Origin of the sequence: Brevibacillus laterosporus, from assembly GCF_030489605.1 — a bacterium.
Classification (GTDB): Bacteria; Bacillota; Bacilli; order Brevibacillales; family Brevibacillaceae; genus Brevibacillus_B; species Brevibacillus_B laterosporus_E.
Genome location: NZ_JAUKFY010000005.1, coordinates 1 through 57,671, shown reverse-complemented (window position 1 = coordinate 57,671; position 57,671 = coordinate 1). Strand labels below are relative to the sequence as shown.

The 57,671-nt window shown below is 41.7% G+C and carries 56 protein-coding genes, 8 tRNA genes, 1 other RNA gene, 1 riboswitch and 1 other annotated feature; of the genes, 18 read left to right on the top strand and 47 right to left on the bottom strand.

The window, feature by feature from the left end; all coding sequences use genetic code 11:
• Positions 1-110 precede the first annotated feature (110 nt).
• A riboswitch (SAM riboswitch) is annotated at positions 111-210 on the bottom strand.
• A gap of 215 nt (positions 211-425) precedes the next feature.
• The 4 genes from QZ995_RS07420 to argS all read left to right on the top strand — a co-directional run bounded on the left by QZ995_RS07420 (position 426) and on the right by argS (position 3,651).
• Positions 426-527: a YjcZ family sporulation protein gene (locus QZ995_RS07420; protein WP_094699255.1), complete on the top strand. Its 102-nt coding sequence runs from the start codon at positions 426-428 to the stop codon at positions 525-527.
• 52 nt (positions 528-579) lie between these two features.
• Positions 580-678, top strand: coding sequence for a YjcZ family sporulation protein (locus QZ995_RS07415; RefSeq protein ID WP_081476738.1), 99 nt, complete (start codon positions 580-582; stop codon positions 676-678).
• A 258-nt stretch (positions 679-936) separates the two neighbouring features.
• Positions 937-1,413: a hypothetical protein gene (locus QZ995_RS07410; protein ID WP_301805014.1), complete on the top strand. Its 477-nt coding sequence runs from the start codon at positions 937-939 to the stop codon at positions 1,411-1,413.
• A gap of 54 nt (positions 1,414-1,467) precedes the next feature.
• Positions 1,468-1,733 (top strand) — a binding site (T-box leader).
• A gap of 205 nt (positions 1,734-1,938) precedes the next feature.
• Entirely contained in the window at positions 1,939-3,651 is a 1,713-nt protein-coding gene (gene argS / locus QZ995_RS07405; protein WP_301805011.1) for an arginine--tRNA ligase, read from the top strand.
• A 137-nt stretch (positions 3,652-3,788) separates the two neighbouring features.
• Here the strand turns inward: argS and QZ995_RS07400 are convergent, their stop codons facing one another.
• The 3 genes from QZ995_RS07400 to QZ995_RS07390 are packed head-to-tail and all read right to left on the bottom strand — an operon-like array spanning position 3,789 to position 7,355.
• A complete protein-coding gene (locus QZ995_RS07400) occupies positions 3,789-4,208 on the bottom strand; it encodes a hypothetical protein (protein ID WP_301805008.1) in 420 nt (139 codons plus the stop codon).
• Between the two features lie 56 nt (positions 4,209-4,264).
• Positions 4,265-5,110 (bottom strand): deoxyribonuclease IV, encoded by an 846-nt coding sequence (locus tag QZ995_RS07395; RefSeq protein WP_301805003.1) that lies wholly within the window; start codon positions 5,108-5,110, stop codon positions 4,265-4,267.
• Positions 5,111-5,159: 49 nt separating this feature from the next.
• Positions 5,160-7,355 carry a PAS domain S-box protein gene (locus QZ995_RS07390; protein ID WP_301805002.1) on the bottom strand — a complete coding sequence of 732 codons (2,196 nt, stop codon included), beginning with the start codon at positions 7,353-7,355 and terminating at the stop codon, positions 5,160-5,162.
• Positions 7,356-7,570: 215 nt separating this feature from the next.
• Here QZ995_RS07390 and asnB point away from each other — a divergent pair, with 215 nt between their 5' ends.
• Positions 7,571-9,415, top strand: coding sequence for an asparagine synthase (glutamine-hydrolyzing) (gene asnB / locus QZ995_RS07385; RefSeq protein WP_301805000.1), 1,845 nt, complete (start codon positions 7,571-7,573; stop codon positions 9,413-9,415).
• Positions 9,416-9,535: 120 nt separating this feature from the next.
• Here asnB and rnpB read toward each other — a convergent pair.
• Positions 9,536-9,925: RNase P RNA component class B (rnpB, locus tag QZ995_RS07380), an RNA gene on the bottom strand.
• 128 nt (positions 9,926-10,053) lie between these two features.
• Here rnpB and QZ995_RS07375 point away from each other — a divergent pair.
• Entirely contained in the window at positions 10,054-10,680 is a 627-nt protein-coding gene (locus QZ995_RS07375; protein WP_301804997.1) for a GNAT family N-acetyltransferase, read from the top strand.
• Between the two features lie 138 nt (positions 10,681-10,818).
• Positions 10,819-11,349 carry a gamma carbonic anhydrase gene (locus QZ995_RS07370; protein ID WP_301804994.1) on the top strand — a complete coding sequence of 177 codons (531 nt, stop codon included), beginning with the start codon at positions 10,819-10,821 and terminating at the stop codon, positions 11,347-11,349.
• A 48-nt stretch (positions 11,350-11,397) separates the two neighbouring features.
• Here the strand turns inward: QZ995_RS07370 and QZ995_RS07365 are convergent, their stop codons facing one another.
• Positions 11,398-12,552 (bottom strand): S-layer homology domain-containing protein, encoded by a 1,155-nt coding sequence (locus QZ995_RS07365; RefSeq protein ID WP_301804992.1) that lies wholly within the window; start codon positions 12,550-12,552, stop codon positions 11,398-11,400.
• 145 nt (positions 12,553-12,697) lie between these two features.
• A complete protein-coding gene (locus QZ995_RS07360; protein WP_301804989.1) occupies positions 12,698-13,363 on the bottom strand; it encodes a DUF1385 domain-containing protein in 666 nt (221 codons plus the stop codon).
• 110 nt (positions 13,364-13,473) lie between these two features.
• Here QZ995_RS07360 and yfkAB point away from each other — a divergent pair, with 110 nt between their 5' ends.
• Positions 13,474-14,589 (top strand): radical SAM/CxCxxxxC motif protein YfkAB, encoded by a 1,116-nt coding sequence (gene yfkAB, locus QZ995_RS07355; RefSeq protein ID WP_301804987.1) that lies wholly within the window; start codon positions 13,474-13,476, stop codon positions 14,587-14,589.
• A gap of 104 nt (positions 14,590-14,693) precedes the next feature.
• Here yfkAB and QZ995_RS07350 read toward each other — a convergent pair whose 3' ends face one another.
• The 4 genes from QZ995_RS07350 to QZ995_RS07335 all read right to left on the bottom strand — a co-directional run bounded on the left by QZ995_RS07350 (position 14,694) and on the right by QZ995_RS07335 (position 18,080).
• Complete coding sequence (locus tag QZ995_RS07350) at positions 14,694-14,888, bottom strand: hypothetical protein (protein WP_301804985.1); 195 nt, start codon at positions 14,886-14,888, stop codon at positions 14,694-14,696.
• 114 nt (positions 14,889-15,002) lie between these two features.
• Positions 15,003-15,800 carry a carbon-nitrogen family hydrolase gene (locus QZ995_RS07345; RefSeq protein ID WP_301804983.1) on the bottom strand — a complete coding sequence of 266 codons (798 nt, stop codon included), beginning with the start codon at positions 15,798-15,800 and terminating at the stop codon, positions 15,003-15,005.
• A 117-nt stretch (positions 15,801-15,917) separates the two neighbouring features.
• Positions 15,918-16,199, bottom strand: coding sequence for a LysM peptidoglycan-binding domain-containing protein (locus tag QZ995_RS07340; protein ID WP_301804980.1), 282 nt, complete (start codon positions 16,197-16,199; stop codon positions 15,918-15,920).
• Positions 16,200-16,550: 351 nt separating this feature from the next.
• Positions 16,551-18,080: a fumarate hydratase gene (locus QZ995_RS07335; protein ID WP_301804978.1), complete on the bottom strand. Its 1,530-nt coding sequence runs from the start codon at positions 18,078-18,080 to the stop codon at positions 16,551-16,553.
• Between the two features lie 208 nt (positions 18,081-18,288).
• Between QZ995_RS07335 and QZ995_RS07330 the strand changes: the two genes are divergently transcribed.
• Positions 18,289-18,978 carry a tetratricopeptide repeat protein gene (locus QZ995_RS07330; protein WP_301804977.1) on the top strand — a complete coding sequence of 230 codons (690 nt, stop codon included), beginning with the start codon at positions 18,289-18,291 and terminating at the stop codon, positions 18,976-18,978.
• Between the two features lie 670 nt (positions 18,979-19,648).
• Here the strand turns inward: QZ995_RS07330 and QZ995_RS07325 are convergent.
• Positions 19,649-20,365, bottom strand: a complete 717-nt coding sequence (locus QZ995_RS07325) for an MBL fold metallo-hydrolase (protein ID WP_301804975.1) — start codon at positions 20,363-20,365, stop codon at positions 19,649-19,651.
• A gap of 707 nt (positions 20,366-21,072) precedes the next feature.
• A complete protein-coding gene (locus tag QZ995_RS07320; protein ID WP_301804973.1) occupies positions 21,073-21,417 on the bottom strand; it encodes a carboxymuconolactone decarboxylase family protein in 345 nt (114 codons plus the stop codon).
• Between the two features lie 130 nt (positions 21,418-21,547).
• Between QZ995_RS07320 and uvsE the strand changes: the two genes are divergently transcribed.
• Positions 21,548-22,474: a UV DNA damage repair endonuclease UvsE gene (uvsE, locus tag QZ995_RS07315; protein ID WP_301804970.1), complete on the top strand. Its 927-nt coding sequence runs from the start codon at positions 21,548-21,550 to the stop codon at positions 22,472-22,474.
• 71 nt (positions 22,475-22,545) lie between these two features.
• Here uvsE and QZ995_RS07310 read toward each other — a convergent pair whose 3' ends face one another.
• Positions 22,546-22,755 carry a hypothetical protein gene (locus tag QZ995_RS07310; RefSeq protein WP_301804967.1) on the bottom strand — a complete coding sequence of 70 codons (210 nt, stop codon included), beginning with the start codon at positions 22,753-22,755 and terminating at the stop codon, positions 22,546-22,548.
• Positions 22,756-23,403: 648 nt separating this feature from the next.
• Here QZ995_RS07310 and hutH point away from each other — a divergent pair.
• A complete protein-coding gene (hutH, locus tag QZ995_RS07305; protein WP_301804964.1) occupies positions 23,404-24,909 on the top strand; it encodes a histidine ammonia-lyase in 1,506 nt (501 codons plus the stop codon).
• An 84-nt stretch (positions 24,910-24,993) separates the two neighbouring features.
• Here hutH and QZ995_RS07300 read toward each other — a convergent pair whose 3' ends face one another.
• From QZ995_RS07300 to QZ995_RS07260, 9 genes are all read right to left on the bottom strand, one after another.
• A complete protein-coding gene (locus tag QZ995_RS07300; RefSeq protein ID WP_301804962.1) occupies positions 24,994-25,158 on the bottom strand; it encodes a hypothetical protein in 165 nt (54 codons plus the stop codon).
• A gap of 81 nt (positions 25,159-25,239) precedes the next feature.
• Positions 25,240-25,440: a hypothetical protein gene (locus tag QZ995_RS07295; RefSeq protein WP_301804959.1), complete on the bottom strand. Its 201-nt coding sequence runs from the start codon at positions 25,438-25,440 to the stop codon at positions 25,240-25,242.
• Positions 25,418-26,635 (bottom strand): hypothetical protein, encoded by a 1,218-nt coding sequence (locus tag QZ995_RS07290; protein ID WP_301804956.1) that lies wholly within the window; start codon positions 26,633-26,635, stop codon positions 25,418-25,420. Before QZ995_RS07290 ends, QZ995_RS07295 begins: the two co-directional genes overlap by 23 nt.
• A 218-nt stretch (positions 26,636-26,853) precedes the next feature.
• Entirely contained in the window at positions 26,854-27,375 is a 522-nt protein-coding gene (locus QZ995_RS07285; protein WP_031414133.1) for an acyl-CoA thioesterase, read from the bottom strand.
• A gap of 16 nt (positions 27,376-27,391) precedes the next feature.
• Positions 27,392-28,147 carry a DUF3109 domain-containing protein gene (locus QZ995_RS07280; RefSeq protein ID WP_301804952.1) on the bottom strand — a complete coding sequence of 252 codons (756 nt, stop codon included), beginning with the start codon at positions 28,145-28,147 and terminating at the stop codon, positions 27,392-27,394.
• A complete protein-coding gene (locus QZ995_RS07275) occupies positions 28,144-28,464 on the bottom strand; it encodes a hypothetical protein (protein WP_301804951.1) in 321 nt (106 codons plus the stop codon). Before QZ995_RS07275 ends, QZ995_RS07280 begins: the two co-directional genes overlap by 4 nt.
• Before the next feature lie 109 nt (positions 28,465-28,573).
• Complete coding sequence (locus QZ995_RS07270) at positions 28,574-29,311, bottom strand: class I SAM-dependent methyltransferase (protein WP_301804950.1); 738 nt, start codon at positions 29,309-29,311, stop codon at positions 28,574-28,576.
• 238 nt (positions 29,312-29,549) lie between these two features.
• Complete coding sequence (locus QZ995_RS07265) at positions 29,550-30,236, bottom strand: deoxynucleoside kinase (RefSeq protein WP_301804949.1); 687 nt, start codon at positions 30,234-30,236, stop codon at positions 29,550-29,552.
• Positions 30,237-30,246: 10 nt separating this feature from the next.
• Entirely contained in the window at positions 30,247-30,885 is a 639-nt protein-coding gene (locus tag QZ995_RS07260; protein ID WP_301804946.1) for a deoxynucleoside kinase, read from the bottom strand.
• 180 nt (positions 30,886-31,065) lie between these two features.
• On the opposite strand from QZ995_RS07260, the gene cysK reads away from it, so the two are divergent.
• The gene (cysK, locus tag QZ995_RS07255) at positions 31,066-31,992 is read left to right on the top strand and encodes a cysteine synthase A (protein WP_301804945.1); all 927 of its coding nucleotides are present in this window, start codon (positions 31,066-31,068) and stop codon (positions 31,990-31,992) included.
• A gap of 84 nt (positions 31,993-32,076) precedes the next feature.
• Here cysK and splB read toward each other — a convergent pair whose 3' ends face one another.
• From splB to QZ995_RS07225, 6 genes are all read right to left on the bottom strand, one after another.
• Entirely contained in the window at positions 32,077-33,183 is a 1,107-nt protein-coding gene (gene splB, locus QZ995_RS07250; protein ID WP_301804943.1) for a spore photoproduct lyase, read from the bottom strand.
• Positions 33,184-33,250: 67 nt separating this feature from the next.
• Positions 33,251-33,463, bottom strand: coding sequence for an SPOR domain-containing protein (locus QZ995_RS07245; protein WP_003338143.1), 213 nt, complete (start codon positions 33,461-33,463; stop codon positions 33,251-33,253).
• 197 nt (positions 33,464-33,660) lie between these two features.
• Positions 33,661-34,458: a bifunctional hydroxymethylpyrimidine kinase/phosphomethylpyrimidine kinase gene (gene thiD / locus QZ995_RS07240; protein ID WP_301804937.1), complete on the bottom strand. Its 798-nt coding sequence runs from the start codon at positions 34,456-34,458 to the stop codon at positions 33,661-33,663.
• Positions 34,459-34,543: 85 nt separating this feature from the next.
• Positions 34,544-35,296, bottom strand: a complete 753-nt coding sequence (locus QZ995_RS07235; protein WP_301804936.1) for a hypothetical protein — start codon at positions 35,294-35,296, stop codon at positions 34,544-34,546.
• 159 nt (positions 35,297-35,455) lie between these two features.
• Entirely contained in the window at positions 35,456-37,171 is a 1,716-nt protein-coding gene (gene acsA, locus QZ995_RS07230) for an acetate--CoA ligase (protein ID WP_301804934.1), read from the bottom strand.
• Between the two features lie 462 nt (positions 37,172-37,633).
• Positions 37,634-37,837 (bottom strand): YozQ family protein, encoded by a 204-nt coding sequence (locus QZ995_RS07225; RefSeq protein WP_301804932.1) that lies wholly within the window; start codon positions 37,835-37,837, stop codon positions 37,634-37,636.
• A gap of 146 nt (positions 37,838-37,983) precedes the next feature.
• On the opposite strand from QZ995_RS07225, the gene QZ995_RS07220 reads away from it, so the two are divergent.
• Together QZ995_RS07220 and QZ995_RS07215 are read left to right on the top strand one after the other, a co-directional pair.
• On the top strand, positions 37,984-39,474 hold the full coding sequence (locus tag QZ995_RS07220; protein ID WP_301804930.1) for a S8 family peptidase: 1,491 nt from the start codon (positions 37,984-37,986) through the stop codon (positions 39,472-39,474).
• Between the two features lie 34 nt (positions 39,475-39,508).
• Positions 39,509-40,105 (top strand): NAD(P)H-dependent oxidoreductase, encoded by a 597-nt coding sequence (locus QZ995_RS07215; protein WP_301804928.1) that lies wholly within the window; start codon positions 39,509-39,511, stop codon positions 40,103-40,105.
• 321 nt (positions 40,106-40,426) lie between these two features.
• Here the strand turns inward: QZ995_RS07215 and QZ995_RS07210 are convergent, their stop codons facing one another.
• From QZ995_RS07210 to QZ995_RS07190, 5 genes are all read right to left on the bottom strand, one after another.
• Entirely contained in the window at positions 40,427-40,930 is a 504-nt protein-coding gene (locus QZ995_RS07210) for a DUF3907 family protein (protein WP_031414118.1), read from the bottom strand.
• 83 nt (positions 40,931-41,013) lie between these two features.
• Positions 41,014-42,195, bottom strand: a complete 1,182-nt coding sequence (locus QZ995_RS07205) for an ABC transporter permease (RefSeq protein WP_301804926.1) — start codon at positions 42,193-42,195, stop codon at positions 41,014-41,016.
• Positions 42,188-43,384, bottom strand: a complete 1,197-nt coding sequence (locus QZ995_RS07200; protein ID WP_301804924.1) for an HlyD family secretion protein — start codon at positions 43,382-43,384, stop codon at positions 42,188-42,190. The genes QZ995_RS07205 and QZ995_RS07200 overlap by 8 nt, the downstream gene beginning before the upstream one ends.
• Before the next feature lie 23 nt (positions 43,385-43,407).
• Positions 43,408-43,983: a TetR/AcrR family transcriptional regulator gene (locus QZ995_RS07195; protein ID WP_003338155.1), complete on the bottom strand. Its 576-nt coding sequence runs from the start codon at positions 43,981-43,983 to the stop codon at positions 43,408-43,410.
• A 294-nt stretch (positions 43,984-44,277) separates the two neighbouring features.
• Positions 44,278-44,366 (bottom strand) — tRNA-Ser (locus QZ995_RS07190).
• A 240-nt stretch (positions 44,367-44,606) separates the two neighbouring features.
• Here QZ995_RS07190 and QZ995_RS07185 point away from each other — a divergent pair.
• On the top strand, positions 44,607-45,056 hold the full coding sequence (locus QZ995_RS07185; RefSeq protein ID WP_301804916.1) for a hypothetical protein: 450 nt from the start codon (positions 44,607-44,609) through the stop codon (positions 45,054-45,056).
• Positions 45,057-45,279: 223 nt separating this feature from the next.
• Here QZ995_RS07185 and QZ995_RS07180 read toward each other — a convergent pair.
• The 5 genes from QZ995_RS07180 to QZ995_RS07160 all read right to left on the bottom strand — a co-directional run bounded on the left by QZ995_RS07180 (position 45,280) and on the right by QZ995_RS07160 (position 49,517).
• Positions 45,280-45,368, bottom strand: a tRNA-Ser gene (locus QZ995_RS07180).
• Between the two features lie 96 nt (positions 45,369-45,464).
• Complete coding sequence (locus tag QZ995_RS07175; RefSeq protein ID WP_301804914.1) at positions 45,465-46,757, bottom strand: peptidase; 1,293 nt, start codon at positions 46,755-46,757, stop codon at positions 45,465-45,467.
• Positions 46,758-46,770: 13 nt separating this feature from the next.
• Positions 46,771-47,457: a 3-oxoacid CoA-transferase subunit B gene (locus QZ995_RS07170; RefSeq protein ID WP_301804912.1), complete on the bottom strand. Its 687-nt coding sequence runs from the start codon at positions 47,455-47,457 to the stop codon at positions 46,771-46,773.
• Positions 47,439-48,137: a 3-oxoacid CoA-transferase subunit A gene (locus tag QZ995_RS07165; protein WP_301804909.1), complete on the bottom strand. Its 699-nt coding sequence runs from the start codon at positions 48,135-48,137 to the stop codon at positions 47,439-47,441. Before QZ995_RS07165 ends, QZ995_RS07170 begins: the two co-directional genes overlap by 19 nt.
• 15 nt (positions 48,138-48,152) lie before the next feature.
• Positions 48,153-49,517 carry an aspartate aminotransferase family protein gene (locus QZ995_RS07160; RefSeq protein ID WP_301805604.1) on the bottom strand — a complete coding sequence of 455 codons (1,365 nt, stop codon included), beginning with the start codon at positions 49,515-49,517 and terminating at the stop codon, positions 48,153-48,155.
• Between the two features lie 184 nt (positions 49,518-49,701).
• Between QZ995_RS07160 and QZ995_RS07155 the strand changes: the two genes are divergently transcribed.
• Positions 49,702-51,345 carry a PucR family transcriptional regulator gene (locus tag QZ995_RS07155; RefSeq protein ID WP_301804907.1) on the top strand — a complete coding sequence of 548 codons (1,644 nt, stop codon included), beginning with the start codon at positions 49,702-49,704 and terminating at the stop codon, positions 51,343-51,345.
• 5 nt (positions 51,346-51,350) lie between these two features.
• Here the strand turns inward: QZ995_RS07155 and ablB are convergent, their stop codons facing one another.
• Complete coding sequence (ablB, locus tag QZ995_RS07150) at positions 51,351-52,196, bottom strand: putative beta-lysine N-acetyltransferase (RefSeq protein WP_301804905.1); 846 nt, start codon at positions 52,194-52,196, stop codon at positions 51,351-51,353.
• A 172-nt stretch (positions 52,197-52,368) separates the two neighbouring features.
• Between ablB and QZ995_RS07145 the strand changes: the two genes are divergently transcribed.
• Together QZ995_RS07145 and QZ995_RS07140 are read left to right on the top strand one after the other, a co-directional pair.
• Positions 52,369-53,097, top strand: a complete 729-nt coding sequence (locus QZ995_RS07145) for a glycerophosphodiester phosphodiesterase (RefSeq protein ID WP_301804903.1) — start codon at positions 52,369-52,371, stop codon at positions 53,095-53,097.
• Between the two features lie 71 nt (positions 53,098-53,168).
• On the top strand, positions 53,169-53,807 hold the full coding sequence (locus QZ995_RS07140) for a CBS domain-containing protein (RefSeq protein WP_301804901.1): 639 nt from the start codon (positions 53,169-53,171) through the stop codon (positions 53,805-53,807).
• Between the two features lie 85 nt (positions 53,808-53,892).
• On the opposite strand, the gene QZ995_RS07135 is transcribed toward QZ995_RS07140, so the two are convergent.
• From QZ995_RS07135 to QZ995_RS07100, 8 genes are all read right to left on the bottom strand, one after another.
• Positions 53,893-54,882, bottom strand: a complete 990-nt coding sequence (locus QZ995_RS07135; RefSeq protein ID WP_301804900.1) for a TIGR01212 family radical SAM protein — start codon at positions 54,880-54,882, stop codon at positions 53,893-53,895.
• A gap of 228 nt (positions 54,883-55,110) precedes the next feature.
• Positions 55,111-56,355 carry a glycosyltransferase family 2 protein gene (locus QZ995_RS07130; protein ID WP_301804898.1) on the bottom strand — a complete coding sequence of 415 codons (1,245 nt, stop codon included), beginning with the start codon at positions 56,353-56,355 and terminating at the stop codon, positions 55,111-55,113.
• 685 nt (positions 56,356-57,040) lie between these two features.
• A tRNA-Arg gene (locus tag QZ995_RS07125) sits at positions 57,041-57,117 on the bottom strand.
• Between the two features lie 6 nt (positions 57,118-57,123).
• Positions 57,124-57,198: transfer RNA gene (locus QZ995_RS07120), tRNA-Cys, on the bottom strand.
• Between the two features lie 17 nt (positions 57,199-57,215).
• Positions 57,216-57,288 (bottom strand) — tRNA-His (locus QZ995_RS07115).
• Positions 57,289-57,306: 18 nt separating this feature from the next.
• Positions 57,307-57,380: transfer RNA gene (locus QZ995_RS07110), tRNA-Trp, on the bottom strand.
• 1 nt (position 57,381) lies between these two features.
• Positions 57,382-57,458, bottom strand: a tRNA-Met gene (locus QZ995_RS07105).
• 21 nt (positions 57,459-57,479) lie between these two features.
• Positions 57,480-57,570: transfer RNA gene (locus QZ995_RS07100), tRNA-Ser, on the bottom strand.
• Between the last annotated feature and the right edge of the window lie 101 nt (positions 57,571-57,671).

The window sequence follows — 57,671 nt, the reverse complement described above, 5'->3', positions numbered from 1 at the left end:
CCCCCATACCCCTCCGTAATCTCCATTAGACTTGGCAAATAAAAAATCCCCTTCCTGCCTGAAAGCAAGAAGAGGATTACCTATGTTCGTTAAAGTAGGAACTTACCCCCCTCTTATCTTTCAAGGCAAACAGCCCTGCTGGAATTGGCACCTGATCTATCGGTTGCCGAGGCATCTTCGGGCCAGTCCCTCCGCCTCTCTAGATAAGAGAAATCATATTTAGTTAGATGTCTATATGACGTTTTGTTCGTCTTTTGAATACAGGTATCTTAACATTCAGATATTATTGGCGTCAATGGATTATCTGCCAATCTTTTATTTTTTGTAGCCTGCTGCCCAAATTTGCTTCCCTTAGGCGTAAGCCCACACCAGATAGACAGATATGTATAGACTGTAGAATAACAAAGCGAAGGAGGAATTGCCAGATGAGTACATCGTTTTGCGGTAACTGGGGAGGCGGAAGTTTTTGCTTCATTCTAGTGTTGTTCATTCTGCTGGTAATCATAAGCTGCGGCTGCGATAACTAGCAACTAAGCAGCGACACCTTCAAACATATAACCATTAAGGAGGAATTCTTTCATGAGTACATCTTACTGCGGAAATTTCTTCGGTGATAACTTCAGCTTCATTTTAGTGCTGTTCATCCTACTGGTCATCATTTCTTGCGGCTGCTGCTAAAATATAAGAAGCTATTTCACCGGCAAACCTGAGTCCGGTTACGCTCTTTTTATGCGTCCACATCTACATGATTCTACAATGCTTCATAATCTCCATTAAGAAACCCCATAAAAATTACTCAGGTTTGTACACTCACCTATAAAGGAGAGGGAAAGGGGCAGCCACATGCCCCTTCCATCTCTTTTCCATTTCTTCCTTCGCTTGTAGAGATAATGGTCCTCAGCTAGGATAAAAAGGAAGATAGATGGAGGGATTTTCATGGAATACAATCAAGCATATTTACATACTTCTGTGTTTCAAGCCTCGTTGACTCCAGTAAAGGTACTAGAAGAGACGGACTTTGAGATCTACGCCGTCGTAAAACATCATGAGAGTGAACAGCACTATTTGCATTACCAAACTCGCCACCTTGATCTTATGGCAGGAGGTAATCATGAAACCTATGAATTCTATCTTCCTTTATCAACTGATCAAGTCATGGGTCTTTTATTTGGTGAGGAAGCTTATCATTATCCTGAACATTGGCGTACCACTTATTGGCGTACGGGAAAAGATGATCGCTTGTTAGCATTTGACCCTACTGAAAATTTTTTGAATGAGGAAGAAGCAAAAGCAGAACGTGAGCTCCTCGATTCCTTACGGCAATACAAACAGCAGTTCGAGTCTGCCACTGATAAAGAAGCCCTTACCAAATATTATTTTGCACAATGGGATCAACAAAAAAAGAACCAATGATAAACCTTGCTTGCTAGAATACCTTTTGTTGGGTATACTAGACGCTATATAGCCATGTACTCGATGATGAGGAGAGTAATGATGGTTCCGTGCTACTAGCGAGTCAGGATTGGTGGAAGCCTGATAGAACGGCCATGATGAAGCGCACCTCGGAGACGCAGCTTGAATCTTGTCTGTTGACAATGTATAGAGCCTGCCGGGTTTGCCCGTTACAGCTATCAAGCAGGTTTTTTCCAATTACGGTCATTTATTGGTCTAATTGAAAAGAACAAGAAGAGTGGCACCGCGGGAGTATGATAAAACAACCTCTCGTCTCTTTACGGATTGATTTTTACTGATATCCATCCAAAAGAGACGGGGGGTTTTTTGCTGTTGTTGCTTTGAACCATCGCATACTGTATCTAATCAAAGCGCTCTGTGCTTGTATACCCTATGGTTATATTTATGTTGTATCCCACTTCTCCACGGAATGATTACATATTCCCTGAAAGTTTATGTTGATTAAAAAGAAAGGATGTAATAAACATGAATTACAAACAATTAGTAGCTGAGCAAATCTCCGCTGCTCTAACTGAAATGGGCGTAGAGGATTTTTCCTGCGAACGTGTCCTTGGCATGCTCGAAACTCCTCCTAACCCGCAAATGGGTGATTTAGCCTTTCCTTGCTTCCAATTAGCTAAATCTCTACGCAAGGCACCACCAATGATTGCAACGGAGCTAGCTTCTAAGATTTCTCTGCCTTTCTTACAGGATGTACAGGTGGCAAATGCATATATCAATCTGTTTTATGATCAAAGCAGCGTTATGACCGCTTGTATTAAAACGATTCTAGAGCAAGGGTCTGCGTATGGTACAACTAATGTGGGTGCTGGTAAAAAGGTACCAATCGACTTATCCTCTCCAAACATTGCTAAACCCTTCTCAATGGGGCATTTGCGCTCAACCGTTATCGGGAATGCGCTTGCAAACATCATGGAAAAGCATGGCTATCAGCCTGTTCGCATCAATCACTTAGGGGACTGGGGTACACAATTTGGTAAACTGATTGTCGCCTATAAAAAATGGGGCGATGAGGATAAAGTAAAAGCTGAGCCTATTAAAGAATTGCTCAAGCTGTATGTACACTTCCATGAAGAAGTAGAAAACGATCCAACACTGGAAGATCAAGGTCGTGAATGGTTCAAGAAATTAGAGGACGGCGATCAAGAAGCCCAGCAATTATGGCAATGGTTCCGCGATGAATCCTTACAAGAATTTAAAAAGATCTATGAATTAATGGGTGTTTCCTTTGACTCCTTCAATGGAGAAGCATTCTACAATAATCAAATGGATCGCGTTGTAGATTTGTTAGAGGAAAAAGGATTGTTGACAGAATCCGAAGGCGCAATGGTTGTATCTCTGGATGAGTACGACATGCCTCCTTGCTTAATTAAAAAACGCGACGGTGCTACCCTTTACGCAACCCGCGACCTAGCTGCTGCTTTGTACCGTCATGAGCAATATGATTTTGGAAAAGCATTATATGTGGTTGGCGGAGAACAACGCCTGCATTTCCAACAGTTATTTAAGGTCTTGCTAAAAATGGGCTATGACTGGGCTAACAACATGCATCATATTCCATTTGGGATGATGTTAAAAGACGGTAAAAAAATGTCCACTCGCAAAGGGAAAGTTGTTCTGTTGGAAGAAGTATTGTCTCAAGCAATCGCAGATGTACTTAAAGTAATCCAGGAGAAAAATCCTTCTCTTCCAAATAAAGAACAGGTTGCTCGCCAAGTTGGTGTAGGTGCCGTTATTTTCCATGACTTGAAAAATTACCGTTTAAACGATGTCAACTTTTCCTGGGAAGAAATGCTTACTTTTGAAGGGGAGACAGGGCCTTACGTTCAATACACTCATGCCCGCGCTTGCTCTCTATTGAAAAAAGGCGGGTACCAGCCAGGAGCTGTAACAGTAGCAGACAACGCTCTAGAGGGTCCAGAAACATGGGCAGTCGTTACTACTCTATTGCAGTTCCCTAGCATTCTGGAAAAGGCTCGCGATCAATTCGATCCTTCGCAGATTGGAAAATACGTAATTGATTTGGCTCAAACCTTCAACAAATTCTACGCGCATGTCCGCATTGTCGCAGAGGATGAACAAGTAAAACAAGCTCGCCTACAATTGGTTGCAGCAGTTATTGTTGTACTAAAAGAAGGACTCCGTCTATTGGGATTGGAAGCTCCTGAAGAAATGTAAGAAAAATAAGGGCCCCTAACATAATGGGTGCCCTTTTATTTTTGTTAAAAATTAATCCAACTCATCAAAAAAGGAGGGATTCCCCTCCTCTTTTTCAACCTGCTTTACCTGACCTAAATGCCCCATCTATGTTCCTTTTACTCTTTTTCGTTTATTTTCGGCTCAATAGCTGGTTTTGGTGTCGAAAACCAAGCTTTTGCCAATTGCTCAACCAGCTTTTTCGGCAGGGAAACTGGCTCTATTTTTACAGTTCCAATAGGGTCAACACCACGATATAGCATTGCCTTATCATCATTAGGGTCTGACATCGTTTCTAAAATCAGCTCGTCGATTTTGCCAGCCACTTTCCATTCCATAATCATCAGCTCATATTCATCTGGAGCTAATTCAATGTAATCTTCTTCTGTAATATCTACAATAGCATAGCCGTCTGATTCAATTTCAGCTTCTAAGACCTTGCCATTTGCTTCTTCATAAAGCTTTAGTTCATCAATGTCAGCTAAATTTTCTTTGATTTTATCAAAGCTGTGAATGGTTACTTTAATTGTGCGTGTCATAATATCTCCTCTGTCTCGTAAAATCCGTTCTTACATACGGTCACTCTAATCATATCCTACTGTGGACTTTCAAACAATTGTTTGACAAAAGCGATTTCTGACTTATGCCCACCCAAGCGTTCTCCAGGCGTTTCTAAAAATAGGGGAACCTCACGAATAACCCTGCTTCTAATGAACTTGCCTAGCCTTTCAGCACCGATCTCTCCCCAGCCAATATCAGCATGACGATCACGATGGGAACCGGTTGGGTAGCGAGAATCATTGAGATGAACGGCCTTCAAATGAGTAAAATATCCTAATTCCTCGCCTCGTTTTTGCACATCTTCCCAATTCTCTCCTGTCCATAATCCACTTGCAAAGGCATGGCAGGTATCGAAGCAAAACCCGACCAGCTCGGGTCTATTGATCAATGCACGAACTTGTACTAGCTCTTCTAATGTTATTCCCATCTTGTTTTTCTGACTAGCATTATTTTCAAGTAAAATAAGTGCATTACCTGTCCAGCCTTCTAAAATTTCATTTAATGAACGAATCATCAATTGGTAGCCAAATAACGGATCGGGGTGATTTCCTTTATATTGTCCAAAATGAACAACAACGCCAATCGAGCCACACGCGTCCGCAATCTCCAAATCATTGCGGACTGAGGCCACCATTGCCGCTTGTTCCTCTCTTCCCTCTGTACACAAATTAGTCGGATATGGTGTGTGGGCAATCGAAATAATCCCGTTTTCCTTGCAAAAATCACGACATTTTTGGGCATCCTGTCTTGAGAATGATTTGATTTGCAAACTGCGCGGGTTTTTAGGAAAATACTGATAGCAAGTCCCTCCCAAGCGTTGCACGATCCGTGCGGCTTCCACATATCCCTGACGTACGCTTACATGACAACCGATATGCAATTTGTCGCCTCCCTTCCCAGTTTCTCGTTGCTGCTGTCAGCATTATTTATTATTGTTTCAGACTTGAGAGAGGTACATTCACATGCACTGTTGTTCCTTGATTGATCACACTCTCAATGAGTATGGAGCCTTGATGATCCCTGATGATTTTTTTACTAACCATAAGGCCTAGCCCTGTTCCTTTATCCTTTGTAGTATAGAAAGGCTCACCAAGTTTACTAACACGATCTTCCGGTATGCCGCATCCTTCATCGCGAAAACATATATCCACCATCTGAGCATCCTGTTTTACAGTTATATAGATCATTCCACCATTCGGCATTGCTTCCATAGCATTCTTCATGATATTTATAAATACTTGTTTAATCTGATTTTCCTCACAAGTGATCAATATCGGCTGCTCTTCACAATCAAGCTGAAAAATCACATTATGCATCAAAGCTTGGCTCTCTAATAGCGTCATTACATTACGGACGAGATCGACTACATTTTTTTGCTTCACATTCTGAACTTGCGGTTTCGCTAACACTAATAACTCGCTAACAATAAAATTGATCCGATCTAATTCAGATATCATGACCTCAAAATAAAAATCATGCTCATTGGTTTGACCTTGTAACAACTGAATAAAGCCTCGCAGTGCAGTTAGCGGATTGCGAATTTCATGAGCAACTCCTGCCGCCATCTCCCCAATGAGGGATAGCTTATCCGAGTTACGCAATAAGGCCTCTGCTTGTTTCCGATCGGTAATATTTCTGGCTACAAAAACAAAGTGCTCTAAATTTTTTTCTCCATTAAAGACTGGCGTACCATTCGCCTCCAAATACATCCACTCGCCTGAAGCGCACCGATAGCGAAGCTCTACTTGCATCACGCTTCCTTCAGCGATTAATCGTTTACGTCCCTGCTTTAAAAACTCTCTGTCATCGGTATGTACCCATTTACGGTAATCCATTCCCAATAAGCTTTCCGGTGTATATCCTAAAATGGTCTTAAACGAAGGAGACACATAAATATAGCGTCCACTCCGATCCAAAATTGCGATAAGATCCGTCATATTTTCGGAAATCAATCTATATTTTGCCTCACTGTCACCTAGTGCCTGCGCAATCCTCCTCTGTTCCGTTACATCCCTCGTAATTAAAGCGACCGCCAAAATCTTTCCTTCCGTATTTCGAATCGGAATATAGGATGATAAGGTGTGAACAAGATGTCCATTGCGATGAGTAAATGAATTTTCCTCATCCAAAACCATCTTTCCGTTCATAGCCTTTTGTGTGTTATCAATGATTCCTCGCAATATGACCGGCTTTAGCAGATTTTCTTGATGCATAATCAATTCTTCATAACTGTATCCATACATTTTTTCACAAGCAGGGTTCACCATTAAAATATTCCAATCTAAATCAATAAGCACGATACAATCAGAAGCGCTATTCACGAAAGATTCCAACAGTTCTTTCGCATCTCGTAATTCAGTCTCAACCTGAATACGCTCTGTAATATTGCGCATCACCGCTATTACGCCTATAACGCCAGCATCTTTATTGCAAATAGGTTTGTAAGTCATGCAAATTTCAAGAAGATGCCCCTTTTTGTGACGTCGTCTCGTATGAAATAATACAGGTTTTCCCGTTTTTACAACGTAATCAAAATGCTGCTTCTGTTCTTGTAGCGCAACAGCGTCTGGAAGTAGGATTCTAGGATTGTCATACAGCTCCTGAGGAGAATATCCGGTCATGATCTGAAATGAATTGCTCATACGTAATATGTTAAAATCCGGTGAAATGAGAAAAATCGCATCACGTGTGTACGTAATGAAGGTATCGAGGCTTTGCTCCATTTCCTCCAGCTTCCTCTGTCTTTGCTTCTGCTCTGTTACATCTCGTACAAGAGCCCCCACAGCCGGTTTTCCTTTATACCATTTCATCGGAAAAAGCGTAAATGAAACGTACATCATCCCCCCTTTCTTATGAGGAATCTGAATGATGTACGGCTCATGATTGGCACACAATGGTTGTATGACACTTGGCTCTATTTTCACCATCCCTTGTTTACATCGAAGCAGATATACATCAATGGCTACTTCGAATTCGTCAGAAAAACAATTGCCTGCCAATTGATACCAGGACGGATTGGCATACAAAATAGTACCGTCTGAAGAAAAAATGAAGACTGCATCTGGACAATTTTGAACAAAAGATACAAATCCATCTGTTTCTGACCACGAGATGACCTCTCGCACAAACCGCACCTCCAAAATAAGGATAAAATGTATGTATATTTCATCTTCGCATCAAAGATCAGCCATTGTAAAGGAAAAAGAACTTTTTTATCATTTGTTTTAAAAAAAGAGACAGGGTACCATGTTAGCCTGCTTTGCATACGATGAGCCTAGATGACCGGTTTTGCTTAGTAACGTTTACATGGAAAAGCACAGAAGAGAAAGGGTGAGACATCATGTGTGGAATTGCAGGCTGGGCCAGCTTCATGCGGAATGTAAAAGATGAACAAGAGACTATAGAAGCAATGACTAAGACACTTCAACACAGAGGTCCAGATAGTATGGGGTATTTTTTTCATGATCGGGTTGTATTTGGACATCGTCGTCTTATCGTTGTAGATCCTGAAGGCGGAACTCAGCCCATGACCAAAAGATATGGGGATATAAGCTACACACTTGTATATAACGGCGAATTGTACAATACAGAAGATTTACGAAAGGAATTGCTAGACCGTGGTCACCGCTTCTCTTCCCACTCAGATACGGAGGTATTACTCACGGCTTATGTAGAATGGGGAGAAAAATGTCTGGAGCGACTAAACGGTATTTTTGCATTTGCTATCTGGAATGAAAAAGAGCAGCACTTATTTGTCGCACGTGATCGAATGGGTGTGAAGCCGTTATTTTATCTAGAAAAAGATGGGCAATTTCTATTCGGTTCAGAAATAAAAGCGATTCTTGCCCACCCCGAGGTTGAGCCTATTGTTGATCGGGAAGGCTTAGCCGAGGTACTGCTTATTTCACCCGCACGCACGCCTGGACACGGTGTATTCAAAGGAATGAATGAATTACGCCCCGGCTACTATGGGATATACTCTCCAAATGGCTTTACTACAGAATCGTACTGGAGCTTGAAAAGTCGTGAGCATCTTGACAATTTTGAGACAACCGTCGATACCATTCGTGATTTAGTCATAAATGCAATCGAACGTCAACTCGTTGCTGATGTTCCTGTCTCGATGTTGCTTTCAGGAGGTCTTGATTCCAGCGCTATCACCGCTATTGCGGCAAGATATTATCAGCATCAAGGAAAAGGAACGATTCACACCTACTCTATTGATTATAAAGATAATGACCGCTTTTTCACTGCCCATGCCTATCAGCCTGATTCAGATTCTCAATGGATTAAACGAGTAAGCGATTATATAGGAACCCAGCACCATTTTATCGAGTTTGATACCCCCGAGTTGGTGCAAGCCCTCCAAACCGCTGTTTATGCCCGTGACTTACCTGGTATGGCAGATATTGACGCTTCGCTGTATCTTTTTTGTTCGGAAATGAAAAAGGAAACAACAGTCGTACTTTCTGGTGAATGCGCTGACGAAATATTTGGGGGCTATCCCTGGTTTCATCAAGAAGAAGCACTTTATGCAGATACTTTTCCGTGGGCGCGAAAAAGTGATCAGCGATACAAATGGCTCTCGAATGAAATGAAGGCTTGGTTACAACCAGATTCGTATGTAAAAGGACGTTTTCGTGATACACTGGCAGAGGTTCCCCGCTTGGAGGGGGAGTCTCGTATAGATGAAAAACGGCGAGAGATGTTTTACTTAAATCATGTCTGGTTTATGAATACGTTACTGGATCGAAAGGATCGCATGAGCATGATGGCTAGCCTGGAAGCCCGCGTACCCTTTTGCGATCATCGGCTTGTAGAATACATGTGGAATGTGCCTTGGGAGATGAAAATGTTCGATTGCAGGGAAAAAGGCATTTTGCGCAAAGCTTTGGAAGGAATCTTGCCCTCTGATGTGTTATATCGTAAAAAAAGTCCTTATCCCAAAACGCATAATCCCGCATATGCCCAAGCAACAAGGCAGTGGCTTAACGATGTTTTAGATGATAACAGATCTCCCCTTCATACTCTATTAGATGTTCCTTACCTGCGTACTCTCCTGCAAGCAGATGCATCTGCGATTGAAATTCCTTTTTTTGGCCAATTAATGAGCACTCCTCAGATGTTTGCCTTTTTAGCACAAGTAGACTTCTGGATGAAAAAATACAAAGTACGCATCATGTAAGGAAACAAAAAAACCGGCGCTTTGACTGCACCGGTTTTTGCGTTTTATACGATCATATTTGTTTGTTGCTTTATGATTTCATTTACATTTATACTTAAAAAATATTGAATAAGCAAGGAATGCTATAAGCCAGGTTCTGTATCTCTCGTGCTGCAAACGGACCTTCCCCTCGCACGAAGAGCTGTAGTCATCTATCTATGGCAAAAATTCTTTTGCCATCCGTCCTTTTCGTTCAATTCCGTCCAGACGGTTCCCCTACCTAATTTGGGTTTCTCGCTCGCAGGGTTTACCCCGTTCCATCTTCTCTGTCGCCAGAGAAGCTACGTTTCTGTGGCACTTTCAGCGTACTTGGGTCTCAGGGAGAACCCTTTCTGCGCCGTCAATGAGGCGGACCTCACTGCCCTAGTTTGCACTAGGTACGAACACTCCGGGCATCGCAGCCCGGGCGAGCCTGGACTTTCCTCTATCGTCTCCCAGACAAGCTGGTGACAACAGCGACTACCCACAATCCTTGCCTTTACTAAACATTAATCTATCATATATAGGGGGACAATTCAACCTTGACATTCTGGAAACGCTGCTAAAAGATGTAAAATATCATGTTTATTCTCATTTACTTTATTTTAAGGAGGTTTAAAATGAATATATTTAACCTGCGAATAAAGGGGAGGCTTATTTTTTTACAATTACTAACACCTGCACATGCAGAATCTTTTCTTACTTATTTACTTGCGAATCAACAATTTCATGCGCCGTATGTCCCTTTGCGTGACGAGAGTTATTTCACACTCGAAAATGCCATCAATCAAACGACCCAATGGACAGAGGTTGAACGGGATCAACGGTATTCTTTTGGTATCTTTGAGCTAGCCAGTGAACGCCTTGTTGGAAAAATAACTCTATCCCAAATATTTCGCGGTCCCTTTCAAAATGCTTTTATCGGTTATGATCTAGATCATTCCTGTCAAAGCCAAGGCTATATGACTGAAGCTCTCCATCTCATCATGTCGTTTTTCTTCAATAGACTTCTTTTGCATCGTTTGCAAGCTAATATCATGCCGCATAATCGAGCGTCTCAACGGGTTTTGGAAAAAGCAGGGTTTGTCAAAGAGGGGTTCGGTGCCAATTATCTTAAAATCAACGGTCAATGGCAAGATCATTTATTTTATGCTCTGACTAAAGAAAGGTTTGACGAGCATTATAAAAACTCTCCTTACCCTGTTATCTATGAAGAAAGGGCTGAGACTGCTGCTATAAAAGAATAAGGACAAAGCGATTTATCCTAGAAATGCCTTGGCAAAGCTTAGCAGATCGTTGTGTGTTAGAATTATGAAAAGAGTATTGCAACTCTACATTTTTCTCAGGAATGAAATATTCATCATCGAACAGGAGGCTTATTTTCCATGCTACTACTCCCTTTTGAAGGTAAAGAGCCACAGATTCATCCCAGCGCGTTTATTGCCAAAGGTGCTGTTGTCACAGGTGACGTTATCATCGGTGAAGAGACATCCATCTGGTACAATTCGGTCATACGAGGCGATGTCTCTCCTACTATTATTGGGAAGCGAGTCAGTGTTCAAGATAATAGCACTCTCCATCAAAGTCCTCTTTATCCGCTCCTTATTGAGGACGATGTCACAATCGGCCATAACGCCGTGTTACATAGCTGCACCGTACGCCAAGGCGCTTTGATCGGGATGGGTTCTATTGTGCTAGATGGCGCTGAGATCGGTGAAGAGGCTATGGTTGCAGCGGGTGCTTTGGTTCCACCCGGCATGAAAGTCCCCCCTCGGACATTGGTCGTAGGCTCTCCCGCTAAGGTAAAGCGCGAATTAAACGAAGACGATTTTAAGGATTTACGCCGTGTTCGTCAGTCTTATGTTGATAAAGGAAAAATGTATCGAAAACTGGAAGAAAATCCACTTTCAAGGTAAATACAAAAAACGATCGTACCCTCTTCGAACAAGGATACGATCGTTTCTTTATTTTTGGATATGAGTAACTTTCGTAATGATCCAGCCGTACGGATTGCTACTCTGGCCGCTTTTAACCATTTCATACTCCACTTCATAATTACCAGTCATCGTGGAGAAATAAGCGCCCTTAGCCTTTACGGTACTTTCATTGCTATCCAACACCTGATAGCTACCCACAGCATCATGCAAAGGTAGCGGGCGTAGCTTCTCTATAGTCTGTAATGCCTCTTTCCCGAAGTAAGTCGTCATCAATTGCTCGTTCTTTCTTAAATAAGCATGGGCGGCCGCTGTTAGCATCAGATTGCTGATACGTGTTTGCTGTTGCACTGAGCCGTTCCATTGTTTTTCTTTTTGCAGCTCATTGGCGATTACTAACCGCTGTAAAATAACCGCGAATTGGGCCCGAGTCATCGTCTTGGCTGGCTGAAAAAAACCTGTGCTATCTTCCAGTAATTGATAGCCTTTAATTCCGGTAGCATACAACGATTTTGTATCCTGATACGCATTCGAAAGCGTCGCCTGATAATAGCCGTTTAAACCCTCCTGAATTTTAGCCGGCTCTATATGTAAATCATGCCGAATATTCATCAGAATCGTATGAAACAGTAGCATGCTAGCTTCTTCTCGATTTAATGGTGCTTGTAAATGCTCGGCGGATAACCACCAATCGCTTTCTAAGAAAGCTCCCATTTTCATTGGTTTTTTAACTGCACTGAGGTGAAGTAAGTATAAGGCATTATCCCCTGGTTTAAAACGTGTATATGCCTTCTGATCCGCATACAGCATAGCATTCATCGTACCTACAGCCTGCTTGATTTCTTGAACGAGCGGATATCGTTTATCTACTTTAGCAGCCTCGACAGGAGGAGCTACAACCCCGTAGGAATATTGCATTACCCGATTCAACAAAGCAATTGCCTCTCCTCGGGAAATCGGAACGTTCGGACGAAACGGAATATATTTTCCTTTTACAATGCCACGCTCGGCAAGAAATTGAATGTAGGATTTCGCCCAATGTTCATCTATATCAGTGAAGATACTCGCTTGTACAGTGCTAGGGGTATATGGATTTTCCGCTTGTGTCTTTACAGGCATACAAAAAGCCGCTATGATTGCAAATATTGTTGTGATACCTGCTACGATGTCTTTTCTAACCTTCATGGATCTGTTCCCACTCTCTTTCTTTTATCTCAATCTTTCATATTCCTTTCACAAATAATGTGTCTGAAAGAAATAGTACCAGACAAAAAAATGGGAATCTATCATACTTTATTCATAAGACAGATACCAACCAAAGTCCTATCATTTAATCGCTTGCCTCTTCCCTATTCCGAAAGAAAATAAACAACGCATAAGACCGAATCGCTGTATCCATATGTATGCGCTCCGGTTCCTTCGTTGTAAGATAATACTGCAAGAAGCCAGATATACGGTACAATGGCTCAATTAGCCTTGGTGCATATTTGGATAACAGATTACATATTCCTATCCCAACAAGTCCAATCACAATGGCTATCCACAGTTGGAAAAAACAAATGGCTGGAAGAAAAAAAACGAAGAAAAAAGTAACCATATTCGTTGAACAGCCTCGATTGATAATGGAAGCCTGCTGTATTTTTTCCCAATTCTCTGGTTTAACTTCCCCATAGTAGCTAAAAACTTTATGCTCAGCTCCATGAAACTGTTTTAATCGTTTGGGAAAAATTAAATGAAAGCCTGCTCCATAAACCACCAACCACAATGGATCAAATTCTCCTAAAACCGGAAAAAAAACATACAAAATCATCAGCACGTGTAGGATATGATAGTACCAAGGCAATGAGCTGACAATCCGCCACCACATTTTACATAGTGTTCCCATCCCCATTTTCTCGGCCCATGTATGGATGACACCGTTCTTTACCTCAGCACATGCAATGACATTTTTGTTGTGATAAAAGACTCCGTTGCCAAATGAAATGCCTGCAATCATGGTGTTGGTATTCTCACCCTCTCCATTTATGGTTATAATGGTGTTTGTTCATATTGCCTCATCGCAAGCTGCTGAGGCAACGTTATGTTTCTACTAAGGAGGTTTCACCATTGAAACGCTTTGTTCCAACTACACCCATTACACCTCAAAAGGACCCATGGGAACCTTTATATAATGCTACACCACCTGCCTACAAATTGACCAGCATCGAGTTTACTGTGACAAATCTATGCAATCTGCGCTGTGAACATTGTGCTGTTGGTGAAACATTACGGATAAAAGACGACCCACACTTGCCAATAGAGCTTATCCTACAGCGCCTAGATGAAGCCAAAGATTTGTTAACCCTTAGCATTACGGGCGGGGAACCGATGTACAGTCTGCGGACAGTAAATAATGTAATTGCACCAATTTTACAGTATGCGACAGATAGGGGCTTGCGCACACAGATTAACTCCAATTTATCTCTGCCATTTTCCCGTTACGAAGCTGTTTTGCCATACATTGATGTAATGCATATGTCGTGGAACTATAGTAAGCCTGAGGATTTTCATGAAGTGGTATACGTAAATAGTCCGCAAAAGGTTTCACTCACCCAAGCAGAGAAACTGTACCAATTAACAATGGACAATGCAAAAAAATTAGCAGATGCAGGTGTAATCGTCTCTGCCGAAAGCATGCTGAATACTCGGACCTGGCAAAAGCTCCCGAAAATTCATCAACTAATTAAAGAAATGGGTTGTGTTCGCCACGAGGTGCACCCGATGTATCAAAGCGATTTTGCAAAAAATTTACCAGTGCTGAGCTTGCCTCAATTACGTGAATCTATTCACACCCTCTTAGATGTACGCGATGAAGAGATGTGGATGCTGTTCGGTACCCTTCCATTCTTCGCATGCAGTCAAGACCCTGATGATCAGGAGCTTATTCTGCGTCTGCGTCAATCTAAGAATGTTACTGTACGCAACGACCCTGATGGACGCTGTCGCTTAAATATCAACATATTTACCGGAGATGTAACCGTAACTGACTTTGGGGATGTGGGCATTCTAGGAAATATTCAGACAGATACCCTAGAGACGATGTTCGCTCGTTGGCAAAGTCACTCTCTCAATCAATCCATTAATTGTTTTTGCCCAAATGCGGAATGTGCAGGCCCAAATCTGCTCGTCTATCATAGCTATTACCTAGATACTGATTTTAAAAAGCGTAAAGCACTTATTTAAAGATCATTCTTAATAGTGTACGCCGGAAATAAAAAATGATCTCGCAACACGTTTAAAGAGGTTGCCCTTCTCTGGGCAACCTCTTTAAACGTGTATTTCCCATATTAGTCCATATCGTGTGGAATATTGTCTTTTGTTTTTTTTGCCTTAAAAGGGTTAACAGCTTTCCCTAATTCACCCATTCGATCGAATGAAGTAAATAAGGTGTCCACTGTCTCCACTAACTCTCGGATTTGAACAACTTTTGTACGAATCCCTAAAAAATGGTGCATCATCCCTTTGCTATTAAGCCCAGCCATTGTTCTCCACCTCCTAACATTCCTTACTATAGGCTATGTAAAAAAGGGGCAAACGCTGTAGGCAGAAGCATAGATACCCACTATTTTCTCAAGACCACAATCAACCATGCCTTCCTAGCTGTAAATATCAGGACGGCGATCGGTAAATACCGGTATCTTGGAACGAACCTGATCGACAATATCCAAATCAATCTCAGCAGTTAGAATCATTTCTTCTTCTCCAGCTTCAGCAATCACTTCTCCCCATGGATCAATCACCATGGAGTGACCGAAAAAGCTACTCGCAGAATCGCTTCCTACTCGATTGCAAGCAACGACATACATTTGATTTTCAATCGCTCGGGCAATCAATAAGGCTCGCCAATGGGCCAGTCTAGGGTTTGGCCACTGAGCACATACGAACAAGACCTTTGCTCCCTTAACTGCATGCAGACGAATCCATTCTGGGAAACGAATATCATAGCAAATAACCGCTCCCACCTGCTGATCGTCCATTTGATACAAGCCTGGTTGATCACCTGATTGCAGAAACTGGTGTTCATTCATTAGCTTGAATAAATGGGCTTTGGAATAGGAGCCAACCAAATTTCCCTGCTTATCAAACACATAGGAGGTATTATAGACTCCATTTTCCCTATGCTCGGCGATAGAGCCACCATATACATAGCTATGTAGTGAGCGAGCAAGTTCCTTTAAAAACATCTGAGCATTCTTCCCTTGCTCATCCGCAATCTCGTCTAGGCGCTCCAAATCATAGGCAGTATCCCATAATTCTGGCAGCAATATAGCATCAATTGTTTTTCCTGATTCGCGTAAATTTTCGGTCATTTTCTTTGCCTTTTCTCTGTTTGCCTCTGGATTTCCCAGCACCACATCCATTTGGATTAAAGCTATTCTCCACTTGTTACTCATTACGTATTCCTCCCATCCCCCGCATCTTTATCACCATTATAGTAGTGGAATTTTGTCAAAAAAGAAAGAGGAGCGGATACAGCTCCTCCCTTCCATGCATAGCATACTAGTAGTTACTTAAGTACGGCGACGTTGTTCTAAAGCTCTGACGCGGCGGTTTAAATCTCTATACCGTTCATTTAGTCTCCTTACTTCACGCTCTAAACGTGCGATTCTGCGTTCCTCGTCCGCATCATCGGGTGATTGATTAGGACCTTGATCAGGAATGAAAAGCGTTTGACCGACGTACAGCTCATATGGTGGATATAGACGATTCACACGAATAAGTACATCGATAGGCACTCCAAAGCGTTGAGCAATAGCATATAGTGTATCCCCACGTTGAACAATATAATTCATACGTACCAGCTCCCTACAGAAAGTTATCTTGTATTAGTACCCTATGCCCGTTTTGGTTGAGAGGAGATAAACGAATACCCATTTTTTTAAAAGGTAGGCATCAACCTATGACATGACAAGTAGTGGAAGGTAAAAGCTCCTTTTATTTCTTCATCGTATCGCAACCCTTACTCCTCTTTTGTACCTCTCTCAGAACGGGCATCCTCTCCTCTTCTTCTGATGGCTGACCCTTTCCTTACTTGTCTTCTAAATTGATGCACAAAAAGACCTTGCATCGCTATTGTCAGCGTTGCAAGGTCTTTTCCTTTCCGATGCACTCAAATTCTGCGTTGATTTAGAAGACTGTTTTTCTTATTTAAAAACGGGATCTGCAAACTTCGCGAGCTTCTCAGCAGAATCCTTATCTACATCTGCATGTAGGCTGTTGCCGTGTGAATCCATTGTGACTATAGCGGCAAAGCCTTTCACACGTAAATGCCACATTGCTTCTGGAATACCAAATTCTAAGTAGTCCACGCCTTCTACCTGCTCGATACAATCCGCGTAGTATTGCGCAGCTCCACCAATGGCATTTAAGTATACGCCTCCATGCTCTTGTAAAGCTTTCAATGTTTTTGGGCCCATGCCACCTTTTCCCATAACCGCTCGAATCCCGAATTTTTTCATGATATCGCCTTGATATGGCTCCTCGCGAATACTAGTGGTAGGACCTGCTGCTTTTACATGATAATTTCCTTCTTCATCTTTTAGCATAACTGGTCCACAGTGATAGATAATGCCACCATTTAAGTCAATTGGGCAATCATGATCGATTAAGTATTTATGCAAAGCATCGCGGCCAGTATGCATCATTCCATTAATAATGACCACATCGCCTACCTTAAGACTGCGAATCTGTTCTTCTGTTATTGGTGCCTCTAATACAACCTCACGACGCTCTGTTTGTTGCTCGCTTGCGGAGGTCATGTCCATTTCCACATGATTTTCTTCTGTATATAAATAACGGATGATTTCTCCAGTTTCTGGGTTAATATGCACCCCTTGACGTCGGAATGCCCAGCAGTTATAAGCTACAGAGACGAAAAAGCTGGCTGGCAAACGATTTTCTACGCCAATTTTACAGCCAAGCAGGGTTGTATTTCCGCCGAAACCCATAGTTCCGATGCCTAGTTCATTTGCTGTTTGCATAATATAGTCTTCCAATTCGGCTAACTCAGGAATCGGATTGGAATCATCTACGCTACGGAACAATTGATGCTTGGCAAGTGAGTAGCCACTTGTACGGTCTCCTCCAATACCTACTCCGATAAAGCCAGCGCTACAGCCTTGACCTTGTGCCTGATAGACGGCATGCAGGATGCATTTGCGGATGCCATCCAGGTCACGGCCAGCTTTTCCTAAGTGAGGAAGCTCACAGGGAAGAGAGTATTGTATATTTTTATTTTCACAGCCGCCACCTTTAAGAATTAACTTCACTTCGGCATAATCCTCTTCCCATTGTTCAAAATGGACAACAGGTGTACCAGGTCCTATATTGTCTCCAGAGTTGGAACCTGTTAACGAGTCTACAGAGTTGGTACGTAGTTTACCAGTACGTGTCGCTTCTGCAATCGCTTCCAGAATCGCTTTTTTCATCACGATCTGATTAACTCCGACCGGTGTCTTAATTTCAAATGTAGGCATTCCTGTATCCTGACAAATGGGGGAAACATTTTCTTCAGCCATCTTAATGTTTTGCGCAATGGTAGTGAGCGATAAAGCAGCACGCGTGCCAGCATCCTCTCTTTTTTTCGCAGCGTTAATGGCATGACGAACATCTGGCGGCAGGTTAGTGGAGGTCTCCACAATCAACTGCAACATGCTATCTTTGAACTTATCCATGATGGAAGTCGCCTCTCTTTTCGAAAAAGAATAAATACTCTACACAACGATCATAATTATAGCATAGCAAAAAAATAGGTGCGACACTTCCAATTGTGCGTTTTTTCTCAGCCGACTCAGATACAGCCCTCCCTATACCTGTCATCTTAGCTGTGATATCATGAAGATACTTTTTTGACGGAAAAAACGGAAGAGGAGTAGGGTTCATATGCATTATTTTCAGATGACGTTGCCTGCTACACTGACCGGATTGGCAGTAGTATTATTCGTTGGCTTACTCCGTTTGCAGTGGCCTTTTCGCTACTATTACATAACGTTGTTATACAAGCGAAACCCCGAGCGTATACAAACTATCTTGGAGGCTTCTTATCTAAAAAACAAAAAGCGCTCGGTAGCGCTGCTCGACAAATCGAGTCAACAGCTACTACTAGGGAAGTACGATGCAGCTGAATCATATGTTACGCAGGCTATTATCTTGTGTAAAGAATCACCCACACTATTTCATCGTGCCCTCTTACAGCATCTTTTTTACAATTTAGCTGTTGCCTGCTATTATCGGGGAAGATATCGGGATGCTCTGCAAATTGGCATACATCTATATAAGAGAGATCCTCGCATGCATGGTGCTCTGGGCATCATTGTTTGCTGCCAAGCTCGAATGGGTGACCTTCCAGCTGCTAAGCAGGCCTTATCGTTGTTGCAGCGAAGACGTATCCAGCCTGCCCTCCTTTATTTTTGTTTAGCAGAAATGGAAGCCGCAGAAGGTCGCTATACTCGTGCCGTTGAGCATATTGAAAAAATCAGGAATTACGCTTATTCACAAACGCTGTTTCTCCGTAAAGAACAACTTGATCTGCGTCTACATGAATGGACAAAAGCAGCTTCTCATGCGGGATGATCTGGTGATGATTTTACTTGTGGGCTAGGAGCCATTTTCCTTCTGCTCACAAGTTTTTTTATGCATTTTTTCTCTAAATTGGCCTCTCCCTTTCTGCGATAAGATTGGTAAAGATATTTATTAAAACGTAACTTGGTATTATATGTGAATTATTTCACATCATTATATTTTATTTTTTGTATAATTATTTATACAGAAGAAATAATTGGGTTTGTTTCCGATTGTGTCTTCGAAATTATTTTAGGAGGAGTTGAATTATATGAAACTAAAAAGTATATGTAAATGCCTTACAATTACCGCAGTATTATCCCAAATTGCTGTATAGATATAAAATAAGAAAATGTTAATCATATAAAAAACCAGTTGTATCATGAGCTTTACTTGATATGATTGTTTTTTATTTTTCCAGTCTATTTTATTAATTGGGTTATGCCCGCATTTTAACGAAAATATACGCTAACCCCCTTACTTAGGAACGACTGAAACTTCAGGACATGCAAGAAATGCCCGCTCACTTAATTTTCTCAGCCTATAAAACCCGATTCACTTGAAGAATCGGGTCAGACTGTGGACAAGAGTTTTTATATTCCTGCTATGCATTCGTCATGTATTCATTTTTACAGCCTTAGAGCTAAGGGCTTCTTTTGTTACTAGTCCATCTCTCATGGATTTAAGCCAAGCGTTGCTCCGTGTATTGAGACAGTATCTCCACGATTTCCTGGAGGAATTGCGGAATATTACCTTGTAGAATCGGACCATGCCCTGTCGCCAATATTTCAATAGGCCATTGTAGTAATGATTTTGTTGCTTCTAAGAATCCTATAACCTGCTCTACGTCAGGACAACGTTGTAACCATGCCCCGAAATAAAAAATAAGCTCTTTTCGGCATTTCTCCTGATAACCGATCACCTGCTCAATGTCCATGCCAAAAAAATGAAGGTGATCACCAATAAAACAAATATTTGTTTCGGAATCAAAAAAAGCTACTGAGCCCTCAGTATAGGTCGGTAAGTTCACAAATGAAAACAGCCCAATCTGCCCTTTTTCTCCCGTAAAGGAATGACCGAATAACGTTTGAGAAAAATCATCTAGTTCAAAAAAATCATGCAGGTGAATCCAATTTTGGCTGGTGGAAAACAATTCCACATTTCCAATATGATCAGGCAAACGATGAGTACATAGCACATCTTCCACTTTATCAGAAGTAGCACCAATATCCTCAAGTGCTTGCTGAAAATACGAACGATGCTTTTTAAGATTTGTATCAATTAAATAAAACCGTCCATTTCGTTCCACTACATAATTATTGATGTAACTTTTCCATGAGTCTTCATAAGTGATAATCGTCCAAACACCGGGAGCAATTTGGCAGGTGACATTGGTCAAATTCCCATCTCTCCTCTCCGTGAACCGTTATGTAACATCTATCGTAAATACGATATCCTCCGTTATTTCCCTCTTGTATTCCTATTATACAACATTTTTCACGAAAAGATTGCGAAAAAGCATGATTACAATCGTTTTTCTTCCAAATTCCGGACATTTGTAAAAATGTTGTCAGAAATAAAAAAGCGTTATTTCAATATACATAAAAATAGTTTATCAAAAAAATATTGTAAATATTCAGAATATACTTTATACTGAGCATGTCTTACAAAAACGAATAACAAAGGAGGTACTTACTTATGAAAATTCAGGCTAAAAAAATGGAGAAAGTTGCTCCTACTCTTGCTAACACTTGCGTTTAATTTAGAATTAGGTCCTTTTTTTGAAAGCTACAAAATGAATAAACTCACAGCACAAAGGGGGTACCACTATGAAAATCCAAGCTAAAAAAATGGAAAAAGTCGCTCCTACTCTTGCTAACACTTGCGTTTAATGTAAGACTAGTTCTTTTTCTGTATTCGTCAAATACCAACAGAAAGGAGGTACTTCCCTATGAAAATCCAGGCTAAAAAAATGGAGAAAGTTGCTCCTACTCTTGCTAACACTTGCGTTTAATGCAGTCAAAAAATGCATTACATATTGCCCCAAGCTACTTGTAAAAAAGATGGTTAAGCCATTTTCTGGCTACCATCTTTTTTACCATATTTTTATTGAATTTGATTTTTTTCTTTCATAACCTCGGTAACCAAAATCACACCATGCGAAAAAGTTGTTCCGCCTCCATACGCTCCAGAGACGCCCACTGTTTCTGCAATCTCCTGCTGGCTAGCACCCTCAGCTAAGGCAGCCTCCATATGATAGACAATACAGTGTTCATTACCTGCATATAAAGAAATTCCAAGGGCCATTAAGTGCTTCTGTTTGCTATCAATCGCACCCGAAGCAAAACAAGCGCTCGTAAATTGATTGTAGGCTTGCAATACATTTGGCATCATTTGTCCAAATGTCTGAAGGCCATCGCGATATTGTTCGGCTAAAACATGTTCTGCCATGTTAACTCCTCCTCTATAATCCAGATCATGCTTATGTTTCCACCTTCTTCTTACATTCATGTATTCTTTTTTTCATGAGATCGGGTAATACTACACCTAATCAACCGTTTGGAGAAAGGAATGAGCATGATTGATCCGTCTGGGCTATGCCTGCATCAGTATGGCAACCAAGAATAATCCAAATAAAAAAACGACATTGGGACAACTCGCTAAGCTTTCTCCTCCTGATCAGTTAAAAAAACTACGAAAAATCATGCAAACCAATTTTTTTAATCTCTTAGATCTGTTGAAATACAATGTAGAGCATGGAATATTTTTATACCGATTGCCTTCTGAATTTGTGCCTTTTGCTACTCATTCTGTTGCAGAACAATGGGATTGGGCAAAGGAGTTCACGTGGGATTTTAATAAGGTAGGCGAATATATTCGTGAGCATGGCATACGAATGACCGCCCATCCAGGTCATTACAGCATTTTAAATACGCCGTCTAAAAAAGTTTTGGAGAGCACCATTAAAGATTTTGATTATCATGCCTCTGTCTTTGATTTAATGGGCCTGGATGAAAACTCGGTGTTAGTCACGCATGTAGGAGGCGTTTATGGTGATAAAGAAAGCTCGCTCAATCGATTTGAGGAAAATTTTTTACAGCTGCCAGAAAAAATAAAAAGGCGCCTCGTCGTAGAAAATGACGATACTTCTTTTACTATGCGCGAAGTTTTAAACTTATGTGAGCGTATTAAGATACCTATGGTACTCGATATCCATCATCATCGCTGCCTTCATAATGGGGAGGATTTAGCTGAATACTTACCCCGTATCATCAAAACGTGGGGAACTCGGATAGTTAAAATGCACTTTTCTACACCTAAATCTGACAAAGAGTACCGAAGTCACGCAGATGATATCTTGTATGAGGACTTTATGTCCTATCTCCCTCTATTAGAGGACTATAATATTGACATTATGCTTGAATGTAAAAATAAGGATGAAGCCCTTTTGAAACTGCGTAATGAAATGCTGGCCAATCATCAGGCTCAAGAATCCATTTATCTATAAACCTATATATAAAAATAAGCCCACAATCGCAGGGATAGTGGGACCTAACTAGTATGAAACGTTTATGCTTGTTAGCGGCTATTTTTTCCAACGACCACACTTACCGCTGCATGCGCCTCCACATGCGCCTCCACATTTACCTCCGCACTTACAACCGCCATCTTTGTAAGGCTTTGCATAGTGGGAAGAACTAGAAGCTGAAGATGAACAACTGGATGCAGAGTAGGAGTGAGAGGTAGAATGCGAGCTACATGAATCACTTGGATGATGGTCGTAAGCATAACATTTTTGGTAGTAATAATTCATTTTTTTCTTGTGATGCTTATACATTTGATAATATTTGTGGTAATGCCTTGGAGATCTTCTATATCGCATGCATTTATCCTCATAGCCCATCATTTTTTCATAATGGAAATGATACTTAAAGATATAGATCTCTATTTTGGGCTGTACCACGGGAGAAGTAGGCCTTTGTCTAGGAATCCTTGGCATTGGTTGCATGGGCCTTGCAGGCATTCTGGGATATTCCTTTTTTGGTGCTGGCCTTGATGGCATCATTCCCTTAGGCGGATATTTTTCCCTGGCAGGCATATATATGCTACTACTTTCCATTCGATTAACCCCATCCTTTCATGATTACAAGACATATAGCATGGTATGATAAATAACCAGTATATGCACCCCTGACCAATGCCCAATTTGGGTGAAGACCCGCGCCCGCAGCCTATTTATACAAACACTCTTATTGACACTGCGGCTATCCTTTTGACATAATAACGGTATTAAGAAAAGCGAGGAATAGCGAATGAGGGTAACATGCCAATGTAAATGTGACATGTCAACTATATATCAGGGTAACAAGGGGTTAGGAATTCGTTCCTAGCCCCTTTTATTTTCGCTCTCTGCTCTGCTAAAGGAGGAAATTTATAATGTCCATTCAACACGCACTAGCATTAGACGGTACTTCTCTTTCAATTGAACAGGTTGTTATGGTAGCTCGTAAGCATCATCCTATTTCTCTTTCTTCTGATGCAGTAGCCAAAGTACTCCACTCTCGTGAAATGGTGGAAGAAATAATCCGTGAAGAAAAAGTGGTGTATGGAATCACTACAGGGTTTGGTAAATTTTCAGACGTCATGATCTCTCAGGAGGATGTAAGCCATCTGCAGGAAAATTTAATTATGAGCCACGCTTGCGGAATGGGAGAGCCTTATCCTACCGAAGTGGTTCGTGCCATGATGGTCCTAAGAATCAATGCTTTATCTCAAGGTTTTTCAGGCATTCATTTAAAGACCCTTCAATTGTTAGTAGAGATGTGCAATCGCGGTGTTCATCCGATTATACCTCAGCAGGGCTCTTTAGGGGCTAGTGGTGATTTGGCCCCCTTAGCTCACATGGTATTGGTGATGCTGGGTAAGGGAGAAGCCGAATATCAAGGAAAGCGGATGTCAGGTAAAGATGCTTTGCAAAAAGCTAATCTGACTCCTGTTCGTTTAGGAGCAAAAGAGGGATTAGCATTAATTAATGGTACACAGGCAATGACCGCTCTCTTATGCCTTGCTCTTTATGATGCGCGTTCTCTGATGGAAAATGCTGAGGTTATTGCTTCGTTAACAGTGGAAGCGCTTCACGGAATTCCCAAAGCATACGATGCCCAATTGCATGCTGTACGGCCTCATCCAGGTCAACAAGAGTCCGCACGACGGATGCTGCAACATCTGGCAAATAGTGAACGCACAACCGAACAAGGAGAAATTCGAGTACAGGATGCCTACAGTCTGCGTTGTATCCCGCAAGTACATGGAGCTACTCGTGATACACTGGAGTATGTTTGGCAAACAGTAACACGTGAATGCAACAGTGTCACAGATAATCCAATCCTATTTTCTGAAACGGGAGATGTCATTTCAGGCGGTAATTTCCATGGTCAACCGATGGCGTTGGTAGCTGATTTTTTGGCAATTGCTATGTCTGAATTAGCTAATATCTCGGAACGCCGGACAGAGCGTCTCGTTAACCCTCAGCTCAGTAACCTACCGGCATTTCTAACACCTAATGGCGGCTTGCATTCTGGATTTATGATCGCCCAATATGTAGCTGCTTCGATCGTTTCTGAGAACAAGGTACTATGTCACCCGGCTTCTGTTGATTCTATTCCTTCCTCTGCCAATCAGGAGGATCATGTAAGCATGGGAACGACAGCAGCGCGTAAACTTCGTACCGTTTTAGCCAATGTGCGTAAAGTTTTAGCTATTGAATATATTTGTGCAGGCCAAGCAATTGAATTCTCGACTGGAAAACTGGGAGAAGGAACAGCAAAAGCATATCAGCGTCTGCGTCGTGTAATACCAAAGCTTGTGGAGGACAGAGAACTGCATGTAGATTTAGCTTTAGCAGAACAAATCCTACAAGAAAATATCTTATCTACCAACTAAATTGTAAAGCAACGCACTCAAAAAAGGCACAGATGTCATGAAAATCCTCTGTGCCTTCCTGCATTTTATCGTTATATCTGTATCTTATTTCATAAGAAAACGAATTCGTTCTGTATATTGATTCCAGTGAGCAAGGATTCGATTTGCATTTTCTGTGCGATTTTTAATGATTTGTTTCATGGATTCATTCGGAATTCTTTGAGGATAGCATTTCAGATCAAAAACATTCTGCTTAGAACCAGCCTTCATCCTTCCTCCTCCTTTTTATCAGTATATGGAGAAACAACAAAATGTAAACGTTACAAGAGCAAAATAAAAAAGCCCTATAGCTTAGGACTTTATATCTGCATGCTTTGATCCACTAAGTGCCGTGGCAATTTGTATATTATTTTTTTCTACAACACGGGTTGCCATAAGATTAAAGCTCTGAATGATATCTTTAGCAGTCTTTTGTCGTTTTTGATTGATTTCATTTTGGGTTAAGGATACGATTCTTCGTAGGTCTGTGTCATCTTGATAAGAGGTGGTCATCTGAGCTCTCCTCCTTCTTGGGAAATCCAGTGCTTTGCAGTAAAAGACATAGAACATGTATCAATCTGAACAGTAATTTATTATCAATTATATCATGAATTGTCAAGTCTACCGCTTTTTTGTTCCGGTCTCGATGAAAATGAAGATTATACACCCACAGCTCATTATTCCCCATTCTCATCAGATAAGAAGCAATGTAATAGTTTTTCCGAGGTTCATTGAAAAGAGGGTCAGTAGATTTGGTTTTAACAACCTGCACAGCCGCCCACGTGGCATGTTCCTTGGAGTCCATGCTGATCATCCCTAAGCTATGACCACTTGTTCCCTCATCAGCAATTTTTAAAAGGTATCCACCTTCTACCTTATAAATCGTAAAGTCTGCAATTAATTTTAAGTCAGAAACAGAAAACCGACCATTCCGATATCGGTATAAAATTGTGATTAGTCGGTCAAGTAAATCCGCCATGTATTCAGAGGATAAGTTTGCCTCGCTTAGTTCATCATATAGCTGATGAAGAGATTGATCTGCTTTCGTAATAATCGAGTTTATTACCTCTTTTTGACGTAATAATTCTGCCTCTAGCTCATTGTTTCGCTTTAAAAGATGGGATTCTTTTTCCTCATACCTTGCTTGATGAGCAAATGTAAAGCTATCAAATTCGTTTTTTAGTCTTTCAAACGTTTTGTTTAATTCTTCTTCTCCATGCAGAGAATGATTTACAACATATAACAAGCCTTTAAAGGAGAAATCCGAAAACAAAAAGCTTCCTGTAAAAAGATCATACTCTCTTCTTTTTAAAAACCGATACGCTCCTATATGAAAATGAATACTATCTAGCTGCGTCATTAACCAAAGATATCTGCTTAATGAAATAAATAATATTAGTCCTGATATTCCAAAGCCTAATACAGATGACACTCCCAAATAGGGAACTGCAAAAGGAATCCCAATCATACTAACACTTGGTATCACTGAGCTTAGCGATTTAACAATTCCTTCTGAGTCCAAATTTTTCACGGATTCAATCATTCTTCTAACATCTGGGACAAGCTTTAATACTAGTGGTATAACCCAGCCTTGGTTCTGAGTATCCTCATAGCTTTTACGAAACCTGTGCATAACGGGATCGAAATTTTTAGACAGTCTGATGAGTGAATTATGATAATTGGTACCTATTGTTTGTTTGATACCCATTTTTCTCAGCCTACAATGGCTGATTCACCTCCTATGGGTGGAATATTTGTTGCGTACTATCCCATAGGTGCTATTTCTTCACGTTAGCTATTTTACTTATTCTGCTTTTTTTCCCTTTTCCCTAGTATTTTTGGGTATTTATTTTATTTTTTAAGTCTCATACAAAAAAGCCCAATCCCTAGCAGTATTCGCTTCAGGGATAAGGCTTCTCTTTGTTGCTAGATATCCTTCGTAATATCTAATGAATCGTAAAACTGTTGAGTTGCATTCCGACGTTCCCTACGCATTTTTATGCGTTGTGGTGCCGTTTGGTAGAGATAAATTTCTTCTTCCGTCTCTGGAATGATTGGTGGTACAGGAGTTGGTTTACCATTTTCATCTAAAGCGACAAAAGTGACAAACGAAGTAGCGGTTAATTGACGTTCCCCAGTTTGCAAATTCTCGCTGATGATTTTAACAAAGACTTCGATGGATGTACGCCCCGTGGAAGTAACGAACGCGTCCACACATACCGAAAAGCCCAGCTTTGCGGGTACGATAAAGTCAACCGAATCAATCGAAGCTGTCACAACTGGCTTGCGTGAATGGCGCATTGCCGCAATAGCGCTCACTTCATCAACATAAGACATAATCGTCCCGCCAAAAATAGTACCATGATGATTGGTATCTGAAGGTAAGATAAGCGATGCTTTCACCGTGCGTGATTCTTTGACCGTCTTTCCTTTTAACTCCATGTCCATAGCAGTTTCTCCCTCTCTAGCTGTACTGATATATGGCTTCGATAACCGCCTGATACGCTTCCTCACCAAAAGAGCGTTCGATAAGCTCTCGGCCCCAGATATAAGCAGGCTGATATCCGTCTAATGAAAAAAGGTGTTCATCAATATGCGTTGCTTGTTTACGCTTTTCCTTGTTAGCACAATAGAATATGTCCAAATATTCATGTCCCCAGCGTGAAAAGGCTGCTGTCTCTTCCGTTAAAGCAGTTATGAGGATGTGTTCATTGTCCATCATCACTAAATCAATCGGGTATAGCTGACAACTGAACGGTTTTATGGAATACACATCCTTTTGCTCGCGCAGCCCATGAGCATGAAGCAAGCAACAGCGCTGTCCATCTACTTGTCCATAGAATAGACAGGAGCCTTTTTCCATACGCACAACCCCTGGTTCAGCCGATTCAAAGCAACCATGCTCCATAACCCTTTGTTGTGATCGACCGTTCAGATAGGCAGCAGCAACAGAGCGACTTTCTGCATCAATAATTGAAAGTTGCCAGTCCTGTACGGCATATGGTTGTCCATTCTCACAACACGTTTCACGATGAACAATATGACAATTGAAGCAATCTAGATGACACAGCCTTTGCAGGGCATCTACATCAATGTAGAAATGCCCTTTTTGCACAAGGCGGTTTTTCTTCCTCTTTACATATTTATGAAAATGGTACGATTCTTTCTGGGACATCCGCTCAGTCGTACCGTAATATCCGTAGGTTTCAGCATTTCTCATTTTGCCAGAACAAGCTCCGCCTCTGTACCGAAAATACGTACTAGTTGTTCTTCACTCACGCCAAGGTCTTGCTCGTCTGCTGGGATTTCCATTAAAAGCTCCACCTCATCGCCGTCTTCTAAGAAACGAAGGGCTAGATCTTTTTCCTCGAACTCATTATCGACTAGGCTCACCTCTAGCAAAGTCCCACGAAAAGTAGTTACTACCTCGTCTTCTTGCTCGTCGCCTTCCCAGTCTGTATATGTTATCTGAACTTGGTGATTTACATATGCTTTTTCTAGTATTTCCATTAGGGCAGCATGGTTATGAATATCCATAGTTACCTCCTTATTAATCTGAGAGAGTAGCACTTTACCTGTTAGCTTACCCGCTATAGCACTCTTTTGAAAAGCTTTTTTTATTTGTAAACGTTTCCTTTTTTCGACTTTACTTTTTTATCGCGTGAAAAATCATACGCGGTGAACTTACCTTGTCGTATGGTTTAAAGGCGTAGTCACCAAAGACCTGAATCTGAATAAATCCAGCGTCCTCTAGCATTCCCATCATCTGTTCTAATTCAAATAATCTTACCTGTTCCTGATAAATACGCGGCTCTCTCGCTTCCACGTCGCGGATTGTAATCTCTTTTTTTACAAAACCATCTTCAAGACGACGGCGTTCTGTAATCAATAAGCCATTTGCTTCTCGTTCAGATTGTGGAACCAGATGTTCTTTGACATAGCTAGGGTTCAGGTAATCAATCACAACTTCTCCACCCGAGCGTAAAGCTTTCGCCATATTTTTAATAACCTGAGCGCTCTCTTGATCATCAGAGAAATATCCAAAGCTCGTAAACAAATTAACAACAATATCAAATTCCGACTCAAACGGAATGTCTCTCATATCATATTGATAATACGTAACCTGCTTTTGGTCATTAAGCAGCTCCGCCTGCTCTAACAGCACAGAAGATAAATCAACTCCCACTACCTCATAACCACGTTTTGCAAGAGCTCGCGAGTGTCGACCGCTTCCACAGCATAAGTCTAGAACTCTTCCCTCACTCTTAATAGGTAAACGTTCCAATAAGTTATGTATTTCTTGATCCGCAGAAGCCTCGTCTCGATGCTGATATACCAACAGATAGTCTTCTCGGAAGCTTTTTTCAAACCAAGCGTCTCCCATGCTCTCTACTCCTTTAATTCTCATTTCGTCTGTTACATTTGTAACTACTTCGGTTATTATATCATACCCCGGTCCGTAGATTTTACATTTACCTGTTTGAAGAAAACTTTAGGTTTGCGTTCTTCTGTTGCAAGTAGCCTCTTGCCCCTAGATGATTAATTCTAAAGCAGGATCGCTGTATTTCAGTGTAGCAAAACGACGGCTTTGCTTATTCTGTTCAGCAAAGCCGTCGGAACAACTAGCGTCGGTAGTGACGCGCTGTATTAATTTTATCAGACAAACGTGCTAATACCACCTCTACAGAGTTGATATCATCCATCACATCGTATTCATTGATATTAACACGCAATACCGGACAAGATGTAAAATTAGTAATCCACTCGTCATACCTAGCATAGAGATCCTTCCAATAACTAAGCGGAGTTTGTTGTTCCATTGGTCGACCGCGTTCCTGAATGCGATCAATGATATCCTCAAAGCTACCCTCTAGAGAAATCAGCACATCTGGATGCGGAAAATAAGGTGTCATCACCATTGCTTCAAATAATTGTGTATAGGTCTGATAATCCTCATCTGTCATATTTCCCTGATCATGCAGCATCTTAGCAAATATGCCTGTATCTTCATAAATAGAACGGTCCTGCACGAATCCACCACCGTAGTCAAAGATACGTTTTTGTTCCTTAAAGCGTTCTGCGAGGAAAAAGATTTGTAAATGAAAGCCCCACCGCGATAAATCATCATAAAATCGATCCAAATAAGGATTATTGTCTACTTTTTCATAAGAAACACGGAATCCAAGCAAATCAGCTAGCGCTTTCGTAAACGTTGATTTGCCTACACCCACCATTCCAGCAATGGTAATAACCGCATCACTTGGAATTTGATACTTTTCACGTAATTCGTTTGTTTGAAAAACCGACATGATAAACTCCTTATCGCTGTTTAGTTAGATTGTTAGGTAAAAATTGTGCGACACGCTTTATAACATAGTCCAAATCTTCTGGTTGGTTTACATAATCTAGTTGATCACATTCGATAGTCAATACTGGGATTGCAGGATGCATCAATTGAAATTGGTGCATAAATTCCTCATAATCCGAGATCAAATTCTCCATATAAGACCGTTCAATCATTTGTTCCATCTCCCGACCGCGCAACGCAATCCGTTGCATCGCCGTTTCGACAGAAGCTTTTAAATAAATAACTAAATTCGCTTGAGGAATATCACTAGTCAGGATGCCATAAATTTGCTGGTACTTTGGTAAATTATCTTCACTCAATGTCCTTTTGGCAAATATTGTATTTTTAAAAATATTATAATCAGCCACAACAGAGTACCCACTATGTAGCCGCTTTGCTATATCTTGTAATTGTTTATAGCGATTGCAAAGAAAGAACATCTCAGTCTGGAAGCTCCATTCCGAAATATTTTCGTAGAACTTGTCCAAAAATGGATTCTCGTACACAATCTCTTCCAAAAGCTCCAAGCCCCATTGCCTGCTGATCGCCTTTGACAAAGAGGTTTTCCCTACCCCAATCGGGCCTTCGACTGTAATAAAAATGGATTTCATGCGTATCTGTACCCCTCCCAGTAAGACCAAAACGAATATCATTTTACCATGTGAAACGATCATTTGTCGAAAGGAAAAAACATATTGCGTAGGCAGCCAATCATTATACACACAATTCCGATATGTTATTATGTAATTAACAAGAAACAATGAAAATAAAGCCACAGGGAGGAATTGTACATGCGTGTTGCTCAAACCATGGCTGATTTAATCGGTCACACTCCGATTGTCCAGCTACAACGATTGATACGCCAAGACATGGCACAGGTCTTTGTAAAATTAGAAAAATACAACCCGAGCGGCAGTGTTAAAGACCGAGCAGCCTATCATATGCTTGTACAAGCAGAAAAGGCCGGCCTTCTTCTAGTCGGTTCTACTGTCATTGAACCAACCAGCGGTAATACAGGCATTGGTTTAGCAATGGCATGTGCCGCTAAAGGATACCCTTGCATCATTGTTATGCCAGATACAATGACCCGCGAACGCATTCAACTGTTACGCGCTTATGGAGCTGAGGTCATTCTCACCCCTGGAGACGAAAAAATGCCGGGTGCCATTCGAAAAGCTAAGGAATTAGCCGCTAGTATTTCAAACAGCTTTATCCCTATGCAGTTCGAGAATGCCTCAAATCCAGATATTCATCGGCATAGCACTGCTTTAGAGATAATCGAACAGATGGGAAGCTCGCTTGATGGATTTGTGGCGACGGCAGGTACTGGTGGAACCATTACTGGATGCGGTGAAGTATTACGTCAGCATTACCCGTATCTGCACATAGCTGTAGTAGAACCCTCTGGATCACCAGTATTAGCAGGTGGAAAGCCGGGTCCCCATCAAATTGTAGGCACAAGTCCAGGCTTTATCCCTCCTATTCTCAATCAACAAGTATACGATGAAATCATTCATATAACTGATGAGCAAGCTATTGAAACGACACGCAAGCTTGCTTCACAAGAGGCAATCCTAGTCGGACCTTCTTCCGGTGCAGCAGTTTATGCAGCCTTGCAGGTAGCTAAACAATTGGGCCCCGGAAAAAAAGTGCTTGCTATTTGTGCAGACAGTGGAGAACGCTATCTGTCTAGTAATTTATTTTCATTCCTTCCATAAATTTCTGGTTTCTAAACATGTCACTGTGCATACAAAAAGATCATGCGAGACGATATCCGCACGATCTTTTTTATTAAAGAAAGGTCACGTAAAATATTCAATCTTAGCATTAGGAAAGAGGCGAGCAATCTCTTTTTGCATATGTGTCTTTAATGCATTGGCTTGAATATCAGGATAGATATACTTACCTTTCCCATACTTCCCCCATTTATATTTTCGTTCTTCCTCATTCATGATTAATTTTGTTTTTGGGTATCTCTTTAAAATTAGCCCTTTAGCTATTTTTGTAAATCGGTGCTGTATCAATTCAAAAGTGATATCCTTTTTTGCTTCCTCATCTAGTCGTGAGCTGAGACGTTCCAACAAATCTGTATATCCTGCTTCCCAGCCATCAAACCAGTACAGTGGTGCAATAATAAAACCGAGCGGGTATCCTGCCATCGCAACCTTTCCCGCTGCCTCAATTCGCTGTTCAAAGGAAGAGGTCCCCGGTTCAAAATTTCGTATGACATAATCTGCATTCATGCTAAACCGAAAACGAGTATGTTTGTTATGCTTTGCATCCAGTAAGGAGTCAACCTGATGGAACTTAGTCACGAAGCGCAAGCGCCCCAATGGCTGCTTTCCCATAAATTCAATCGCTTTTTTTAGATTTCCTGTAAGATGCTCAATATTGATCGGATCCGACGTACAAGCCGCTTCAAATCGAGTTATCTCGGGTACTCGTTCCTGAATATATGCTTCGGCCTTTGCTAAAATTTCGTCTGTATTAACATAGACACGAACATATGGCTTCGTACCTATATTTGTGTTTAGATAGCAATAATGACAGTGTGCAGCACACCCTGTCGCCAGAGGAAGTGCATATTCAGCAGACGGCTTTGACTGTTCGAATTTAAGCGTTTTTTTGACTCCAACCACCAAAGTACGTTTGGCATTGCGGTATTGTTGCAGTTCCGTATCCCCCGGAATTCCACGCACTTGATTGTGGCTTGTTGTCATTTTAATAGGAATATCGGATTTCTGGTATTTCTCATACAATTGTTTCCCAAGTGGAAAGGAAAGCGCATCTGGTTCAAAATAAACCAAATCAGGCTCAAAGTATCGAGTTGGGCCTGTTGTACCATTCTCTCCTGTATTTCCAAAGACCTGCTTTGCAGTGGATGGTCTTTCCAGCACCTGAGTAGTCATGTGATCCCTCCTCTTACTACTAGCATTTCCGTGTTAAACACATCAGTAGCAAGGGGAATATTGGGTATTATAATTGCATCTCTTTTTTCATGGTATGAAGCACCTGCAATGCTCTGTCTTTTTCTCCAATGGGAACCTGAAGATTATAAATGAAGGTGGCTCCGCTCTTTTTGGACGTAATTCTACTTCGGATATGAGCCAGTTTTAATCTTTGCCGATAATCCTCAGCTGCTCTCGGCAAACCATACGACTGGTGTATACTTACCCATTTAACCCACATGAAGCATCATTCCTTCCTTAGTTTACGAAAACGCTTACATCTATAGATAATGCTGTTCCGGAAAAGGTAAAAAAACAGAATAGTTATTCTACTATCATATGCGTCCTGTCTAATAAAGCACCTCTCCCGTTAAAATTATCTACATGATTTTGTGAAATCGCGATCATAAAATGGGAGAGGTTTTCCATAAGAGCAACTTAGAGTGGAAGCTGAACCCAGTGGTTTGTTGGCCCATGACCAGAGCCAAGATTCGGTGCCGTTTGAATAGCCATTACGATAAACTGCTGTGCAGTATGGAAAGCAGTTACAGTATCAGCTCCTTTAGCTAATTCGGCTGTAAGGCATGCTGAGAATGTACAACCTGTTCCATGTGTATGTCGAGTGTTAATTCGTTCATGCTCAACTTCATGAAAATATTGACCATCAAATAATAGATCAGTCAGTCGGTGATCAAGCATGTGACCACCTTTCATTACTACGTGAGCCACACCATATTCGTGGAGATATTTTGCTGCTTCCTTCATATCAGCTACATTTTGAATTGCTCTCCCCACTAAAACCTCAGCTTCCGGTAAATTGGGAGTAATCACATGAGCTTGGGGGAGAAGCTGAGTCAAAAGCGCTTGAATCGCTTCATCCTGAAGTAACTTGGCACCGCCCTTAGCCACCATAACCGGATCAATTACCAATTTGGTTGCTTGATGGTTGCGAAGTTGTTCTCCTACCGCTTTTATAATTGGAGCATTAGCTAGCATGCCTGTCTTAACAGCATCAGCAGGCAAATCATCTAGTACTGCTCTGATTTGATCTGCAACAAACTCTGGGGTCATTACATGAACACCGTGAACACCCTGTGTATTTTGAGCGGTAATAGCAGTAAGAGCACTGGTGCCATAAACTCCTCTTTGATGGAAGGTTTTAAGATCGGCCTGTATTCCAGCTCCACCGCCACTATCGGAACCTGCAATTGTCATAGCTATAGATGGTTTCTTCACTCCGATCCCCCGCTCTTATGTATCAATCTTCTGTCTATTTCTATTTAGTATAACAGAAGAAAGCTATATTACCCAACTGTCAGGTTTAGCCGCCTACTGATTTTCGCCGCTGTTTTCTCTGAATTTGGTACATAATCCAAGCCGGATGCTTGCGAGCCATTTTATAAAGAGACAACTGGCGTACAAATAATAAAAATAATAACGCTGTGACAAATAGAAGCACTACCATGCCAATCTGTCTTGTAGTAGCGGAAGGTAGAACAAATAAGAAAGCTAATGGAAATAAAATAATAAGCGCTGCATTTGTAAGATGTTTTTCTCTCTTCCTTGCTTCCTCTGCTGTTACTTTCTTGTAAGAATATTCGCATTGCTGAGCTGATAGGATTAAACGCCACTTCCCAGCCGTAGCTATTTCCAGACCAGCTCCTATATAAATGACTCCAAGTAGAGCGTACATCCACCACTCTGTTACATGAAAAAAGATATGTATAAGCTTGCCGGAAATAAATAATAAATCAACTGATGTAAGAAATCCATAATATGCATGGAACAGGAGGCTTAAAACCTGCCTTCGATGCTCGTAAGGTTGAATAGAAATCCATATTCCCATAACAATCGTAATAAAATGCAAGGTAATCATAGCATAGGTAACTTCACTAGGATGAACAGGATCTAGTTGCAATGCAAACCAAATAACAAAGATATGAAGCAATAAAATAAGCGTGTACATCGATCTCGAATGAACAAATGGTATACCAATAACGGGATGACTCTCTGGTTTAGTCTGTTTGTTGTCTGTTTCAGGGGGCAGGCTCTGCTTGATGAGGTTTACTTTCACACGGATTTACCTACTCTCTTTGTATGATAAGTATTTATAATAAAAGTAGGCGAAGATAGCTCTGTTTTGCAAGTAAATTTTCTTCAACAGGAGGAATTTTCATTTATATCTGAAAATAGAAAAAGCAGCCGAATTTATTCGACCGCTTGGCTTTTGCCTTTAGTCTTCCATCGTAGATAAATCGCCGGTCGGCAGCCCCAGCTCCCACGCTTTAAGCACTCGACGCATGATTTTACCAGAACGGGTTTTTGGAAGCTTATCACGGAACTCAATCTCACGAGGTGCTGCATGTGCTGCTAATCCTTCTTTGACAAATCGCTTAATGTCATCCATCAGCTCATCACTGGGCTCATACCCGTCACGCAAAGCAATAAAGGCCTTGATTACTTCTCCACGCACAGGATCAGGTTTTCCAATAACCCCAGCTTCAGCGACAGCAGGATGTTCAACCAATTTACTCTCAACTTCGAATGGTCCAACGCGTTCACCAGAAGTATTGATTACATCGTCAATACGCCCCTGGAACCAGAAATAGCCTTCCTCATCCTTATAAGCAGAATCGCCTGAAATATACCATCCAGGTATGTGGAAATATTCTTCATACTTGGCGGGGTTTTTCCAGATAGCCCGCATCATAGAGGGCCAGCCTGCTTTAATAGCCAAATTTCCCATGCGATTGGGCGGCAGTTCATTTCCTTGATTATCCAAAATGGTCGCATAGACGCCCGGTACTGGTTTACCCATGGAACCTGGCTTAATCGGCATACTTGAATAATTGGAGATTAATTGCCCACCTGTTTCTGTCATCCACCAATTATCATGGATACGTTTTTCAAAAACCTTCATACCCCAATACACAACTTCAGGATTAAGCGGCTCGCCTACACTCAAGATATGACGCAAAGAAGAAAGATCGTATTTTTGAACTAATTCATCCCCCGCTCCCATCAGCATGCGAAAAGCGGTTGGCGCACTATACCAGACGGTAATTTTATTTTTTTCCAGCGTCTTATACCAGTCATCCGGTGTGAAGCGGCCACCGCGGACAACATTGGTTACACCATTGAGCCAAGGCGAAAAGATACCATAAGATGTCCCTGTCACCCAGCCTGGGTCGGCGGTACACCAGTATACATCATCATCTTTTAAATCCAATACCCATTTTCCTGTTTGGTAATGCTGAATCATTGCATTGTGCACATGCAATACGCCCTTTGGTTTTCCAGTGGAACCTGATGTATAGTGTAAAATCATTCCGTCTTCTCGATCTAGCCAAACCATGTCGAATTCATCGGAAGCTTGTTCCATTTGTTTCTCATAGCTTACTTGTCCGTCAGTTGCCTCTCCTTTCGCCCCCACTACAATAACATGCTTGAGGTGAGGTAGCTCCTTAATTGGAATGCGCGGTAGTAAGGCCGGAGTTGTCACAATCGCTACTGCTTCGCTATCGGCTAGTCGATCTCGAACAGCCGCCTCCATAAAGGCTTCAAATAACGGACCCACAATAGCACCATTCTTTAAGATCCCTAACAAGCTTACATAAAGCTCTGGAGTACGTGGCATGAAAATAAATACGCGATCTCCTTTAGTTACTCCCAAATCATGAAGTACGTTAGCAAAACGGTTGGAAAGCCTTCTTAATTCAGCATAGGTATAGCTTTCTTCTCGTGTAGAATCACTATAGACAAGCGCTACTTTATCTTTCTTTTCTGAATTCGCATGACGATCAATCGCCTCATAAGCCATGTTAACCTTGCCTGTCTCGTACCAACTGAATTGTTTCTCAGCATCTGCCCATTGGAAGGTTTCATAAGTTCGATCGTAATCTTTAAGGTTACTATTTTCTTGGGTTGCTGGAATGCTTTCAACTTTCATATCCTTCACTCTCCGATTTTCTAGGTTCATGTACTCAGAAGATTTTCCGACATACATATTTCTCCATTTATGAATTAATTCCTCTTAACCTTTTGATTATTCTAACATTTTAGATAAATCAGCGCTACCCATGATTAAAGCTCCAATTGTCATAACGGGAAGTTCAAGTTTGCTACCTTATTCTGTTGAGATGATCAGGTTACACAACCCATTTCTTTAGGTAAGGGAAGGAGCCAAAATGTCCTCCTACCATGAAGCTTGACTTTGGAAACGGAAAATACGGATCAAGATGAACACATTTTTTTGTTAATAATTAAACGGATCAAGCAGCTAATCTGAATACTAACAGTATCTACAGGTAGGTAGCAGTATTTTTACATTGGCGGAATTAGCTATATTTACGAATAGATATGACAGGCATCCCCTAAAAATCATGTCACGATTAGGAGATGCCTGTATTTTTTACTCTGTTCGGACGCTTGCCTCACTATCCTCTTCACGAATGTTTGTCCCGTCAACAGTCCCTAGCGCATAGGAATCACTTACCTGCTCATGCGTCACGGCTAACCCTTTACTTTGTATGTCATTACTTTGGTAATCATTGATATCATATGATTTCGTAACGTACTGATTACTTGCAGCCTGCTTATTGTTTTGCTTTTCCACCTTACATACCTCCTTTGATCATTTCCCGTTCTCTTCTATTTTGCTTTGTCCCTTTTATTTTTAACCATTTGCCCACTAAGATTTTCCGTCATAAAGAACCGGGAAACGTACAGGCTAAAGATAATCTAATGTGGGGAGGAGTTTAAGTGAAAACCATCTATACACTATTATTTGTCGGCCTTTTAGCAGGTGTTTTATTTACGGGAACTAACTGGCTCATTCCGGGAAAACAAATGCCGCAAGCAGTGAAATCCCCTACCTCACGAACTCTAGAAAACAAAAAAGAACCGCCGACTGTAACCCAAGATAAAGTGCGGGTTCCCAAAATTAACTATGTTGAGCAGGTCCGGGACATGCGCCGAGATATGGAGCGTCGACAGCATATCAAGACCATTCATCACAACAAAAAAGATAAGAGCCATTATGTAGAGCGAGAGGTAGTGGTTCACTTCACTCCCCGTCCTTCCAATCAAGATTTACAAAAAATGCTGAACAAGGTTGACGGCTATGTAAAACGGGACTTTAAAAAGGCAATGATTATTAAATCCCGCACGTTGTCTACTGAACAATTGATGAGGTATTTTGCTGAACATCCGGACTCTGTGTATGCGGAACCCAATTATTTACTGCTGCCAAATAAACAGCCTAATGATACCTACTACAAACGCTATCAATGGAATCTTAACCAGCTAGGTATGGAACAAAGCTGGGAAATAACGGAAGGCTCCAGTCAAGTCATTGTAGCCGTAGTAGATACAGGGGTTGACTTAACCCATCCTGAGTTCAAAGGGAAATTGGTAAATGGATACAATGTATTAAACGGTAGCAAACGCCCACAAGACGATAATGGTCATGGTACGCACGTAGCGGGAATTATCGCCGCCCGTACCAATAATCAGGATGGGATCGCCGGTATCTCTTGGAAAGGTAAGATTATGCCTATTAAAGCAATTGGAGCAGACGGTAGCGGTAGTGCTATCGACATTGCACAGGGAATCGAGTGGGCTGTTGACCATGGAGCTTCTATCATTAATTTAAGTGTGGGAAACTATGTGTCCTCCGCAGCCTTAAAGGCAGCATGTACGTATGCCGATCAAAATGATGTAGTACTTGTAGCTGCCACTGGAAACGATGCAAGCGAGCAACCAAGCTATCCTGCTGCTTTTCCAGAAGTAATTGGGGTTTCAGCCGTCGATCAGGATGAGAATCTGGCAGACTTCTCCAATTATGGAAAAACGGTTAGTGTCGTTGCGCCGGGAGTAGATATTCCTAGTACTTATATTTACAAAGACTATGCGGCACTCTCAGGGACGTCGATGGCTTGCCCGCATGTCGCAGCGGTGGCCAGTTTAATCCGTTCTGTTAATCCCACTCTTAGCAATAAACAGGTCAGACAAATTCTAGAAAAGACAGCAACAGACTTAGGAGCCCCCGGTCGGGATTCATTATATGGGTTCGGATATGTCAATGTAAAAAAAGCATTACAGGAAAGTCAAATGGGACAGGAAACAGCACCTCTAATCTCTCCCGCTGCTACGCCTTCCACTGGGAACCAGACTCCAATTTCTGGTTTTCAGCGTTTTTTAGAACAACTGCTGGGTCGCTATTTACAATCATTTCGTACCCACCAGCAATAAGGTATAGTCTCATATAAATGGAGGAGAATGTTACTTGAAAGCCGTCATTTTGTTTGCTCATCCTGGAACGAAAAGCTTTAATCACGCTATCTTACAGCAAGTGACAGAGAGCCTGCATAAGCATGGTATCACACCGAGCTTACGTAATTTGTATGAACAAAAATTTTCACCCATTTTTTCTCCCGCTGATATGCAAGCATTGGAACAAGAGCAAGTGCCAAAAGCCATCGAAGAGGAACAAACCATTTTATCGGAATCTGATCTGTTGATTATGATTTATCCTGTTTGGTGGTGGTCACAACCAGCCATTTTGAAAGGCTACATAGATCGTATCTTTTCAGATGGATTTGCCTTTCAATATGAAAAAAATGGGCCCGTTGGTTTGTTAACGGGGAAGCAAGCCCTTGTTTTTACAACTACACGAGAATCACAGCGGGAAATGCAGGCAAATGGTCTGGACGAGGTTGTTAAAAAACAGGTCGTTGACGGTATTTTACGATTCTCAGGGTTTGAACCGGTTATCTATCATAATTTCGCAGAAGTACCGTATGTGGAGGAAGCTATTCGAGAAAACTATCTACAACAGGTAGATCAAGCGATTGCTTCGTTAAAACTTCCCGTACTGATGTAGACCTATGTAAAAATAGGCTTTCCTTAAATGGAATAGATGGTTGTCTCACATGCTGCATGTTCCATTAAAATTTTTGGAAAGCCTATTTTTTATAAGGATGAAATCAATTCATTTTGTAAAATCTTGTAACAAGTCACAAAAAAGTCAAAAAATTTGACACTTTTCGCTCATATAATCCCTTTTAATTTTCTGATTTATTTGTATAATAGAAAAAGAAAGCATAACCTATTAGCAGAGAAAAAAGAGACCCTTCAAAATGAAAGGTCTCCACCTAGATATAATGCCGTTATAAAATAAATACTTGTAAAACCCATTCTCCTGTTAATTGCTCGGTTGCATCCGCTTTTTCGTAATGTAATCTGTTTCGTAGTACTGCAATTCATCACGTAGAGGCTCAAAAATTCGAGATAATCCTAATGTTAGGCTCTCTAGTTCAGGAGTAACCTCTTTGCGGAAAATAATGCAGTCTTGCCCTGTGTACGAATACCTGCCATCCTCATCGTAAACCTCGCCTTTGGGATAGTAAAAATTAATTACACAGGTGTGGTACACCTGATAGAGGGCTTCTTCGGCAAACTCCTCGTTAAAGCGAGCACGTCGAAGACAAATTCCCAACTTCTCATAGGCATTCTCTGCATAAACCAACAAGCGACGTAAATCAGAAAGATAGCTACCATAGTAAGCTTCATACTCCTCAGCATCTCCAGATCTTTCAACCAAATCTGCTAAAGTAGTTTGATTTAGGAATCTCTCCACTTCTATGCTAACCTTCTTCAACCGCATAAAGGTATCTTCGCATAACTGTTTTACATGAGCGTCTGACATAGAGAATCCTCCTTAGGGCAACAGATATAAAGATTTACGTTTATTGTAAAAAAACTGCCCCGGAGTTACAAGAAGTTTTTATTTTATAACACAGTTTCTGAATTAGATTGATAGTTTTTTCTAGTATATTTCTTTTGATACATGTACGTAACAAATGCCACAAATAGCGCAACGACAATCATAAAGAGCAATATAAGATTATCGGTGCTAACAAATTCCCAGCCGTGTCCTTTGCTGATAATTTCTCGTGCGGAATGTAGGAAATATGTGAGCGGCAAGGATTTTGCTATGATAGCAATCGCTGTTGGCATAGAAGTAATTGGCCAAGTCCATCCAGATAGCATAAATGATGGTACTGCGATTAGCATGGCTGTTTGTGTCGCTTGTAGCATATTGGAAGAGAAAAACGAAATAGCAAATCCAATAGACACTACTGCTAGATTGAAAATAAATCCGCTTAGGAAAAGTAAGCTCAAGCTTCCATAGTACGTAACCTCAAAGAATTTAAAGATCAATACATATGTTAGCAAAAAGTTAAACATGGCAAGGATCATATGAGTCGTTATTTTACTTAACGCAATTTTGACAAACCCATTTCCCTTTAAGGTATCCATCCAAGTTCCTTCTTCTTTTTGACGAGTTACGCTTAAAGAAACACTCAAGAATGCTACCTGCTGCAAGACAGTTCCTGCCAACCCAAAAATCATAAATGCCAGATAGTTAAAGGCTGGGTTATGCAGAATCCGATAGCGATAGTCAATCCCTGTTGCAAAGTTTGTTGCCGCACTGCCCCATTCACCTTTCGCCTCTAACTTTTTTAACGTCACTCCGCCAGAGATCGTTTTCACGAGAGAGCTCGCAGCGCGTACAGAGGTATTGGAAATCATCATGTTACTTCCATCAATCAGATTTAAAATCTCTGTTGGCTTACCCAATTTGGCATTGACGGTCAAGCCCTTTGGAATGATAAATCCAACTTGCGCCTCTTCATAAGTCATCAGATGTTGTAACTCTTCTTCTGTTGTAACTACATTTGTTACTGAAAACGTTTGATCATTATCAATCGCTCTGATCAATTCCCGTGTTAATTCTGTTTGGTCCAAGTCTGCTACCACTGTCGGTATTTCCATCACTCGCTTTTCCTGATACAAATATCCAAACATGAGCATATAGACACATGGAACAAGAAACACAATATTACGTATCGTTTTATTCGTATAAATGGATCTCCATTCGTCAGCAACTAATTGCAAAAAGCTATTCACGAGCGCCAGCCCCTTTTAGGTGCCATTCGACAGTAAAGCCAGGGCGTACATCAATATCCTCCACTTGCAATTTCACTTGGAATGCTCGCAAATCACGGGAGTTTAGCTCCTGTGTTGCTTTCTTCGTTGCAAAATCTGCTGCTGGTGCTACCATTTGTACAGTCGCATTTACTTCCTTATTTAAGCTTGGAACAAACAGTGTAGTTTTCTCGCCTACTTTTATGTTGCCAAGTTGGTTTTCATCTACATACATTTTTACAAATTTATCGTTTTCTACTTGAATTGTCATAATAGAAGAGCCTTGTGCTACAAGTTCCCCTTTTTGTGAGGAAATAGATTTTACGATACCGCTAACAGGTGCAATCATTTGTGTATTACGCAAGTATGCTTCTGCTTCATCCAAAGCCCCTTTTGCTTGTTTTACGCCAGCTTCTGCTGATTTTACATCAGATTCGCGCAATCCTACCTGACCAAGACCTGCAATTGCATTTTGGTATGCTGCATTCGCTTGGTTTACTTGAGCTGTAAGTGCTTCAATCTGTTCTGGGCGGGCACCTTTTTGAGCCATGTTTAATTGCTCTTGTGTTGCGGTATATTCAGCAGAATATTTTTCAAATTCAGCCTGAGATTCTTCCAATTTAATTTTTGGAATAGCCCCCTCTTTTAATAAATCCTCCATGCGTTTCATGTTCGTCTGAGCCAAATCGCGTGCTGTTTTGGTTGCCTGAAGCTTTCCTTTTAGCTGCGCAATCTCTTCTGGACGTGCCCCGTTTTTGTTGGCTTGCAAATTCGCTTGAGCTGCTTGCAAAGCTGCCTGAGCCTGCTTTACCGTAGCATCGCTTGATCCACTGGTAACGGAAACTCCTTTTTTAGCCTGCTCCAATTTTGCTTGAGCTAATTGGTACGCAGCTGCTGCCTGATCGCGTTTTGCTGCTATCTCAGCGCTTCCCAGCACGGCTAAGAGTTGACCTTCAACTACTTTGTCGCCCTCTTTAACATCAATTCTGTCAATGGTTCCTGGAACCTTGAAGGCTAAATCTACTTCGGTTCCTTCTACAACAGCAGTTACTTGCTTCGCGGAACCTCCGGCATAGCTATTTTTTTCAGAAAAAAGTAAGTATCCACCCAAAAGTACGATAGCTGCTAAAAATCCAACCAAACCAACCATCATCTTTTTATTCTCTCTCATAACCTTCCACTCCAATTTGCAATTTAAGCGAGTCCCAGAGCCCCTTTAAATAGAATGAGTAATGTATCTCTGGTCTCTAGCGTATAAACTGGCTCATTTCGGAACATCTTGCGAAGAACCACAAATCCAATGCTTCCAAACAAAGCGGATACAACTGTCTGCGTTTCCATATCGCTTTTTATAAAGCCTTGTTCCTGCATGTTTGCCAGGTATTTCTCCATTAAAGAAAAATAATTGCCTAATAATGTTCGAACCATATTATCTCGTGTTATATCTCCTGAGGAGAAACTTAACAGCAATAGACAAAACTCACTGTTATCCGAAAAGAAGCGCAAATGCTCATCTAGTACGTGTAAAAGACGTTCCTGTGGCGTTAAGCTGCTATCTTCCGTCGCCCCTTTGACGGACTCCATCAGCATTTCCACTCCCTTTTGATTTACATAATAAAATAACTCCTCCTTTGTCTTAAAGTGGTAATACAACGTCCCCTTAGCTACCTGGGCAAATTCTGCAATCGTATCCATCGTTGTATCCGTATACCCATATTGGGCAAAAGCTTGCAGGGCACTCTCATAAATCAAATCTTTCTTTTTACTCATTAATATGTACCCCCATATAAACTGACCAGTCAGTACAGAGATTAGTGTACTCTGCTTTTTGATGACCGTCAAGGTATTTTTGGAAAAAAGTGATTACTCATTCATATTTCGCTGGTGTGATCTTCGTTATGAACTCTATTTACATTATTGATACCCGTAATCGTAATGCTTCAAACGATTACAGCCTAAGACAGATTATCCATCTCCCAGCCAGCTTGTTTTAGTTGTAGACAATTGTTTTGATGAAAGTAAAAAAGCCGATGAACAAGTCATCGGCTTCCCATGTATGCAATATGGCGGAGGGAGAGGGATTCGAACCCCCGTGACGTTGCCGCCTAACGGTTTTCAAGACCGCCCCGTTATGACCACTTCGGTATCCCTCCATATAATAGCTGATAATCATTATGTATGAAATAATTTCATCCTGCGAAATACATCAGCAAGGATTATTATACTAGAGCATATTTAAAAAAACAAGTATTTTTTTATTATTTTTTCTAAAATCATTGCACAGTTTGTATCCGTCCACCAGATTGTGTATGATAGACTAAATACGTAATTTGGTAAGTTCCTACATTATCCTTATGGTTCTTACCCTTTCATGAAGGAGTGACTTTGTAGAAATGGACCAACTCATTACATTTGCCAAGGATTATTGGGTGATTCTTATCCTGGTCCTATTGGCAGTGTTTGTGCTTAATTTTTTTCTAAAAGCCTTGTACAAAATTGTTTTATTTAGTCTGGTCGTCGGGGCTATTCTGGTCTTTGGTTTCAATTATACGCCAACTGAAGTAGTAAACATGGGACGTCAGGTGGTAAATGGTGTCGATGAAGTGTTTACATCGACTGTAAGACCTTTAATCGATTCTGAAATTAAGGATGCCACTTACAATTTCCGCGAAGATGGAAGCTATGAAATCAAGACGACGAATATTCGTATTGAGGGGAAAAAGGGCGATCCGAAAGCCACCGTCTACTATAAGAATTTTAATTTCTCCATTAATATTAAAGATCTAGGTGAATTAGCTCAGCAGCATATCCAAAAGGCTGCTGATGGTAAATCAACGCCGTAAACACGAATATATTCGTTTATCTAAACTTTACTTGCTAAGGGAAATCCCGGTTCAAGCCTTCTAAGGCTGCGAACCGGGATTTTTCATACGTGTATGTTTTATATCCATTTCGCGTAGTGTTTTACATGTGAACATGCTCTCTCAATCTTAGACACGCACTCTATACAAGCAGACAAAAAAACCGATGAACCTTTCAGCTCATCGGTTTGCTATTCTTTATGTATGGCGGAGGGAGAGGGATTCGAACCCCCGTGACGTTGCCGCCTAACGGTTTTCAAGACCGCCCCGTTATGACCACTTCGGTATCCCTCCGCGTTGTTACATAAAGAATATAGCATATAAAAAATTAAATAGCAATACCTTTTTAAAAAAATTTATGAGTTTAATAGTTTTTCTTTTATTTACTGATTACTCAGCTATCTCACACCACTCTATGAGAGTCAGTGCAAATAACTCAGCACACGCAAAAATATCATCGAGGACGATATACTCATCGGGATAATGTGCGACTTGGGTTACCCCTGGTCCTATAATGATAGAAGGAGTATCAGCTAGCTTCGTTAATAGACCGCCATCAGTTCCCCAGGGCGATGCTTCTATGATCGCTGCCTCTCCAAAAACAGACGGATATAGCTCCTGCAATAGCGCAAGCAATGGATGATCCATTTCTACCTCTCCGGGTACCCATCTGGCACCATACCATTCCAGCTCCACAGGATGATCTACAAACCATTCATCTTCCTCTGTAAGCTTTTGTAACGCAGTCTGCATTTCAATTTTGGCCGTCTCCATCTCTTCTCCAGGCGCTACACCCATACGTCCTTCTATTGTAACCAAATCCGAAACAGATGATGGCCATTTTCCACCTTGTATTACACCTAGATTAATAGGTATCGGTATCGGTAATTTCGCGTATAAAGGGTCTGAGATTCGTTGATTTCTCGCTTGCTCTAAGCGCTGAATTTGTCTGATTACAGTCATGCTTTTTTCGATGGCACTAACTCCTTCATAACGTGTACCCCCATGTGCCGATCTGCCTCGTATGGATAAGCGGAACCACATTGAGCCTTGTTGCTTAGGAAAAATTTTCAGGTTTGTTGGCTCAGGTATTAAAGCAGCGTCCGCTTTATACCCGCGTAAAATGGTGGATAAGGTCCCCGCCCCACCGCTTTCTTCTTCTACAACACTTTGAAAGATAACATCGCCCTTCAAACGCACACCAAGCTGTTGGAGGGTTTGTATAGCTAAGAGAGAAGCGAGATTGCCACCTTTCATGTCCGTTACTCCGCGGCCGTACAATTTTCCATCCACAATTTCTCCACGAAACGGCTCTTGGGTCCATTGATTTAGCTCTCCTTCTGGGACAACATCAACATGGCCATTGAGAATAAGAGAACGTCCTCCTCCCGTACCCTTCCATATCCCTACTACATTCGGACTACCTGAAAATTCAGTACGCGGTGAAACAAAATAGGCATGTTTCTCCAGCTTTTCAAGCTCGCCGCCTGTCATCTCCCACACATCGACTTCAAGTCCCAGCGCTACCAGGCGATTGGCTATTTTCTGCTGAATTCCTGCTTCCTGCCCTTGTACGCTGGCCTCACGCACCCATTCCTGCAACAAGCCTATGGCACCCGCTCGCTCCTTCTGTAGCTGCTCACGAATTCGTTCCTGCCAGGTTAGTGTCTGGCTTACGCTCATGGTAGTCTCCCCCTTAGAAAAAAGTTGTTACTTCTCCGCTAAATAACAGCTCTGCTTCCGTCGCACCAATAACATCTGCTACAGTGTAGGGATGCATAACCTCCAACAAATGCAATCCATCCGTCTTTACCTCCATCACTGCCATATCAGTGATTATCATATCGGCACATCCTTTTGCGGTCAGAGGCAGCTTGCACTCACGGACAATTTTGGAGCGACCATTTTTGTCCAAATGTGTAGTAAGGACTAGAACCTTCTTTGCCTTTTGTGCTAATTCCATCGCTCCGCCCATCCCTGGAACCCGCTTTCCAGGAACAATCCAATTGGCAATATCACCACGCTGACTTACCTCTAATACCCCAAGAATCGTCATATCTAACATGCCTCTGCGAATGATAGCAAAAGCGGTGGCACTATCAAAAAAGGAAGCCCCGGGCATCAAAGTAACAGGAAAACCTCCCGCGTTGCACAAATTCGGATTTTCTTCTCCTTTCCGGGGAGTGGGACCTGTACCTACAATGCCATTCTCAGCATGAAACAAAACATATTTTTCTTCTGGTATAAAATCTGCTACGAGCGTAGGGATACCGATCCCTAGATTAATCAGCATGCCGCTTTTTATCTCCGAAGCAGCACGCCTGGCAATTCGCTCCCGATAACTCTCAGTCGTACCTTCTTTTGTCACTTCTCCCATGCCCATCGCCAATTCACCCCTTCACTTTGCACGATATAGGTTACAAACACGCCTGGTGTCACGATTTCTTCAGGGTCAAGCTCTCCAATCTCAACAATTTCTTCTGCTTCCACGATCGTGATGTCACCAGCCATTGCCACCAAAGGGTTAAAGTTACGGGCACTTGTATCAAAAACAAGATTGCCAAATCGATCTGCCTTTTTAGCAGATACGATAGCCACTTGGGCAGTTAGCGGTGTCTCAATTAAAAATGTTTTTCCATCCACTATCACCTGCTGCTTACCTTCTTCCGCAATTGTACCGATTCCAATGTCAGATAAAATTCCTCCCAGACCTACTCCACCTGCTCGAATTCTTTCTGCCAAAATGCCTTGTGGACAAAATTCCACCTCCAGCTCCCCTGCCGTCATTTGAGCACCAGCATTCGGATTAGAGCCAATGTGAGAAGCAATGACCTTCCTCACTCGACGCTGTGTAATTAATCGTCCGACTCCAATATCAGGAAAAGCGGTATCATTGCTAATCAGCGTTAGTCCTTTAATTTGTTTTTCCAATAGTCCCTGTATTAGGGTAGGAGGGTTGCCGACCCCACCGAAGCCACCAACCATCAATGTCATCCCATCATGAAAATGCTTCAAGGCTTCTTCTAATGAAATCTCTTTATTCCAGGTTGATTGTGAAATCATATATGCTCCTCCCTTCTACCAGATTCCCTCTCTCTTGAACTCCGCTTGGGCTTCCTGCAAGGTCTGACGCAGTAGATGGATCAGTTCATCAATTTCATGCTGTTCAATAATAAGCGGGGGCGAAATAATGATTGCATCGCCTGCTATTCCATCTAAACCGCCAATAGCTGGATAAATCATCAATCCTTTAGCAAATGCTCTCTGGATAATTCGATTTGTTACTTGATGTGAGAGTGCGAATGGCTCTTTTGTCAGCTTGTTCTTTACAAATTCCAATCCACACAGTAATCCTTTCCCACGCGCCTCTCCTACCATGTCAAATTCCTGTTCGATTTGTTTTAAATGTTGTAATAAATACTTTCCATTCTCCTCAGCTTTTTTCACTAGCTGATGCTGCTGCATGTAACGTATTACAGACACACAAACCGCTGCTGACTGAGGGTTAGCGCTGTACGTATGACCTGCCATGATAGAGCCAGAGCCTTCTGCAATCGTCTGCATGATGGAATCACTCACCATTGTGGCTGCCATTGGTGTATATCCCGAACTCATTCCTTTCCCCAACGTCATTACATCAGGCGTTACCTGCCAATGATCAATTCCAAAGTTTTTACCAGTACGCCCCACACCTGTCATGACTTCGTCGGCTATAAATAAAATTTGATGCTTCGTACAAATTTCACGGATGCGAGCAAAATAGCCGTCTGGCGGTACTACAGCACCTCCAGACGCGCCAATAATCGGCTCTGCGATAAAGGCCGCAACATTTTCCGCTCCCGTTCTGATAATGGCCGCTTCTAATTCATCTGCGGTCTGACGTGCATATGCATCACTGTCAAGTCCCTGCTGATTTCGATAGGGATAGGGTGCCGATATACACGGGTAATCTGCCAATAGCGGTACGAAACGCTTGCGTCTTAGCACATGACCTGACATGGATAAAGCTCCCATCGTAATTCCGTGATAGCTCATCCAGCGTGATAAAATCCGATTTTTAGTCATGCGTCCTTGTTCTTGCCAGTACTGAATTGCAATTTTTTGAGCAGTCTCCGTTGCCTCTGATCCACTGCTGACAAAAAAGCTCCAATTCACATTGCCAGGTGCCCAAGCAGCCAGAATATCCGCTAACTCCTCTACTGCTTCACTACTGAAGTGTGAGCGATAAGCAAAGGATACCTTTTCAGCTTGCTGTCTCATAGCATCGACCACTTCATCCATCGCGTGCCCGATACTAACAGTTACAGCCCCTGAACAAGCATCCATATAACGCTTTCCGCTCTCTTCATATAAGTAAATTCCTTTTCCATGAGAAATTCGTGGATATTGTTTGCCCCATTCAGGTTTAATTACATAGCTTTTTCGTTCGGTTTTTCTATCCATTCCCTTCGCTCCTTCCGTTTTCACCGCCGCTTTATTACTCATCGTATCGAATATAGAACCTCCTGACATTCTACTTCCTGGCAAAAAAATGCTGGATAAAAAACAGAATTTTTTGTACATTTTGTATAATGCTTGTTCATGTAAAGGATTGAGTGTTTCAAAGTAATAGAAAGGCGGGAATCTCATGTCTATAACGATCCGCGAAGCCATGCAGTTGCCTGATATGGTGCAAACCAGATTGGTAGCAGGGGAATCTGGATTACATCATCCAATTCATTGGGTCACAATCGTAGAAATTGTAGAAGATTTGGAGCGTTTACAAGCGGGGGAGTTTCTTATTACCACCGGTTTTGGTTTGGAGATAAACACAGATAAATACGATCAGTTCATACCTTCGCTTGCAGCTCGGGGATTGAGTGGCGTTGCTATTCATACCGGATTTTATTTACGTGAAATTCCAGCCCTTTTTGTTCAACAAGCGAATCAGTTTGGACTCCCTTTGATTGAGATTCCCACAGAGCTTAATTTCTCAACCATCACAAAAGCCATTCTTCAGCCAATTGTGAATCGTCAATTTGAGCTGATTCGCTATTCAGAACAAATTCATCAGCGATTGTTAGATGTAGCTTTGCTAGGTGAGGGTCTTTCAGCCATTGCAGATGAATTAGCCGCCGTTACCCAAGGTGAAGTGATTATAACAGACGTACTCGGCTATGAATTAGTTCGTACCTGCTCACAAGCATGCAGACCTAGCACTGTTGAAATGCTCTCAACGGAAGGTTCCCGCCAAGTCCTCTCTGATCGAAGCTGTGACTCCACCTCTGCTGTCGAATTAACCCATCCGATCGAAGCTGCTCGTTTTACCTTTGGCGCTATCACCTTACGAAAACAGCAAACTTGCCGGCAGGAATGGGATATGATCGCTTTGCAGCATGCCTCAACATTGGCTGCCTTAGCTTGCAGTAAGGACAGGGAGATAGCCCAAGCAGAATGGCGTCTAAAAGGCGATTTTTTAGATGAGTTACTAAGCGGCACCTTTGAACTTAATGCAGAATCGGAGGCACGCAGCCGTATGTTAGGCTACCCTCTTCATCATCATGCACGGCATCTTGTTGTTGCGCTAGCCATACCCGCTACTCCTTCTGCAAAGGAATATCATTTTGACATGCTACAAAAGCTACCAACCTTATTAAAGCGGGTAGCAGAGGTTTATCAGCCTACTTATCTCAGTAAGGAACGGGCAACCGAAATCTTATTACTAATGCCTGAAGATAAGGCTAGTGACGTTTTTATTCAAAAAGTGGCAAAAAAGTGGCTTGATTTGCATCCTCAGCATCCGTTGGCGATCGGGATTAGCAGTCCCCGTGCCTCCTTCGATGCCTTGTCAATAGCCGTTCAAGAAGCGATCTATGCCATGAAATGCCAGACAGCTCTCCTCCCAGCACCCCAAATTCAATCTGTATCGCATTTTGACCGGCTAGCCGGCTATCAGTTCCTGTTTCCCTATCACACGCAGCCTGAGGCCTTACAGCGGCTCTGGAAGCCATTCTTAGCCACATTGCTTCACTATGATCAGAATCATGGACAACAATTGCTTGAGACGATCCAGGTCTATTTTGAAGAATGTCTGAATGGGCAAAAAACATCACAACGTCTATTTATTCACCGGCACACGCTTAAATACCGTTTACAGCAGATAGAGCAAAAAACAGCGGGATCACTTCAAGATGCATCTCATTGTTGGCAGTTACAGCTAGCCATTATGGCTTATCATTTGCAACAAATTTTCTACCCAGACATGTCGGACATTCCCTATAGTAAGCTATGAAGCTATCAGTCCCAAACAGCTTTTAACGGCTTGACCCAGATATTCATATCTTCAAAGCCGGTTGAAATCACACAATTGTTAATTAGCCTGCCGGTATACCGATAGCCCATTTTAGCAGCTGTTACATTCATCGCAGCGGAATGGGCACGAGTAAGCGTATATAGATAGTAAATACCTATTTCTTGCATACGTTGTTCCAAAGCTACAAACAGGTGCTGAAGCAATCCCTTTCCTAACCAATCAGGGTGTGTGGCACAATCCGTCATTTCTGCTGATCCCCAATTCGGTGTCACTTCAGCAGAAGCAGCGCAAACAATCTTGCCCCCTGCTTCTACAACAGCGTAATAGGTGTCTGCTTGCATCGTAGTTCGCACATACTCAGGATCATGCATGGGGGTTGGATAGGTCTCAAAAACAACTTGATACAGCTTCGCCAGCTCTTCTGCATCTTCAAGCTCAGCCCAGCGGACACGACAATTATCCGGCAGCTCCTTGCATACACTATTGTTTGCTTGTTTGGCCAAGCTTATTTGGAGAAATTCGTCTGCAAGCGGCTCATTTTTAGGAGTACCTCGTTCTGATGTAACAAAATATCGAAGCATGTGGGCATTCTGGCCATTCATACAGCCTTCGAGAATCCCTTCACGTACAAATCCATGTTTCCCCCAGGCTGACAGATCCTCATGTCGGGCATAGACAATAAGCTTGGTCATACCCAATTCGTCAGCCTGTTGTTTGGAGGACTTTGCAATCTCGTCTATTTGATCAGAGTCGTACTCCATTACCTTGATACGTTGGTTATGTATATCCACAATTATTTGTGAAAGATTTTCATTCGGTTCCATCGTCATTTCTTTACACCTCATTGCGTTATTTCTTACTATTATAAAACTCCTTGCATTGCTAGTCATTCGACAAGTTGTCCAAAGTACCTCTTTGACTCAATTCGCTTCTTTCATATCTAAACCACAGCCTTTGCGCATAGGTATCAAGAAGAGACAGGAAAAAAGGAGGATTCCACCCATGCATACCCTTATTTATGCTCACAGGGGTGCCTCTGGCATGTATCCCGAAAATACATTTCCCGCTTTTCATGCTGCCTATCTACAAGGCTCTGACGGTATGGAAATCGACGTTCAAGTAACAGCCGATGAACAGCTTATTGTCATGCACGATACCAATGTAGAGCATACAACTGATGGAGTGGGCGAAGTACGGCATCTCACCTATAAACAGATCCATCGACTAAACGCGGCTGCCAAAAGCAGAAAATATTATCCCCCGACAAAGGTTCCAGAGCTATCAGATGTCTTATTGTTTGTCAAAACAACGGGGCTTCGACTTATCATTGAACTAAAGAACTTTATCGTCCCCCAGCCTCAACTGGAAGAGCATGTAATTCGTCACATCCATGATCTTCGTTTACATAAACAGGTGGTCGTTTCCTCTTTTAATTATCACAGCCTCTTGCGTATTAAGGAGCTAGACCCGCAAGTTCGCACCGGTATGCTTTATTTCGGACAATTACATAAACCCTGGGAGATTGCCAAACAATTTCGTGCGGACGAACTCCATGCCCCCGAAGAACAGGTAAATAAAGCACTTCTGCAAGCTGCCCGTCAGCATCATTTATCACTGCTTGCATGGACAGTGAACACTCCGGAACGCATGCAGGAACTCTTTTCATTACAAATTGATGGCATAATTACAAATTATCCTAATTTAGCACGAAAATATTTGGGTAAGAAGTAAAAGGATTGTTTACAAGCCCTACAGGATATTTCTATACTAAAGAAGAGATCAGGATATAAGGGGGTTATTGCATGTTCATTACCGACTGTCTATCACCACTACATTCTCTCACAGTGGTAAAGCCAACCGACACCATTGCCCATGCTCTGGAGGAAATGAAAAAGGGAAAATTGCTTAGCATGCCTGTGATTAATGAAGATGGCACTTATTTTGGAACGCTGAGCAAACGCAGTTTGTTTGAAAGATTCGAACAAGATCATGCTGACAAAACTTTTACAGAATTCACTCAACTTCCTCTTGCCGATGGTGTTGACCAGAATTTAAAGCCACTTACAACCGAGCATCTTTATGAAGACGCCCTCCCTATTATTGTGCGTTATCCTTTTGTACCGATTGTAGACGAGAATAATCGTTTTCTTGGTATCATTAAACGCAAAGACATGGAGCTAGTATTAGAATCTGCTTTTGGAATGGGTGTAAAAGGGACCAGAATGACCCTAACCCGCTTCGAGGGAAAAGGTGTGTTACGAGAAATCTCCAGTATTTTGACCGAACACAAGTCAAATGTGATCTCCTGTGTATCCTTTGATTCTAAACACTCTGGTGTCAGACGTATTCTAGTCAAGTTTAAAACAGAAGATAATCTGATTGATATTATTCAGGAACTGGAGAATCATGGGTTTGCTGTCACCTCCGTTCATGAAAGCTGACCCCCTGCATTAGTAACTAAGCAAGAATTTATTATAAAAAAAGGAACGCTAATTGCTCGCGTTCCTTTTTTACATTCCTCTTCGACTATTTTCCAAGGTCCAATGGCGGTACCCAATTTGGATCAAAGAACTTTCCTTGCCATGTATTGCGACGTTTCATCTCTGCCTCGATCCCATTGAGCACTTCCCATTTTTTACGACTCCACATCGGTCCAATCAAAATATCAGGAGGCCCATCACCAGTAATACGATGTACAATCATTTCTGGTGGTAGAATTTCCAAAGTGTCGACGACTAATTTCGTATACTCCTCTTGTGTCAAGAATTCCAATAAGCCAGCATTGTACTGCTTCACCATTGGCGTTTTCTTTAACAGATGCAGCAAATGTATTTTAATACCTTGTACATCCAAATGAGCAACGGCCTGCGCAGTCATCATCATATCTTCTGCAGTCTCTCCAGGTAATCCATAAATAATGTGGGAGCAGACACGAATGTTATGTTTACGCAACTTCTCTAAGCCATCAAGATAGCATTGGTAATCATGCGCGCGATTAATCAGTAGCTGTGTGCGTTCATGCACTGTTTGCAAGCCCAATTCTAGCCACAGATAGGTGCGTTCATTTAATTCTGCTAAGTACTCAACCACATCATCTTCTAAACAGTCAGGTCTGGTTGCTATAGAAAGACCCACAACATCATCTTGTCGTAAAATCGTTTCGTACATATCGCGAAGCTCTTCTACAGGCGCATAGGTATTGCTAAATGCCTGAAAAAACCCTAAATACTTCGCTGTAGGCCATTTTTCATGCATACGGTCCTTGACATCATGAAATTGCTTCTCTAATGTCATACGACGATCGCCTGCAAAGTCTCCCGATCCACGTGCACTACAAAATGTACAGCCGCCTACTGCAACATTGCCATCTCGATTGGGGCAGGAAAAGCCTCCATCTAGCGGCACCTTAAATACCTTGTGTTGAAACATACTACGCAAATGATAGTTCCATGTATGATAACGCTTATCACCCCATAGCAGAGGCTGACAGCTCTTTTGTATATCCTCCGTTGACATCTTTATACTCCCTTCTGTCCCGTGCATTTCTACAGTATACCAGTTTCTGTAGAGCTTTTTAATAGTGAAAAATATTACACTGCACATTTTTGCACATCTCAGGCTACCGTCTATTCGTTGCTCTTATATTAACATCAATAACATTTCGAAGTTTTTTCTAGAAAAAAAGAACCGCAGTTCTTCCCCGCGGTCCTTCATCACTATATTTCCCACTTTATTACGTTTACATTACTGTTGCATTTCTTCAATCTGAATTGCACGTGTATGTGCAGTATGGCTCCACTCTTGATTGTTCTTTGTAAAGAACGCGTAAATGAAGATAGGTAACCATGTCAGGAAGAAAACTGGCAACAGGATGAGTCCCAAATAAGCTTTTAGTGGGACTTTCTCTAAATACAATGCGAGTACAGGTAACAAATAGAAAATACCTGTTGTCACGTAAATCAACCAATCAGGCAAGAAGCCTGTTGTAGGTAAGAACGTGCTAAAGCTCAACAATCTGGCCATAAACAATACCGACATAAATGTAACAATCAACACATACATGGGTTGAAAGAGGTAGAAAGCTGCGTCAAGCATTCCTAGTCTTCTTGCTTTTAAGCCATTTTTTATAACTGAACCAATGTAACGTCCAGCTACATCATAATGACCTTGCATCCAACGAAGTCTCTGCTTCATTGAAGATTTTAGGTCGATTGGTTTTTCGTCGAAAACCTTTGTTTCATGAGCCCAGCAAGGGTAGATGCCACGCTCGATACATCTCGTTGCAAACTCTAAGTCTTCCGTTAAGCTGGTGGCTCCCCACCCCATATCTTTTAACAGCTTACTCTCAATACAAAGCCCCGTACCACCTAATGTGTTTGGCAACCCTAGGTTATGGCGAGCCAATTGCCACATACGGTTGGTGAACCAGTACGTACAAGCGTATGAAAGAGTAATCCAAGAGTCAAACGGGTTTTTGGAGTCAAGATAACCTTGGATAACTTGTTGTCCTTTGCATAGACGATCGTTCATGACAGTTAGGAAATTTTTCTCTACCAAGTTATCTGCATCAAACATTACGACAGCATCGTACTGCTTTTCTCGTGACCATAAATTTTCTAGCATCCACTCAATACCGTAGCCCTTGCCACGTTTTGAAGTGTCAAATCGTTCGCAAGCATAGGCGCCATGCTTTCGAACAATCTCTGCGGTGTTATCTGTACAATTGTCACAGATAACAAAAATGTCGTACATCTCACGCGGATAGTCCATTTTTTTCAAATTCTCGATCAATGGTGCAACAACCGCTGATTCATTGTGTGCAGCTATCAATACAGCAAATGTTTTCTCTGGCTTGTGGGTAACAGGCTTTTTCTTATGAAGTAAAATGCCTCCTCCTACAGAAATTGCTGTTTGATAGATGCTGACTAACCCCATTGTGGTGGTAAAACCGATGAAAAGCCCCTCAATTATATCTTTTAAGTCAACCATCTTTTCTTCTCCTCGACCTGGTATGCTTATATGCATACAGGTAGTGTTATATCTCCTTCAAACCCTATTTGCGAGTTTACACGATTCACAACTAGCCTGCAATCGTTCAAAAGTGGGAAAAATCAATGTTTAGTTCTCTCTATATCTATTTGTTGCTTAATATGACGCAAAAGCTCAGTGATTCGCTTCATCTTGCAAGCAGTTTTTTGAGAAACATTTGTCCCTATCACGTTTCCCTCTTCATCCTACTCTTATTCTGCAACCTCAAAATTTACTACAGAAAAAAAAGCCTGCTATAAAAAGGTGTACCCTTTTCAAATAGGCTTGAATCCAGAAGATGCAAAAATCTGGCCTCTATAACTAAAGGTCAGCCGATATTCCTAGTAAAATTTCTATAGAGATGTTTTTTTATTCCAGGGACAAAAGAACTATTTGGCATAAGATGTAATCATTTACCTTTTCCCTGTCTCCTATAAAAAATCCTATTTCATCGACAAATATTTTTGTATAAACTGACAAAATCTGAATTTTTATGGAATATTTTTAATAAAATTCTCACTTCTTACTTTTCTTTACAACTATAAAAACAATAAAAACTCAGCGATACGAACCTTTTGGCCGAGCAGAGTCTTATGTGATTTCCCTTTTTAAAGGTTGGCATTCAATTTTAAAAAAGACATAAAAATGGCGTCCCAGGAGAGACTCGAACTCCCGACCGACCGCTTAGAAGGCGGTTGCTCTATCCAGCTGAGCTACTGGGACGCATTTTGGAGGGAGTACCCGGATTTGAACCGGGGAATAAAGGTTTTGCAGACCTGTGCCTTACCACTTGGCTATACTCCCTTATGAAATTAAAAAGGGGCGATCGATGGGAATCGAACCCACGAGTGTCGGAGCCACAATCCGATGCGTTAACCACTTCGCCACGACCGCCATTATGTAAGTAAAAGTTGGCAGGGGCAGTAGGAATCGAACCCACACCAAAAGTTTTGGAGACTTTTGTTCTACCACTAAACTATGCCCCTATGGTAGCGGCGGAGGGGATCGAACCCCCGACCTTTCGGGTATGAACCGAACGCTCTAGCCAGCTGAGCTACACCGCCAAAAAACTATATAAAACAATATGGCGGAGAGTGAGGGATTCGAACCCTCGCTACGCTTACGCATACTAACGGTTTAGCAAACCGTCCCCTTCGGCCTCTTGGGTAACTCTCCGTATAATAACTCCTCAGAATAAATCTATATGATTCAATCTACTATACCATTTTTTAATATACTAAGGAATAATTATACCAAACACATGTCTTTATTCCCTG

Coding starts and splice junctions, on each gene's coding strand:
- QZ995_RS07295 (WP_301804959.1), bottom strand. CDS start 25,440: ATGACCACCTCTTATCAAGATGACACAGACCTACGAAGAATCGTATCC.
- QZ995_RS07270 (WP_301804950.1), bottom strand. CDS start 29,311: ATGGGAGACGCTTGGTTTGAAAAAAGCTTCCGAGAAGACTATCTGTTG.
- QZ995_RS07420 (WP_094699255.1), top strand. CDS start 426: ATGAGTACATCGTTTTGCGGTAACTGGGGAGGCGGAAGTTTTTGCTTC.
- QZ995_RS07320 (WP_301804973.1), bottom strand. CDS start 21,417: ATGGCAGAACATGTTTTAGCCGAACAATATCGCGATGGCCTTCAGACA.
- QZ995_RS07130 (WP_301804898.1), bottom strand. CDS start 56,355: ATGGTTGACTTAAAAGATATAATTGAGGGGCTTTTCATCGGTTTTACC.
- QZ995_RS07400 (WP_301805008.1), bottom strand. CDS start 4,208: ATGACACGCACAATTAAAGTAACCATTCACAGCTTTGATAAAATCAAA.
- QZ995_RS07155 (WP_301804907.1), top strand. CDS start 49,702: ATGTCTATAACGATCCGCGAAGCCATGCAGTTGCCTGATATGGTGCAA.
- ablB (WP_301804905.1), bottom strand. CDS start 52,196: ATGACGATGGAACCGAATGAAAATCTTTCACAAATAATTGTGGATATA.
- QZ995_RS07160 (WP_301805604.1), bottom strand. CDS start 49,517: ATGGATAGAAAAACCGAACGAAAAAGCTATGTAATTAAACCTGAATGG.
- QZ995_RS07145 (WP_301804903.1), top strand. CDS start 52,369: ATGCATACCCTTATTTATGCTCACAGGGGTGCCTCTGGCATGTATCCC.
- QZ995_RS07360 (WP_301804989.1), bottom strand. CDS start 13,363: ATGATTGCAGGCATTTCATTTGGCAACGGAGTCTTTTATCACAACAAA.
- QZ995_RS07260 (WP_301804946.1), bottom strand. CDS start 30,885: ATGAAATCCATTTTTATTACAGTCGAAGGCCCGATTGGGGTAGGGAAA.
- QZ995_RS07370 (WP_301804994.1), top strand. CDS start 10,819: ATGCTACTACTCCCTTTTGAAGGTAAAGAGCCACAGATTCATCCCAGC.
- QZ995_RS07300 (WP_301804962.1), bottom strand. CDS start 25,158: ATGAAGGCTGGTTCTAAGCAGAATGTTTTTGATCTGAAATGCTATCCT.
- QZ995_RS07415 (WP_081476738.1), top strand. CDS start 580: ATGAGTACATCTTACTGCGGAAATTTCTTCGGTGATAACTTCAGCTTC.
- QZ995_RS07265 (WP_301804949.1), bottom strand. CDS start 30,236: ATGTCGGTTTTTCAAACAAACGAATTACGTGAAAAGTATCAAATTCCA.
- QZ995_RS07335 (WP_301804978.1), bottom strand. CDS start 18,080: ATGGATAAGTTCAAAGATAGCATGTTGCAGTTGATTGTGGAGACCTCC.
- QZ995_RS07245 (WP_003338143.1), bottom strand. CDS start 33,463: ATGTGGGTTAAATGGGTAAGTATACACCAGTCGTATGGTTTGCCGAGA.
- QZ995_RS07170 (WP_301804912.1), bottom strand. CDS start 47,457: ATGGGCATGGGAGAAGTGACAAAAGAAGGTACGACTGAGAGTTATCGG.
- QZ995_RS07310 (WP_301804967.1), bottom strand. CDS start 22,755: ATGCTTACGACCATCATCCAAGTGATTCATGTAGCTCGCATTCTACCT.
- QZ995_RS07345 (WP_301804983.1), bottom strand. CDS start 15,800: ATGAGTAACAAGTGGAGAATAGCTTTAATCCAAATGGATGTGGTGCTG.
- QZ995_RS07195 (WP_003338155.1), bottom strand. CDS start 43,983: ATGAGTAAAAAGAAAGATTTGATTTATGAGAGTGCCCTGCAAGCTTTT.
- QZ995_RS07275 (WP_301804951.1), bottom strand. CDS start 28,464: ATGGATATTCATAACCATGCTGCCCTAATGGAAATACTAGAAAAAGCA.
- asnB (WP_301805000.1), top strand. CDS start 7,571: ATGTGTGGAATTGCAGGCTGGGCCAGCTTCATGCGGAATGTAAAAGAT.
- QZ995_RS07375 (WP_301804997.1), top strand. CDS start 10,054: ATGAATATATTTAACCTGCGAATAAAGGGGAGGCTTATTTTTTTACAA.
- QZ995_RS07340 (WP_301804980.1), bottom strand. CDS start 16,199: ATGAATTATATTGTTCAACGTGGGGATACACTATATGCTATTGCTCAA.
- cysK (WP_301804945.1), top strand. CDS start 31,066: ATGCGTGTTGCTCAAACCATGGCTGATTTAATCGGTCACACTCCGATT.
- argS (WP_301805011.1), top strand. CDS start 1,939: ATGAATTACAAACAATTAGTAGCTGAGCAAATCTCCGCTGCTCTAACT.
- QZ995_RS07135 (WP_301804900.1), bottom strand. CDS start 54,882: ATGTCAACGGAGGATATACAAAAGAGCTGTCAGCCTCTGCTATGGGGT.
- QZ995_RS07200 (WP_301804924.1), bottom strand. CDS start 43,384: ATGAGAGAGAATAAAAAGATGATGGTTGGTTTGGTTGGATTTTTAGCA.
- QZ995_RS07185 (WP_301804916.1), top strand. CDS start 44,607: ATGGACCAACTCATTACATTTGCCAAGGATTATTGGGTGATTCTTATC.
- splB (WP_301804943.1), bottom strand. CDS start 33,183: ATGACTACTCAGGTGCTGGAAAGACCATCCACTGCAAAGCAGGTCTTT.
- QZ995_RS07140 (WP_301804901.1), top strand. CDS start 53,169: ATGTTCATTACCGACTGTCTATCACCACTACATTCTCTCACAGTGGTA.
- QZ995_RS07285 (WP_031414133.1), bottom strand. CDS start 27,375: ATGGACATGGAGTTAAAAGGAAAGACGGTCAAAGAATCACGCACGGTG.
- QZ995_RS07175 (WP_301804914.1), bottom strand. CDS start 46,757: ATGAGCGTAAGCCAGACACTAACCTGGCAGGAACGAATTCGTGAGCAG.
- QZ995_RS07350 (WP_301804985.1), bottom strand. CDS start 14,888: ATGGCTGGGCTTAATAGCAAAGGGATGATGCACCATTTTTTAGGGATT.
- QZ995_RS07165 (WP_301804909.1), bottom strand. CDS start 48,137: ATGATTTCACAATCAACCTGGAATAAAGAGATTTCATTAGAAGAAGCC.
- QZ995_RS07210 (WP_031414118.1), bottom strand. CDS start 40,930: ATGTCAGACGCTCATGTAAAACAGTTATGCGAAGATACCTTTATGCGG.
- QZ995_RS07290 (WP_301804956.1), bottom strand. CDS start 26,635: ATGGGTATCAAACAAACAATAGGTACCAATTATCATAATTCACTCATC.
- QZ995_RS07330 (WP_301804977.1), top strand. CDS start 18,289: ATGCATTATTTTCAGATGACGTTGCCTGCTACACTGACCGGATTGGCA.
- acsA (WP_301804934.1), bottom strand. CDS start 37,171: ATGAAAGTTGAAAGCATTCCAGCAACCCAAGAAAATAGTAACCTTAAA.
- QZ995_RS07280 (WP_301804952.1), bottom strand. CDS start 28,147: ATGAGAAATGCTGAAACCTACGGATATTACGGTACGACTGAGCGGATG.
- QZ995_RS07410 (WP_301805014.1), top strand. CDS start 937: ATGGAATACAATCAAGCATATTTACATACTTCTGTGTTTCAAGCCTCG.
- hutH (WP_301804964.1), top strand. CDS start 23,404: ATGTCCATTCAACACGCACTAGCATTAGACGGTACTTCTCTTTCAATT.
- QZ995_RS07365 (WP_301804992.1), bottom strand. CDS start 12,552: ATGAAGGTTAGAAAAGACATCGTAGCAGGTATCACAACAATATTTGCA.